At 34.4% G+C, this 57,671-nt stretch carries 39 protein-coding genes, 1 tRNA gene and 1 rRNA gene; 31 read left to right on the forward strand and 10 right to left on the reverse strand.

Annotated elements, in window-relative coordinates; genetic code table 11:
* The first annotated feature begins 2 nt into the window (after positions 1-2).
* The 19 genes from rrf to IPZ78_RS11780 all read left to right on the forward strand — a co-directional run bounded on the left by rrf (position 3) and on the right by IPZ78_RS11780 (position 30,316).
* Positions 3-114 (forward strand): 5S ribosomal RNA (gene rrf / locus IPZ78_RS11690).
* Between the two features lie 515 nt (positions 115-629).
* The gene (locus IPZ78_RS11695) at positions 630-3,581 is read left to right on the forward strand and encodes a SusC/RagA family TonB-linked outer membrane protein (protein ID WP_225553912.1); all 2,952 of its coding nucleotides are present in this window, start codon (positions 630-632) and stop codon (positions 3,579-3,581) included.
* A gap of 22 nt (positions 3,582-3,603) precedes the next feature.
* The gene (locus IPZ78_RS11700) at positions 3,604-5,124 is read left to right on the forward strand and encodes a RagB/SusD family nutrient uptake outer membrane protein (RefSeq protein ID WP_225553914.1); all 1,521 of its coding nucleotides are present in this window, start codon (positions 3,604-3,606) and stop codon (positions 5,122-5,124) included.
* Positions 5,108-5,806 carry a hypothetical protein gene (locus IPZ78_RS11705; RefSeq protein ID WP_225553916.1) on the forward strand — a complete coding sequence of 233 codons (699 nt, stop codon included), beginning with the start codon at positions 5,108-5,110 and terminating at the stop codon, positions 5,804-5,806. The genes IPZ78_RS11700 and IPZ78_RS11705 overlap by 17 nt, the downstream gene beginning before the upstream one ends.
* 7 nt (positions 5,807-5,813) lie before the next feature.
* Positions 5,814-6,845: a DUF5007 domain-containing protein gene (locus tag IPZ78_RS11710; protein WP_225553918.1), complete on the forward strand. Its 1,032-nt coding sequence runs from the start codon at positions 5,814-5,816 to the stop codon at positions 6,843-6,845.
* Between the two features lie 42 nt (positions 6,846-6,887).
* Positions 6,888-10,013, forward strand: coding sequence for a SusC/RagA family TonB-linked outer membrane protein (locus tag IPZ78_RS11715; RefSeq protein WP_225553920.1), 3,126 nt, complete (start codon positions 6,888-6,890; stop codon positions 10,011-10,013).
* A 13-nt stretch (positions 10,014-10,026) separates the two neighbouring features.
* The gene (locus IPZ78_RS11720; RefSeq protein WP_225553922.1) at positions 10,027-11,559 is read left to right on the forward strand and encodes a RagB/SusD family nutrient uptake outer membrane protein; all 1,533 of its coding nucleotides are present in this window, start codon (positions 10,027-10,029) and stop codon (positions 11,557-11,559) included.
* Positions 11,560-11,570: 11 nt separating this feature from the next.
* Positions 11,571-12,281 carry a fasciclin domain-containing protein gene (locus IPZ78_RS11725; RefSeq protein WP_225553925.1) on the forward strand — a complete coding sequence of 237 codons (711 nt, stop codon included), beginning with the start codon at positions 11,571-11,573 and terminating at the stop codon, positions 12,279-12,281.
* 9 nt (positions 12,282-12,290) lie between these two features.
* Positions 12,291-13,880, forward strand: coding sequence for a DUF5008 domain-containing protein (locus tag IPZ78_RS11730; RefSeq protein ID WP_225553926.1), 1,590 nt, complete (start codon positions 12,291-12,293; stop codon positions 13,878-13,880).
* Positions 13,881-13,898: 18 nt separating this feature from the next.
* Complete coding sequence (locus IPZ78_RS11735; RefSeq protein WP_225553928.1) at positions 13,899-15,632, forward strand: LamG-like jellyroll fold domain-containing protein; 1,734 nt, start codon at positions 13,899-13,901, stop codon at positions 15,630-15,632.
* A 7-nt stretch (positions 15,633-15,639) separates the two neighbouring features.
* The gene (locus tag IPZ78_RS11740) at positions 15,640-17,664 is read left to right on the forward strand and encodes a M60 family metallopeptidase (RefSeq protein WP_225553931.1); all 2,025 of its coding nucleotides are present in this window, start codon (positions 15,640-15,642) and stop codon (positions 17,662-17,664) included.
* Between the two features lie 13 nt (positions 17,665-17,677).
* Positions 17,678-19,408 (forward strand): LamG-like jellyroll fold domain-containing protein, encoded by a 1,731-nt coding sequence (locus tag IPZ78_RS11745; RefSeq protein WP_225553933.1) that lies wholly within the window; start codon positions 17,678-17,680, stop codon positions 19,406-19,408.
* Positions 19,409-19,413: 5 nt separating this feature from the next.
* Entirely contained in the window at positions 19,414-20,646 is a 1,233-nt protein-coding gene (locus tag IPZ78_RS11750) for a hypothetical protein (protein WP_225553935.1), read from the forward strand.
* 150 nt (positions 20,647-20,796) lie between these two features.
* Positions 20,797-21,864 (forward strand): efflux RND transporter periplasmic adaptor subunit, encoded by a 1,068-nt coding sequence (locus tag IPZ78_RS11755; RefSeq protein WP_225553936.1) that lies wholly within the window; start codon positions 20,797-20,799, stop codon positions 21,862-21,864.
* A gap of 10 nt (positions 21,865-21,874) precedes the next feature.
* On the forward strand, positions 21,875-24,952 hold the full coding sequence (locus IPZ78_RS11760) for an efflux RND transporter permease subunit (RefSeq protein ID WP_225553938.1): 3,078 nt from the start codon (positions 21,875-21,877) through the stop codon (positions 24,950-24,952).
* Between the two features lies 1 nt (position 24,953).
* Positions 24,954-26,264 (forward strand): TolC family protein, encoded by a 1,311-nt coding sequence (locus IPZ78_RS11765; protein WP_225553940.1) that lies wholly within the window; start codon positions 24,954-24,956, stop codon positions 26,262-26,264.
* 246 nt (positions 26,265-26,510) lie between these two features.
* Positions 26,511-27,932 (forward strand): Gfo/Idh/MocA family protein, encoded by a 1,422-nt coding sequence (locus tag IPZ78_RS11770; protein WP_225553941.1) that lies wholly within the window; start codon positions 26,511-26,513, stop codon positions 27,930-27,932.
* A gap of 84 nt (positions 27,933-28,016) precedes the next feature.
* Positions 28,017-29,069 carry a formylglycine-generating enzyme family protein gene (locus IPZ78_RS11775; protein ID WP_225553943.1) on the forward strand — a complete coding sequence of 351 codons (1,053 nt, stop codon included), beginning with the start codon at positions 28,017-28,019 and terminating at the stop codon, positions 29,067-29,069.
* A 452-nt stretch (positions 29,070-29,521) separates the two neighbouring features.
* Entirely contained in the window at positions 29,522-30,316 is a 795-nt protein-coding gene (locus IPZ78_RS11780; RefSeq protein ID WP_225553945.1) for a hypothetical protein, read from the forward strand.
* Between the two features lie 114 nt (positions 30,317-30,430).
* On the opposite strand, the gene carB is transcribed toward IPZ78_RS11780, so the two are convergent.
* The 4 genes from carB to IPZ78_RS11800 all read right to left on the reverse strand — a co-directional run bounded on the left by carB (position 30,431) and on the right by IPZ78_RS11800 (position 38,771).
* Positions 30,431-33,250 (reverse strand): carbamoyl-phosphate synthase large subunit, encoded by a 2,820-nt coding sequence (gene carB / locus IPZ78_RS11785; RefSeq protein WP_225553947.1) that lies wholly within the window; start codon positions 33,248-33,250, stop codon positions 30,431-30,433.
* 362 nt (positions 33,251-33,612) lie between these two features.
* Positions 33,613-35,484, reverse strand: a complete 1,872-nt coding sequence (locus IPZ78_RS11790; protein ID WP_225553949.1) for an ATP-binding protein — start codon at positions 35,482-35,484, stop codon at positions 33,613-33,615.
* Positions 35,485-35,780: 296 nt separating this feature from the next.
* On the reverse strand, positions 35,781-37,946 hold the full coding sequence (locus IPZ78_RS11795) for a S9 family peptidase (protein WP_225553950.1): 2,166 nt from the start codon (positions 37,944-37,946) through the stop codon (positions 35,781-35,783).
* Positions 37,947-38,024: 78 nt separating this feature from the next.
* Positions 38,025-38,771, reverse strand: coding sequence for a 3-keto-disaccharide hydrolase (locus IPZ78_RS11800; protein WP_225553952.1), 747 nt, complete (start codon positions 38,769-38,771; stop codon positions 38,025-38,027).
* 59 nt (positions 38,772-38,830) lie between these two features.
* Here IPZ78_RS11800 and folB point away from each other — a divergent pair, with 59 nt between their 5' ends.
* Entirely contained in the window at positions 38,831-39,193 is a 363-nt protein-coding gene (folB, locus tag IPZ78_RS11805; RefSeq protein WP_225553954.1) for a dihydroneopterin aldolase, read from the forward strand.
* Between the two features lie 198 nt (positions 39,194-39,391).
* Positions 39,392-39,835, forward strand: a complete 444-nt coding sequence (locus IPZ78_RS11810; protein WP_225553957.1) for an Hsp20/alpha crystallin family protein — start codon at positions 39,392-39,394, stop codon at positions 39,833-39,835.
* Between the two features lie 55 nt (positions 39,836-39,890).
* On the opposite strand, the gene IPZ78_RS11815 is transcribed toward IPZ78_RS11810, so the two are convergent.
* Both IPZ78_RS11815 and glmS read right to left on the reverse strand, forming a co-directional pair.
* Positions 39,891-42,080, reverse strand: coding sequence for a DUF4954 family protein (locus tag IPZ78_RS11815; protein ID WP_225553959.1), 2,190 nt, complete (start codon positions 42,078-42,080; stop codon positions 39,891-39,893).
* A 2-nt stretch (positions 42,081-42,082) separates the two neighbouring features.
* A complete protein-coding gene (gene glmS, locus IPZ78_RS11820) occupies positions 42,083-43,924 on the reverse strand; it encodes a glutamine--fructose-6-phosphate transaminase (isomerizing) (protein ID WP_225553961.1) in 1,842 nt (613 codons plus the stop codon).
* A 263-nt stretch (positions 43,925-44,187) separates the two neighbouring features.
* On the opposite strand from glmS, the gene IPZ78_RS11825 reads away from it, so the two are divergent.
* The 7 genes from IPZ78_RS11825 to IPZ78_RS11855 all read left to right on the forward strand — a co-directional run bounded on the left by IPZ78_RS11825 (position 44,188) and on the right by IPZ78_RS11855 (position 49,178).
* Positions 44,188-44,763 carry a hypothetical protein gene (locus tag IPZ78_RS11825; RefSeq protein ID WP_225553963.1) on the forward strand — a complete coding sequence of 192 codons (576 nt, stop codon included), beginning with the start codon at positions 44,188-44,190 and terminating at the stop codon, positions 44,761-44,763.
* A gap of 75 nt (positions 44,764-44,838) precedes the next feature.
* Complete coding sequence (rplU, locus tag IPZ78_RS11830) at positions 44,839-45,150, forward strand: 50S ribosomal protein L21 (protein ID WP_225553964.1); 312 nt, start codon at positions 44,839-44,841, stop codon at positions 45,148-45,150.
* A 44-nt stretch (positions 45,151-45,194) separates the two neighbouring features.
* Positions 45,195-45,458 (forward strand): 50S ribosomal protein L27, encoded by a 264-nt coding sequence (rpmA, locus tag IPZ78_RS11835; RefSeq protein ID WP_225553966.1) that lies wholly within the window; start codon positions 45,195-45,197, stop codon positions 45,456-45,458.
* A gap of 136 nt (positions 45,459-45,594) precedes the next feature.
* A complete protein-coding gene (locus tag IPZ78_RS11840; RefSeq protein ID WP_225553968.1) occupies positions 45,595-46,950 on the forward strand; it encodes a DEAD/DEAH box helicase in 1,356 nt (451 codons plus the stop codon).
* A 97-nt stretch (positions 46,951-47,047) separates the two neighbouring features.
* Complete coding sequence (locus tag IPZ78_RS11845) at positions 47,048-47,473, forward strand: hypothetical protein (protein WP_225553969.1); 426 nt, start codon at positions 47,048-47,050, stop codon at positions 47,471-47,473.
* A gap of 321 nt (positions 47,474-47,794) precedes the next feature.
* The gene (locus tag IPZ78_RS11850) at positions 47,795-48,541 is read left to right on the forward strand and encodes a metallophosphoesterase family protein (RefSeq protein WP_225553970.1); all 747 of its coding nucleotides are present in this window, start codon (positions 47,795-47,797) and stop codon (positions 48,539-48,541) included.
* A gap of 31 nt (positions 48,542-48,572) precedes the next feature.
* Positions 48,573-49,178 (forward strand): hypothetical protein, encoded by a 606-nt coding sequence (locus IPZ78_RS11855; protein WP_225553972.1) that lies wholly within the window; start codon positions 48,573-48,575, stop codon positions 49,176-49,178.
* A 10-nt stretch (positions 49,179-49,188) separates the two neighbouring features.
* Here the strand turns inward: IPZ78_RS11855 and IPZ78_RS11860 are convergent.
* From IPZ78_RS11860 to IPZ78_RS11875, 4 genes are all read right to left on the reverse strand, one after another.
* Positions 49,189-49,262, reverse strand: a tRNA-Ala gene (locus tag IPZ78_RS11860).
* 9 nt (positions 49,263-49,271) lie between these two features.
* Positions 49,272-51,179, reverse strand: a complete 1,908-nt coding sequence (locus IPZ78_RS11865; RefSeq protein ID WP_225553974.1) for a DUF3857 domain-containing protein — start codon at positions 51,177-51,179, stop codon at positions 49,272-49,274.
* The gene (locus IPZ78_RS11870; protein WP_225553976.1) at positions 51,179-53,152 is read right to left on the reverse strand and encodes a DUF3857 domain-containing protein; all 1,974 of its coding nucleotides are present in this window, start codon (positions 53,150-53,152) and stop codon (positions 51,179-51,181) included. The genes IPZ78_RS11865 and IPZ78_RS11870 overlap by 1 nt, the downstream gene beginning before the upstream one ends.
* A 63-nt stretch (positions 53,153-53,215) precedes the next feature.
* Positions 53,216-54,994 (reverse strand): ABC transporter ATP-binding protein, encoded by a 1,779-nt coding sequence (locus tag IPZ78_RS11875; RefSeq protein ID WP_225553978.1) that lies wholly within the window; start codon positions 54,992-54,994, stop codon positions 53,216-53,218.
* Positions 54,995-55,153: 159 nt separating this feature from the next.
* Here IPZ78_RS11875 and IPZ78_RS11880 point away from each other — a divergent pair, with 159 nt between their 5' ends.
* Genes IPZ78_RS11880 through IPZ78_RS11890 form a run of 3 tightly spaced genes read left to right on the forward strand, consistent with a single transcriptional unit; the run spans position 55,154 to position 57,667 of the window.
* Positions 55,154-56,221: a Leu/Phe/Val dehydrogenase gene (locus tag IPZ78_RS11880; protein ID WP_225553979.1), complete on the forward strand. Its 1,068-nt coding sequence runs from the start codon at positions 55,154-55,156 to the stop codon at positions 56,219-56,221.
* A 55-nt stretch (positions 56,222-56,276) separates the two neighbouring features.
* On the forward strand, positions 56,277-57,224 hold the full coding sequence (gene nusB / locus IPZ78_RS11885) for a transcription antitermination factor NusB (protein ID WP_225553981.1): 948 nt from the start codon (positions 56,277-56,279) through the stop codon (positions 57,222-57,224).
* Positions 57,225-57,232: 8 nt separating this feature from the next.
* Positions 57,233-57,667: a DUF1573 domain-containing protein gene (locus IPZ78_RS11890; RefSeq protein ID WP_225553983.1), complete on the forward strand. Its 435-nt coding sequence runs from the start codon at positions 57,233-57,235 to the stop codon at positions 57,665-57,667.
* Positions 57,668-57,671 lie beyond the last annotated feature (4 nt).

Consider the following 57,671-nt stretch of genomic DNA (forward strand, 5'->3'; position numbering starts at 1 on the left):
CTTTGGGTGCCTATATCGGTGGTGTTCACCTCTTCCCATTCCGAACAGAGCAGTTAAGCCCACCCGAGCCGATGGTATTGCCGTAACAGGTGGGAGAGTAGGTCGGTGCCTTCTTTTATTCAATAATGAAAACTAAAGCCTTAGTACAATCGTACTAAGGCTTTTTTACGTTATGCACTTTTCTGTGATGGAATATTTCCTCTAATAGTTTATTAAATTTCTTAATTATATATGTTTTTGTAAGTTATATAGAATTATTATTTTAATAATACGTTATAACTCAACATAAAGTCGACACATTATTTATTGTTTGAAGTATTGTATTGATTTGGAGTATAAAATTACTTTTCAAGTATTTTTTACTAATTGGTTAACTCTTTTGCTATTTGATTTTAGCTTGTATTCAGGTATTGTTTGTTACTTATATCTGAAAATCGTTTAAGAATTTAATTTTACGTAAACGGTTGCGTAAGATTACGCAACCGTTTACGTGATTGTTTTGCTTCAATTAATTACTTGCTTATATTTTTTTTTTGATTAAAAAAAATATATACTTGTTAAGTGATTATTAAGAAGTATTTTCTATAGAACCACTAATTTAACCATTACGTAATCCTAAAAAGCATTTTATGTTTAAACGATTTATTGTATTAGCATCTATACTGTTTTGTATTGAGGCTGTACATGGAGTACCAACTTTAAATGGCAAAGGGTATGTCGACACTAGGTTGGTATTATCTGCTGATACCATTGATGAAGGAAACCTAAGTGAATCTGAGTTAACTAAGTTTCGAAATTTTCGAAAATCTGTTGGATCAATTGATACTATTGATTTAAAGAAAGTTAATATCAAACCATTTACTAATTTAGCTGATTTTATTAAAGGTGAATTAGCTGGGGCTTATATTCAACAACCCTCGACTGAATCTGGATCTTATCAAAATTTGATTATTCGTGGTGCAGGCACAAAATTGTTTAGTAATGAAGATATGAACAATGTGAGGGCCACTGTTTTTGTAAATGGTGTTCCAATGGCTAATAATCACAATTTTGCTTATGAGACGCAACTTTACAAATTTAATAGAATTGGTCCGGAAACAGACTTTTTAAATTTTGTAGATATCAGTGCTATAGAAAGTATTGAAATAGTAAAAGATCCTACGCGATTAGCTTTATTAGGACCATTGGCTGCTAATGGGGCAATCTTGATTACTACATTTGGAGGAAGGTCAGGAATTCGTGAAATCTCTGTTAACAGCTATTTTGGAATAAATCAAAAGCCATCGATTACTCCTGTGAATGGGCAGTATGAAAATTATTTTAGACAACCGTTTTATGCCTTGTATAATAATACTTTAGCGGCAAGACAAGTTTATCCAGGATATTTAGCTGATTCGACCAATATGAATTATTATGGAGCATCTAGATGGGAGGATGAATATTACAGAAATAGTTCTTTATATTCTTTTGATTTTAGTTTACGAGGAGGATCTGAGCGTGCAAATTTTGGTTTTTTAGGTGGGCATACAAAAAGTTCAACATCTGCTGATAACAATTATTTCAATAGGTATAATGCTTTGTTGAACATAAATATGTTGCCTTTTGAGTGGTTTACTGTTTCAGCTTTTATAAATGCAACTAGGACTGATCGTAACCGAAATACTAGTTTACGAAACAGATATGCTGAAATAGGTTATTTGCCTGATTTATCAACGCCATTATCTCCAAATTTGGATCAATACAAAAATTATATTTCACTGCATGACCGTAGTGTAAATGATAATATAACTAACAGTGTTCAAGGTAGTTTATCATTGTCTTTTGATATTTTAAAAAATTTAAACTATACAACAGCATTTTCTGTAGACTATACAGAAGGTATTAGAGATTTGTTTTACCCTTCCGAATTAATGGAGACTACAAATTATATCTCAAATTATTACGGCTATTCACAGCGTTATTCATTTACAAATAATCTTAAATACACATATAATTTTGATGATAAGAATGCGTTGTCCTTTGTCGGTGGTGTACAATATTTAGATGACTTGTATCGCTTTACTTATGCGAAAGCTTTCGATGGTCCCAATGATTTTATTAAATTAAATGTCGTAGAAGGTGATCCTAATAAAACAGGTTATCTAACGCCTGTTGGTGGCCTTAAAGTTCATCGATGGTATAATACAGAACTTAATAGATTATTCTCAACTTATGGAAAGTTTGAATATCAATATGATAATATATTTGATATTGATGCTGTAATCCGTTGGGATGCTTCTTCTACTATACAACAAGATTCTAGATGGTTATTCACACCTTCAGCAAGTTTCAAATGGAATTTGAATAATCATTTTAATTTGGAAGATAATTTTTCTTTAAAATTATCAGCAGGACGAGTAGGTAAAGTAAATTATGATAGTCGTTTTGCTGTTGGTCCACAATACTATTCGAATCTAAATTGGGCTACGGAATCAAATATTCTTTCCTTTTTTGGTAACTCGGCTTTGTCAAGACCATATAATAGAGGTTGGGTTGGTTATGATTTAGGTTGGTCGTATGTTGATCAAATAGATTTTAATATATTGAAATCTTTCTTCAACAATAGATTATCTACAAATCTTTCACTGTATCAAAAGGATACTAAAAATCAAGTTGCTTTAATTCCAATTCCAGAAGAGTATGGTTATGTTGGACAATTTAAGAATGGATTATCAATTCGAAATAGAGGAATTGATTTAGGAATTTCAGCAGACATCTTCAAAAACGAAAAGTCTTTTAGTTGGAATTCTTCATTGAATTTGAATCTAAATAGTAATAAAGTAATAGCTCTTCCAGATAATTTGGAAGAATTGGTACTAGGTAATCGACTTTTAAAAGTCGGCCATTCTGCGGATGCATTTTGGTTATATGAAAATGCTGGAATTTATGCAAGTTCTGCTGAAGTCCCTACTTCAGGTGGAGATATATTAAGTTTTGATGGGATTCCTTTCCAATATGGTGATGCTAAATGGGTAGATCAAAATAATGATTTTCAAATCAATCAACAGGATAAGGTTTTGAAAGGTAATGTAATACCTAAAGTTTTTGGAGGTTTTAATAGCAAATTCAAGTATAAAAACCTTGATTTGGGTATAGATCTTTATTTCGCACTAGGGCATAAGGCCATCAATGAAAGAGCAGCGAATAAGTTCAATTTTATTAATAATGAAGCAAATAATAGTATTGCATCGGTGCGCGAAATTTTCCATTGGCAGCAGGATGTAGATATTAATAAATACCCATTATACAATGTTTGGAGTAATACAGATCCTTACCGAGTAGATCAAGATTTATTCTTAGAAAATGCTTCTTTCTTAAAAATTAGAGGTATTTCATTAGGGTATGATTTGACAAAAGCATCATTTTTAAGCAATATCAAAACACTGCGTCGTACATATATTTACGCTACCGTAAATAACCTATATACATTTACAAATTTCTCTGGTAATGATCCAGAATTGGTGAATTTCAACGGATATTACGATGGATATGGGTTGCCAATGACACCGACTTATTCACTAGGGTTTAAACTAGATTTATAGTCTACAAATGCGAAGTATTATTATGAATAAAATAACCAACATATTTAAATTACTGATAGGCGCTATACTTATTCAACTAAGTGCGACATCTTGTAATGATAAGTTAAATGAACCTAGTGGAGAAGTTGCTTCTGAAACGCTGCAATGGACCAGTATTTCTGATACTAAATCTTCTTTATTAGGTATTTATAGTTTGTTAAGAGCGGCAATGGTTGAAAATAATTCCCACTGGATGTACGGAGAATTACGTCAAGGAGACTTTTCTTCATACAACAGGTCGGATTTAAGTGCCATAAACTCTAATAATTTAAAAGCCTCCTACCCGCTAATAAAAGATTTATCAAATTGGCGTAGATTCTATGCCGTTATTAATGCAGCATCAATTTTTATTGAGAGAGCTCCAGAGGTACGTAATAAGGATTCTCGTTATACGGATCAAAATTTGAAAATGGATATTGCTCAGGCAAGAGCTATTAGAGCATTCACATATTTCTATATTGTAAGAATTTGGGGAGATGTGCCATTGATTACCAAATCTTTTGATGATGGTTCCTTTGAGTCACGTCCAAAAACAGATAGTCAAGCTGTGTTGAATTTTGCAGAATCAGAACTTTTAAATGCGATAGTAGATTTACCTTATTTGTACGGTTCTTTCTTAGTTAATTATTATGGCGAAACTAATGGATATTGGAGACATGTGTTATTTAACAAACTAACTGGTTATGCAATTTTGGCACATATATCGGCGTGGCAAGGAAAGTATATCAATGTAGATACATATACACAGTTTATTATAAATAACTATACATCATTAGGGTTAGATTATAATGCTAGTATCAATAGTCTATCAGGTACCAATGGGATATTTTCAATTAATTATAGTCTAGGACAATTGTTTTCTATTCCAGCTCCTTATGTCTTTGGGGAAGCGTCGGCGACTGGACATATCGAAGAATTGACTTTGGCAGATCCTATTATTTCAAAACAAAAACCAGATATATATGTTCCAAAAGATTCTATAGTTAGAATTTTTAATGACATCAATGATACACGTTTTGGTATTGATACAATATCTGGCTTAACTAGAACCAATTATTTTACGAATTATAGTGGTGAAATTCCAATTTTTAGTAAGATAAAAATAATTAGAGATGGGGTTAATGATGGTTCTTATGGTGTTTTTGGATCTAATTTGATTTTCACTCGTCTAGAAGAAATAGCGTTACTGCGTGCTGAAGCATTGGCTGTACTTGGTTCTAGGGATGAAGCAATAAATCTACTGAACAAAGTAAAAATAAATCGTCGTGTTACTAACTATTCTGTCATAACTACTACTCCTTTAATCGAGGAAATATTTAATGAGCGACGTAGAGAATTAATGGGTGAAGGATGGAGGTGGTATGACCAAATTCGTTTAAATAAGCTGAGACCAAAAAAATCAGAAATCGTAAAGCTTATAGAGAATGGAGGAATATTTTGGCCTATCTCTACAGATGTTTTGAGTAAAAATAAGTCTCTGCAACAGAATGAGTATTGGAAATAAAATTGATATGCAAATGAAAAATCTATATATAATATTATTACCACTGCTTTTATTAGTAAATATTAGTTGTGACAAAGGTGATGCTCATTATTACGATTATAATACCCAAGCTCCTGTATTCGATGGAACAATATATGAATATTTAGAATCTCAGCCTGGCGTATATGATTCATTACTTTTGGTATTGGATAGACTTCCAGATTTAAGGTCGAAGTTGAAGAATCCTGATTCTACATATACTTTATTTGCAGTTACTAATCGCAGTTTCGACATTGCATTAGAAGCGTTGAATACTACGCGATCACTTACGGGCAGATCTAATTTGTATTTAGAGGATGTCGGTCTATTAGACCTTGATTCTATGACTAATCGTTATGTTATTAATGATGTCTTTGATACAGAGCAATTGATGCCATTTATAGATGGTAAGTTAGTAACAAGTACTAAAAATAATTATAGCATGCATATTCAGTTTCGCGTTTTAAACGCATCTGGATTTGTAGGAGGAGGACAGCAACAATTAATTTTTAGTGATACAAATAATTCTATTTTCCAAAGATATTGGCAAAGAGTAAATACCTCTGTTGTGAATGTTAAAACTAAAAATGGAATTGTACATATTTTATCAGCTGGTCATGATTTTGGCTTTAGCAAGTTTACAAGTAAATATTCCACTCAGTAACTAAATTATGAATATCGTGATTAAATATAACTTCATCATAGCATTAATACTTGGTGTCTTATCATTTTCATCATGTAAATCATTTATTCCTGAAAGCATTGATGCTTTAGGGGAGGATGTCAATTATGTGATAAAAGAATTTTCGCCAACGTTGGGACGTAAAACTATTTACGAGAATGCAGCAAACTTAAGTAATACTTCAACACTTCCTTTGTCATTCAAAATTGTAAATGTTCGTGGAGTCGATGGTTCTCCAGCAAATGAATTGACAGATAAATTTCCAGTAAAGGTATGGAAAGGAAATTATACTGGTGATGAAAAGTCAATTGAGGAGATCGAAGCCAAGAGAGAAGTTGAGTATCATTCCATTTTTGAGATAGGAAAAAATTCTGGAAATATTATGTTTTGGGATTATGGTAATTCAAATTGGATAAAAACTCAACCTGATTCGTGCTATTTGTTTGACGTAGAAATTTCAAATTCAGGAGGTAGAAAATATGCTAGAAATTTAAGGTTAAAACCTTTCAAAGAAAGACCATATGAACCTTCTCAATATGATGCTTCAACGGGGTTGGCTACTAGAGCTGCATTACCACCTGCATATGTGTCTAATCTTCTAGGCGAAAAAACAGGTGATTTTATCTTTGATATCGAAGTATATGTGTTTAAAGATGTGGAAAATAAGGCTCCTGGAGGTACTTTAAAAATCAGTGTTTTGGACTCGATGAATAATCCAATTGATATCAAAAAATTCAAGGATACGGATTGGAAGGGTATGATACATGGTTTTAATCAAAGATTCGAGGGTGAAAAAGCGGTCTACGATGTTGCGTATCCTATGCCTTTGGTTAAATATAGTACAAAGTACACTACATCGGATGGAGGCCGTGCTCGTATTAATCTTCGAAATAATCGTATAGGATTCGGTGGATTTTTATCACAATCCCAGTTAGGTTTTGATTTTGCAATATATGAAGAAGGACATTGGGAAATTCAATTCCGTTTTAGAGGAGAATCCCCAAAATTTGATAACGATTAGCCTAATATGAACCGTATGAAAAGATTTAAAATATTATTTTTTATGTTAAATTTCCTAGTGATGTATTCTTTCGCTCAGGAAATAACGATAACCGGTGAAGTAAGAAGTTCTTCAGGAGGAACTTTGCAAGGTGTTACTATTAGTAATAACACAACCAAACGTGTTTTGGGAACTACTAATGTGCAAGGCCAATTTAGTCTTAAAACGAATACAGGTGACAAACTTTTGTTTAGAGTAATTGGACATGATAATAGTACCATTGAAGTTACTGCTGGAAAAACACGTTACACTGTCACACTGCGAGAATCCTCAACAGAAATTGAAGAAACTGTAGTTGTCGGATATCAGGCAAGAAAAAAAGAAACTCTAACAGGGTCTGCTGTTACGATATCTGGAAAAGAAATTCAAGATGTACCTGTAGCAAATTTTACGGATTTATTGCAAGGAAAAGTACCAGGTATGAACGTACAATTGAATAATGGTACACCAGGTATGCGTGGTAGTGTGGCTATTCGTGGTATATCAACATTGAATGTACAAGGGTCTGGAGATAATGCATTTTTAACTCCAACATCACCTTTATATGTTATCGATGGTGTTCCTATTGACGAGGGGACTAACTATGAGTATGGCTTTCAAACTGCAGGACCAGGTATCAGCCCTATAGCCATGATTCCAGTAGAGGATATTGAAGATGTTACCATATTAAAAGATGCTCAAGCAACGGCTCTTTATGGTTCAAAAGGAGCTTATGGTGTGATTTTGGTTCGTACAAAAAGAGGTAAATCTAAAATTCCTATTGTACAATATGTAGGACAAATGTTTGTGAATACACCTCCTAATTTGCGTCAAGTTTTGGGCGGAACATTTGAGCGTAGATCACGCATTAACCAAATATTACAAAATGACACTTCATATAATTCAGCTATTGACTTAATTAATAGTACACCACTATTGTCGGATTCACTTAATGCTTTTTTTAATAATTCAACGGATTGGCAATCTTATTTCTATCGTACTACGATGAATACATCCCATTCTGTGAATATATCAGGAGGTGACCAGACATTTAATTATAAAATCGCACCAGGCTATTATGGAGAACGTGGAATCGTTGAAAATACAGGGTTCACACGATATTCAATTCCTATGAATATGCAATATAGACCAAGCGATCGATTCAGAATGTTTGTGAATTTGAGCCCATCAGTTGCAAAAAATAGTACAGGTAGTGGTAATGCTTTTCGTCAGACTGGTGTTGCTAATTCCGCCAATACCTCTTCACTAGCTCCTGCTCCTTCACTATTTTCAGGAAGTGTTGATGCATTGGCCGCATTAAGTATGAAGAATGATAATAAAACGGGTAACCTGAATTCTCAAGTAGAAATGGAATACTCACCATTCAATGGGTTGAGGCTATCCACTACTTTGAGTTACAATTTTAAAGTTGCGAATCAAGATAGATTTTTACCTGAGGCATTGAATTCAAATACATCTGAGGTGTATGCATATAATGATCGTTTGAATACATTATATAATAGAAATATGATTTCTTACACTAAAGAGTTAGGGGAGAAACATATTTTGAGTGCATACGTATTTAATGAATCGGAAGTGAGTAAATATCAGGCAGATGTGATGCAATTACCAGGTACACCAAATGATCAAATTACTTCAGGATTAAGTTATCTGACGGCATTTGGTTTAGGTGGTACGCTTAAAGGATTGTATGAGCGTAAGACATTAGGATACGCTGGTAACTTTACATACAATTATGATTCAAAATATATATTAGAATTCTCCTATAGATTAGATGGTACATCTACTACAGGATCAGCTAATCCTTGGTCTAATTTGCCATCTATAGGAGCCCGTTGGAACTTTAAGAATGAGAGTTTCTTAGCAGATTGGGAATCACTTGACTACGGTATGATTAGAGGTAGCTGGGGGAAAAACATTATACCGTCAGGTACTATATATGACGTGTATGGTTTGTATGTGTCTGATTTTGAAACGTATAATAGCCAACCCTCTGTGACATTAGATATGGATAAGATTCCAAATATATCCTTATTACCACAAACAACGACAATGTTAAATGGTGCTATTGAATTTGGTTTTAAAAATGGATTGACATTTTTATATGAAAACTATTATAAGCAATCCGATCAAATTTTGCGTACGAAAAAAATAGCGAATATTAATGCTTTTGGAAATGTAAATACAAACGAGACTTCCCTTGTTAATATGGGGCATGAGTTTATCATTGGATATAGACCAAGAAAAAGTGGAGATTGGAGTTATTCCCTTAATTTGAATGGAGCTTTTAATCGTGATTACGCAGCGGCTTTACCTGATGATGTACGTCAATTATTACTGCAAGATAATTCTGTGTACAAACAGTCTATTCTTTACCGTTTAGGTATTAATGCTTTATCTAATGTGTTGCTACACTATCGTGGTGTTTATGAAACGGATGATCAAGTTCCTATCAACCCATTAACAGGACTTCGTTATCGTGTGGGCGGTTCTTTAGCTGATGAACGCTTTTTTCAAGCTGGAGATCCGATATGGACAGATTTGAATGGTGATTATATTTTGGACGAAAAGGACTTTGTAACTGTAGGTAATTCTCAACCTGTATTCACAGGTGGTTTTAATGCTTTCGTACAGTTTAAAAATTGGTCCTTAAATTCTCAGTTCTTTATGACTTTTAAGCGTGATGTATTGAACAATGCATTGGCTGACAGATTACGTAACTATAGTGATCCTGCTGGCTTTTCTCAAAATGGACCTGGTGCATTAGTTCCTATTGATGATTTGGACATCTGGTCACCTACTAATACGAATTCTTATTTTCCAAACATATATGGATTTAGAAGAAATGGTTTTATAGATCCTTTCCGATATGATCAAACATTATTTCAAGAGGATGGTTCATATTTCAAATTTACTACAGCTACATTATCTTATAATTTCGATAGAGAGATGTTGAGTAAGCGTTTAGGTATTACTTCCGCAAGAGTTTATTTTTCGGCAAACAATATCTTGACGATCAGTAAATATTCAGGTCCAGATCCGGAGTTAGTATCTGCATTGGGAAGAGATTCTTCAGCAGGATATCCAAATAGAAGAAGTTATACAGTAGGATTTAATGTTCAATTCTAATAGATAAAGAGATATGAAAAAGATAGTTTTAGGACTTTTATTACTGAATACATTATTATTCTTGTCTTGTGGAAAAGAATTTTTAAATGTTTCACCAAAGGATAATTTAACAGGTAATAATTACTGGAAGTCAGAACAAGATGTTGATAAATTTATAGTCGGTATTTATAAGACTTTTCGTTTAGCTACTATGGGTACCCCTCGTGGAGGTCAAGATAATCACCGTATATTTTTTCCAGCGACAGGTGATTTTAGATGTGCACCAATTGTACGCACATCTCAATCTTCAGCCTCTTTTCGTAATTATTTGACGCACTTGAGGAATAATAATATAAATGCATTATTTCATGGTGATTACAGTTTTTTTGGCTTTACAGCTATTCCAAAATGGAATGATTTCTTCAAAATGGTACAGAATGCCAATATTGTTTATTTCGAAATGGATAATATGGAACCTGGTTTAATCTCTCCTGCTAGTATAGCAAGGTATAAAGCTGAGGCTGTATTTTTGCGCAACCTAGCTTATTTCTTCATGGTAAGGTTATATGGTGATGTACCATATTACACAGAAGCATATCATAGTAAGGCTATCGGTCGTACTAATATGTTGGAAGTTTTAGCCAAATGTGCTGATGATATGAAGGCGCATTATAAAGATCTTCCTTGGACATATGAAGATCCTTCTATCGTAGGAAATAGAGCTATGCGCGGTGCAGCAATAACTTTAATGATGCATATGAATATGTGGATGGCTGGTTTTACAACTGAAGATAAAAACCAATACTACAATGATGTTGTGTCATTAGGAGATGAGATTCGTTTAGAGAATAATAATTCTTATGAATTATTACCATTGGAGCGTACAAAAGAAATATTTAAAGGTCGTACAAGAGAAGGATTATTTGAGATAGTTCAGAATTTGAATTACGGAGAGACTTTTTCTATTAGTTCCCCATACTCAGATTATTTCTTGCGCTATCCAAATAAGAATATAGCTATACAGCGTTCTTATTTATTTTATGAGCCTAAATTTATGGAAGAGCTCTATCCACTTGGCGGAACAGATAAGCGTAAAGATGTATGGTATGATGAAAACATCTATAATACAACTGGCTTGATGCAATGTTTGAAGTTTTTAAATGTATTTAATGAAGAAGGCGAGGATTATAATCCAGATGATAATCAGGTTGTCTTTAGATATGCTGACCCAATTTTACTACAAGCTGAAGCGCTAGCTGAGTTGAGTAGAGACCCTGAGGCTAGAGAGGTGGTAAATATCATAAGAAGACGTGCAGAGGCAACTCTTGCTGTCTCTGAAACTGGTGATGAATTAAAGGACTTTATATGGTGGGAGCGTGTACGTGAATTGATTGGTGAAGGTCATTTTTATTATGATTTAGTACGTACAAAGAAAGTCTTAAATACGAAGTATACGCAAGCGGCAATGTCAGTAGACGTATTCAACAGAGGTGGATGGACATGGCCAATAAATAAAGATGCTTTAATTGATAATCCGTATATGAATTTAAATAACTATTGGAATTAATTTGGATGGAGATGAAAAATACAAACAGTTTAAGATTAATTTTTTTGACAATTATAAGTTTGATAGTGTCATTATCATCTTGTAAAAAAGATTATTATGTGGATGGGGGAGTGCACGATCCGAATTATAATGGTACGATTTTAGATTTTTTAAAAAGCCGTCCTGAATTATTTGATACACTTGTCAAGGTCATCGAATTAGCGAATTACAGCTCATTACTAAATGATCCAAACGCTAACGTTACTTTTTTTGCACCTACATCACAAAGTATTTCGAAAAGTATGACCAGCTTAAATAGCCAATTGTTTTTTAGAGGTCAGGATACAGTATTGAAAGTTGAGCAGGTCTCTCCAGAAGTATGGCGTAAGTATCTTTCAAGATATATATACAAAGAAAAATATTTACTTAAGGACTATCCTCAAATAGATACAAGTGATATGCTAGCCTATCCAGGTCAAGGATATCTTTCGATAGATGGTGATCCACTGAATATTGGTACATTTTATAATGATGTTAGAACAAAAAATAGCGCTGGGGTAGAGCAAATTGTTAAATATGCAGGTTATAGACAGATTTTAATTAACTATTCAAATCCTGTTGCAACGTCAGACATTCAGCCAAAAAATGGTGTAATTCATGTCTTGCAATCATTTAGACATAGCTTTGGTTTCTATACATTTGATTTCACTTCAGATGCGATTAATAAAGGTATTACTTACTAGTTTATAGATATGATAAGTTCAAAAATTAAATATATAGGTACAGTTATACTTAGTTTACTAATTATTTATAGCTGTCAAAAAAAAGAAGAAATTGGTGTAAATCCATATGAAGGAGGTAAAGAGCCATTTGGAATTTTATTTACTTCAAACCGTGCTGATCCAACGACTGCATTACCAGGCGAGGTTGTACGTGTGAGCGTAAGGGGGTTAAAACAATATGAAAATAAGTTCGATTTACGATTGAATGAAGTATCTACAGAGATTGTGACTTTATCAGATTCTACTGCAGATATTAGAATACCAGCTGAAGTTAGTTCTGGTATTGTTACGGTAATTATGAATGGACAAATTTTTTATGGACCATGGATTGGAATTGAAGGTAAGGTGTCTGTCGATAGAGATTACAAAATAGTCAACGGATTTAATAGTACGGTAATGGGAATTTTACCACATGCAGGGGGACATATTGTAGTCGGGAATTTTACGGATTTTGAAAATGAATTACAAGGAGGTAAGTACCTGACAGGTATTCATTATATTAATAGTTTGGGGCAAACGTCTAATGACATGGATTTTAGAAGACGGTCGAATTCTGGTATATCAAGCATCGTAAGATTATCGAGTGGTGAATTTATGATAGGAGGCTTTTTTACTGAATTTTCAAAGCGAAAAGTTGATGGTATTGCAAGATTGTTGCCAAAGGGAAGTCTAGATACAACGACTGTTGCAGTAATCAACCCTTTTCCTGAAGATAAACCTCTTGATGGTCTTGATACCGTATCTTCATTCAATTCAGGATTTATAAACGGGTTAGTAAGTAAAGTGTTCGAAACACCTGATAAAGATATTATTGTTGTAGGAAGTTTCACAATACATAGAAAAATTGATTACCAATATTCGTCAAGAGACAATAGACGATATGTAAATACAAGAGTACGTAATGTCGCTAAATTAAAACCTGATGGTAAATTGGATTCTACGTTTAATTTGAATAATTCGGGACTAAATGGATTCATAAATGATGCAGTATGTCTAAAGGATGGACGTATAGTTATAGCTGGTGCTTTTACCAACTACAATGGAAAGTCAGTTAGAAATATAGTTTGTATCAAACCTAATGGCCAAGTGGATGATAGCTTCACTAATGTTGGTGGGACAGACTTACCTATACTTAGTTTGACATATAATCCAACTAATGATAAGTTAGTGATTGCGGGCGCATTTAAAACTTATGGTGGTAAGGCAAATAATGGTGTTGTAATTTTGAATACGGATGGAACCGAAGATCAATCATTTAAAATGGGAGATCTAGATGGGGAGTCTCCTAACTATGCTTATAAACTCAACAATGGTAGAGTATTAGTTACTGGATTCTTTTCGAAATATAATGGTGTGCGCAGGAGTGGTTTGTTGATCTTAGAATCCAATGGAGTAGCTAAGCAAGAATATAACAATTTAGGATCTTTTGCTGGTATTCCACTTACAATAACAGAAACAACCTCTTCATTAGGCAATCCGGCTATTCTATTAGGTGGGTCAATCTTCAGCGTAGATGGTTATAATGTAGGTAATATTGTAAAGATTGAAATTAAGAATTAACCTAAAACTTTGTATTGTATGAAAGCAAAGAATATGATAAATCGAATGTCCCAATGGTGTATACCATTTGTCTTGATAGTGGCAGTTTTTAGTTCTTGTAATAAAGACTTTCCAAATATATTGAAGCAGTTTTCAGAACAACCGAACTACACGTCTGGTTCTTCTAAAGTATTGTATATAATAGCTGATGGCGTAAGAGGAAAGGCTTTACAGCAATTAGAACTTCCGAATTTTAGAATAGTGACGCGCAATGCTTTACATTCATTCGGGTCATTAGGTGATTTTAAAAATACGCCTTATACTAAAGAGGCGGGAATGACTTCATTGATGACTGGAGTTACATCAACTAAGCACAAAGTTGCAGATAATAATTTGGCAAATGCTGATTTAGTAAATTATCCGACGATTATTCAGCGTATCAAAACGTTAAATAATGATTTGAAGAGTGTCGCGTTTTCTGGAGATGAAAAAATCTATAATTCCTTGTTGAAGGATGCAGATAAAGGAAGTCTAGTAGCCTCTGATGTTGAAGTCTTGCAAAAATCAAAAGAAGAGTTGTCAAATGGAACATCAGATTTGATTGTTACACATTTTAAAGAACCCTATTTGGTTGGTTCTCAGAATTCTTTTGAAACAAATAATCAAGCTTATGTGAATTCTTTAAAAAAGATTGATGAATCGATTGGTGAATTAATTGAAACAATTAAGAAAAGATCAACATATGACGAAGAAAATTGGTTAGTTATTATTACATCTAGTATTGGTGGAACAGCTATTAATACTGAAGTTGATAATACTGCTTATGGAGATAATAATAGAAATACAGTAACTTTTTTTTACAGTCCTAAATTTTCTAGAAGTCTATTATCAAGACCCAATTCAACTGAAATTCCTTATGATGGTAATGCATTGCGCTATACCTATGGTAGTCCAGCTGTAAATTCAACGTTACAAGATGCTGAGTTATATAATTTCGGTCCCAATACAGATTTTACGATCAATTTCTTTTTTAAGTCAAATGTTACAAGTAGTCATAATTATCCAATTATTCTTTCGAAGCGTGATGTAGGTTTTGGTGGTAATGGTTGGAATTTATTTATGGAAGTTCGTGATGGAAATAATAAAATTGGATGGAATAGTAACATTAGCAATCAAACATTTGGTACAAAGCAGGTTAATGATGGAGCATGGCATAGCTTTACAGTAGTAGTAAGTAGATCTGGTGCTACAGACACAGTTAAAGTATTTACTGATGGGGTATTTAATGCTGCAAATACAATTAGCGCTAACTCATTGCTGAATAATGCACCTCTTGTAATAGGAAAAAAGGCTCCAGATGGTAACACTGGAGCTGATTTTCAATTAAACAATCTACAAATTTACAATACAGCTTTTTCAAATAAGGATGTAGCTGAATTGGCTGGGAAGACAACTGTTGATTCTTCTCATCCAAAAAAATCTAATCTAATAGGTTATTGGCCAGGTTATGACGATGTAGGTACTAATAAAATGACAGATGTTTCAGGCAATAACAAAAATATGGTAATTACGGGCCCATATAACTGGACGAGCTTTAGTGATGTAGTACCGTATTTCCAACCCCCAATTCGTGATTCTTTCTATAGATTAGTACCTAATGCTGTAGATATACCTTTCTTTATTTATCAATGGTTTGGAATTGTTCCTAAAGAAGCTTGGGGCTTGGAGGGCAAAAGTTGGACTCCAACATTATTAGTATCAACTTTAAATTAACTTGATTATGAGAATAAATTTAAAAAATATATACATAATCGTCTTAGCACTAGTTGTTTTGTCATCATGTGGTAAGTATGGATACGATTTTGAGAACGGTTTTAATTCAGGTGATAAAGATCCTTCTGAAATATCGACAGACACTGCGATGAATATAGCTGATAAAAGTCTTTATCATCGTGCACGTATATATCCTGGATTAGTGGGTGATAATGTAAAAAGGATAGCAGATACATTGATAAATTTCGATATGGATTATGTCTATGTTTCGGCGCAAGATCTTAAGGTAAGTAACGTTCCTCAACCTATCTATAGCACTGGATTATATGCACCTGCTGGTGAGAATATTAAGATAATTGTTCCTAGGGATGTTTTGGGGCTAACTGTCCAAGTTGGTGTACACACGGATAATTTGACAGGTAAAGAAGTGTTACGTAGAGACCCTGTAATTTTTACAAAAAAGGAATTATTCCCTGGGGTTAATTACGTTAAAAACCTCTATGGCGGTACAATTTTGATTATAACTAATAATTCTAGAACTGCACCTGTAGAATTGCGTTTTTCTGGAGCAGTACGTTCACCAGATTATATATTAGGAAAAACAAATGTTCAAGATTGGTTAAAAGATGTTGAAAATACAGCAGTTCCTTGGTTAGAGGTACGTTCTGAAAGAGTTATTTTTTCTATTCCAAGAAATATGGTTATCAACTACAAAGCAGATGCAGCAAATGTAGAAGGCGCATTGACAGAATGGAATGAAATCTATGTAAAAGACTTTTATGATTGGATGGGATTAATGCCTAATGCTAAAGATTTGAAAAATCGTTATCCAGATTTACCTGAAAGGGCAATGTTAGATATACAACCATCAGCTGGTTACGCTCATAGCGGAAATCCGTGGGTAGCTCAAGCAGATAGGCACTGGTTTAGGATGTTTACAGATCGTAACTATATTTTAAATCCAGAGAATCTAGGTGAGGTGAGCTGGGGAGCATTTCACGAATTAGGTCATAATTATCAACAGGGAGGAACATGGAGTTGGTCAGGTCTAGGCGAAACTACGAACAATTTATTTGTGTGGAAAGCAGCTAATAGATTAAATAGATTAGCTATTGCAAATCATCCTGCGATTAGAGGTGCATTTGCAGCTGGTTTAGAATACGCCGCAAGAACTTCTGGAAAAAATATCATCACAGATCCTGTTACATCTACTGATAATCATCCTTTCGTGAAAATTTTATTGTTTTTACAAATTTATAATAAAGCAATTGGTAAAAACGGGGAGTCAGGATGGGACTTTATGCCATATATATATAACAATGCTCGTAATACTGAGTATTCATTTTCTCTAGATGAAGCTAAAAGAGATTTCTTCTACCGTAATTTATGCGATTTTACAGGTAAAGATTATCAAAAGTTTTGTAAAGCTTGGGGTATTCAAATAAGTGCCTTAGCAAGGAGAGAGATGGCGGCAAAATATCCACCATTAGAAAAAGCAATTTGGACTTATAATCCATTGACAAACACAGGAGGTGAAGGTACCATCAATCCGAAAGAAGATATTGATATTTCAGAATGGACAATATTTGCTAAGTCTACAGAAGAGCCAACAGGAGAAGGAGCGAATAATGGTCAAGCTATACGAATTATTGATGGTAAGACGGATACATTCTGGCATTCGCAATGGTCTGCTGCTGTAGCGACTTTGCCTCATTCGATAACGTTCTCATTAAAGGCAAATGAAATCGTTAAAGGTTTCTATCTAGTTCCTAGAACAAATAGTACCGGGCAAAGACCTAAAAAAATTGAAATACAAGTTAGTATTGATAACAGCAACTATACAACTTTAACAGAAGCAGATTTAGCCGATGGATATTCATTTAATATGTCAAATACTGTAGATCGTAAGGAATTTAGATTGAAACAAAGTAGAGAGATTCGTTTCGTGCGCATTTATTTTAGAGAAAATAACCATAGCGGAAATACTAATCATGCAGTTTCGGAGTTTGGTGCATTTTACGATGTGGACTAATTAACTATTAATTATGAAAAGAAGATTTTTAAACATATTCTCCTTGCTGTTAGCAGTAATGGCAGTTACTGGATGTACAAAATATTATAATCCAGATCCAAATTTTGAGGAATATGAGCAAGAAGTAGAGAAGACGGTTAAGCGGAAAGTACTATTTATATCCATAGATGGATTGGTTGGACAAGAATTGAAGAAGAAAATTCCAACTAATTTAGCAGAGTTGATGAAGAGTGGCAAGTATTCTTTTGATGCGTTGACAGACAGTAGAACTTCTGATCCTGCTAGCTGGGCTACTATGGCGACAGGATATTCTTATGGAAAGCATTTGATAGATAATGATAATTATTTACCGACTCCAAATTCGGATAAGCCACATGACGATATCAATTTTGTGCCAAGTGTAATTTATAGGCTTGAAGATCAACATTCAACATTAAGGACTTCAATTGTGGTACAGGATGAAGGATTGGCTAATGTTTTATTAATGGATGCAGATGATAACATTCTGGTACAAGGTGATGGTAAAGTGAAAGATGAAGTGAAAGCATTATTTTCTAAATCAGCTCCAGACTTTACAGTTGTTCAATTTAAAGATGTTTTGGCAGCAGGTAAGAGTTCATCTTTCAGTATGAGTGAAACCAGTTATTCAGCAGCTGTGGAACGTGTGGATGGTTTCATTGGAGAGATTGTTCAAGCAATTAAATCTAGAGAAGATTATTCTTATGAAGATTGGTTAATTATTATTACATCAAGTCATGGAGGTGTCGGTTCTAGTTATGGAGGTGATTCATTTGCAGAACGTAATGTTTTTTCATTATACTATCAAAAGGATTTGAAAGGGCAGGAGCTTATTCCAGAAATAATCATTTCTCCGCATTTTTATGGTGGTGATGGGACAGAAGGTGGACCTAAAGAAGGGGTTAGAGCTAGAAATACAGCTGCTGTAGCAGGTGAAGAAAATTATAACATATCAAAAACAGGGCAATTGACTATTGAAGCGAAAGTAAAAATTAATAAAAATGCTGCAGGAACATGGTCATATACATGGCCACCATTTTTGAGTAAGGTGAATGCTAGATCAGGATCTACAGCAGGTTGGTCTTTCTTTAGAAATGGAAACAATGTATCTCTTTATTGTGCTGATGGATCCACTAAACTTGAAATTGGTGGAGGTCCTATATCTGTAGATGATAAGTGGGCGCATATGACAGGTGTTTTTTCAAGTAATAATGGTGTTGTAACATCAAAATTATATGTTGATGGAAATAAGGTGGCAGAAGGTTCTCAAAAACTGAATATCAATAATGTTTTATCTACATCTCCTTTGACTTTTGGATTCCAAGCGAATGTATTTTCAGCCCAATTTTTGGATTTACACTTAGCTGATATTTATATTTGGAATATAGCTTTGAATGATGATGAGGTACGAGAAAATTCAAAAAGAATGGGAGTCCCTGATGCACATCCAAAAAAATCAAATCTGATTGGATATTGGCCCATGGATGATGGAGGTGCTGTTCTTAAAAATAAGGTTAATGGAATGCCTAATATACCTTTGCAAGGAAATTACCAATATAAAGTAAAAGGAAACAATCTTCCATATGTAGATGAAAATGCGATATTGATTCAGAATGTGGATGTAACGAGACATGTTTTTTATTGGTTAGGAATCAATCCTCATGAAAATTGGGGTTTAGAAGGAACTCCATTTTTATCAAAATTTGAATTGGAATTTTTGAAATAGTCATTATGAAAAAAATATATAATAATATTCTTCCTGTATTTATCGTCTGTACTTTATTATTTGGATTTATAGGTTGTAAAGAGAATACTTTAGTTATCCCAACTCAAATACCATTAGATGAAGTTGATGTTAACGAACGTGGGCCTGTAAAACAAAACAACTTTAAAGTTATATCTGATGATGATGAGACTGTTAAGTTTGATATTAGTAGTGTGGATAGAGAAATTGTTGAAGCGGTTTATTTTTCCTACAATACTATGGGTGAAAAAGTTACAACAGAAGTTAAAGACTTTGATAATAAGTATATTATTACAAAATTGCCTACCAGTACTCCCACAAATATAGAGGTATGGGCTAAAGGAAAAAACGGTTTAGAATCTAAAAAATTCTCTTATTTAGTAAGTGCATTACCATTTCCAGCAAAAGGTATAGTAAATAATATAAATTTCGAGGCAGGTATTCGTAAATTTAGTATATTTTTATTGAACTTGAGTCGCGCTAATGCTAAGTTGTATTATAAAATAGATGCAGCCACTAATTATACAGAGGTAAATCTTCCAACACCAACGGCTGGTGAAACGTTGGAATTAAAGAATATTACTGCAGGCAAGCACACTATCACTTATTATGTAATAGATGCAAATGGCGGACAGTCTGAAAATAAGACAGTTGAATTAAATGTGCTAGATCCTGTACTTGTAAACTTTAATACAGCAGCTCTTCGTGCAGGTTGGACACCTTATGCTTCGAATTCAAACTCTGCATCTGAAGGCCCACACTCAATGTTGGATGCTAATTCAGGATCAGTATGGCATACACAGTGGAGTACTACAATAACTTCAACGCACACTGCTGTACAAAAATATCCATTTACCCTTATATTTACATTTACAAAAACTAGAGCGACCTCCACTAGTGGATTATTTAATGAAGAATCACTTAAAACATCTGCTGGGCCATATAATCCAATTATAATTAAAGAGGTTACCTTATTGCATCGTGCTTTGAATAATTATAGAGTTAAAGATATTGAACTATACGGTATCAAAACTGATGGATCAGAGATCAAGTTGGGCGATTTTGTGCTATCAAATACACGCCAGGATAATATAATCTCTTTGCCTAATAATGAAACACTGTTTAAGGCTATCAAAGTAGTATGTCTTACTACATTTCATGCGACAGATAGATTTGCTAATCTTAATGAAATTTATATCAAAGGATATAATGAATATTAATTGAAGTCATTATTAATATATTATAAAGCCTTAGTACAATCGTACTAAGGCTTTTTATGTTATACACTTTTTATATCTATATTTTTACAAGCTTCTTAACGTAATTACCGTTATCTTGTAGGTTGTTTGTGGGGCATAAAAATCTAACTTATGAGTAAAAAATCCATCATATTTATATTAATCGGTTTATTATTAGTTGCAGGATTAGTGACTTATCGTATTGTTACTAATACTAAAAAGGAAGAAACAAATAAATCTGCAGGAGGAGGGAAAAAGGGAGGGGGAAGTCAAGTATATGGTCGTGTAATACATGGTCAACCATTTGCTGATTATTTGTCTTTAAGTGGTTCTATTGAGGCCAACGAAGTTGTAGAGCTTCATTCTGAAGTTTCAGGTATAGTCGAAAGTTTGAATTTTCAAGAGGGCAGTCAAATTTCTGCTGGACAAGTTTTAGTAAAAATTAATGATGCAGAATTACGAGCACAATTGGCTCAGGCGCGTACACGTGCTCAATTGGCAGGTGAAAATGCAAGAAGAGCTAAGTTATTGCTAGAAAAAGAAGCAATTAGTCAAGAGGAGTATGAAATTGCTTCTGCCGATTATCGCACTGCCGAATCTCAAATACAACTAATAAATGCTCAATTGAGTAAAACTCTAGTGAAAGCACCATTTTCTGGGAAGATAGGACTTCGGAATATCTCCAAGGGAAGTTATATTACTCCAGCTACTGTAATTGCAAATCTCGCTAACACAACACAATTAAAACTGTTATTTTCTGTTCCTGAGCGTTATGCATATATGGTTAATAAAGGTATGCAAGTGGAATTTTCTATTCAAGGTGATGAACAAAAAATCACAGCTTCAGTTTATGCTATAGAGCCTGTTATTGAAGCCAATACACGTACATTATTAGTAAAAGCTTTATGTAAAAATAACAGTAGCAAATTAATACCAGGTGTGTTTGCTAATGTTACTTTTCCGTTAGAAACTGTAGATAATGGTTTGTTAGTGCCAGCGGAAGCATTAATCCCTATTCAAAATGGTAAAAAGATTTTTGTATTACGAAATGGTAAGGCAAAAGAAGTTATTGTTGAAACGGGAGGTAGAACTGATGCTGATATCTTAATCACAAAGGGTCTTGTTGAAGGAGACACTATTCTTACTTCAGGGGTAATGTCACTGAGAGACGGTTCTCCAGTCAAAGTTGTTCTACGTTAATCTATAAATAATGAGTTTATCAACACTTAGTATAAAGCGTCCGGTTTTGACAATAGTTATGAACCTGATGTTGATATTATTTGGAATAATAGGTTATACTTTTTTAGGTGTACGTGAATTTCCTTCTATTGATCCAGCGCAAATATCTGTTCGTACAAGTTATGCAGGAGCTAATCCGGATATCATTGAGTCTCAGATTACTGAGCCTTTGGAAAAGGCTATCAACTCTATTGATGGTATCCGAAACATTACTTCTACTAGCTCGCAAGGATCAAGTAATATCAACATAGAATTTAACCTTAATAAGGATTTAGAGACAGCAGCTAACGATGTACGGGACAAAGTGTCTCAAGCCATGCGTAGTCTTCCTCAAGATATAGATTCAGCACCAGTGGTCTCTAAAGCTGATGCGGACTCTGAACCAATTATTTCAATGACGTTGCAAAGTCGTACGCAGAATGTATTAGAACTTTCTGATTATGCAGAGAATGTTATTGCGCAACGCTTGCAAACTATTCCGGGGGTGAGTTCTGTACAGATTTGGGGCCAACGGAAATATGCGATGCGACTTTGGATCGAACCGAGCAAATTAGCATCTTACGGTATCACCGTAATGGATGTGCGTAATGCGTTGAATAGCCAAAATGTAGAATTGCCATCTGGGAAATTGACGGGTGCTAATACGGAGCTAACGGTTAAAACAATTGGTAATCTTTCTACAGAAGAACAATTCAATAATATTATAATTCGTGCTGATCAAACTAAAGTAGTTCGATTAGGTGATATCGGATCTGCGGCGTTGGAAGCTGAGAATTTTGAAACTAAAATGTCAGATTCTGGTTTTCCTATGCTAAGTTTAAATATCATCCCACAACCTGGTACGAATTACTTAGAAATCGCAAATACCTTTTATAAGGAATTTGATAAAATGCAATCGGATTTACCTGATGGGTATGAAATGAAAATTGCTATTGATAATACGCAATTCGTGAAAAAATCTGTTTTAGAAGTAGTTGAGACGTTAATAATCGCTGTAATACTTGTTGTAATTATCATTTATATTTTCTTCCGTAATTGGTCTATTGCATTCCGCCCGTTGATTGATATTCCAGTATCCTTGATCGCTACATTTTTCATTATGTATTTATGTGGATTCTCGATTAATGTATTGACATTGCTGGCGATTGTACTTGCTACAGGATTGGTTGTAGATGATGGTATTGTCGTCACAGAAAATATCTTCAAAAAAGTAGAAGAAGGAATGTCTCCTATTGAAGCGGCAATAAAAGGTTCAAATGAGATTTTCTTTGCGGTTATTTCAATTTCTGTAACGCTAGCCGCTGTATTTTTACCAGTTATATTTTTGGAAGGTTTCGTCGGTCGGTTATTTAGAGAGTTTGGGGTCGTCATCGGGGCCGCCGTTCTAATATCGGCCTTTGTTTCATTGACATTGACGCCCATGTTAAATGCTTATTTGATGAAGGGTGGAGAACAGAAGAAAAGTAAATTCTATGAACGTACGGAGAAGTATTTTGTCGCAATGAATACCGAATATGCAAATTCGCTTAAAAGCTTTTTGCGATTCAAATGGTTAAGTTTTGCGATACTTATCGGCTGTTTTGGATTGATTTATTTGTTTTTCCAATTATTACCCAAAGAAACGGCTCCTTATGATGATAGAAGCTATCTAAATTTACGTGTCACAGCACCAGAAGGTGTTTCGTATGATTACATGGATAAATTTATGACAGATCTTACCATGTTAATTAATGATTCAGTGCCTGAGAAAAAAGTGAGTTTGGTAATTACTTCTCCCGGCTTTGGATCAGCATCTGTCAATAGCGGAATTGTAAGGTTAGGATTGGTGAATCCTGAAGATAGAACACGTTCACAAGGTGAAATAGCAAATGATTTGTCTAGATTGACTAGAAATTTTTCTGAAGCTCGAGTTTCGGTATCACAGCAACCAACTATTTCGGTAAATAGACGTGGTGGTTTGCCAATCCAATATATTATCCAAGCACAAAATTTTCAACAGCTGGAAGAGAAAATCCCACTGTTTATGGAAGAATTGGCACAAGATCCTACTTTTTCTATTACGGATGTAAATTTGAAATTCAATAAACCAGAAATATATGTCACTATAGACCGCGAGAAAGCACAAGCTTTGGGTGTATCTGTACTAGATATAGCGCAAACGCTGCAAATGTCCTTGTCAGGACAACGATTCGGTTATTTTATGATGAATGGTAAGCAATACCAAGTAATGGGACAATTTGATCGTAAGGATAGAGCAACACCGAATGATTTATCGGCAATCTATGTGAAGAATAATCGTAGCGAACTTATTCAGCTAAGTAATATTGTAGAATTGGAAGAGCGAAGTAGCCCACCACAATTGTATCATAATAACCGCTATATGTCGGCTACTGTTTCTGCTGGATTGGCTCCAGGACGCAGTATGGGTGAAGGTATAGAAGCGATGGAGCGTATCAAAGATAAAGTGTTGGATGAAACTTTTACTACAGATTTAGGTGGTGAATCAAGGGATTTTGTAGAGAGTGGTTCTAATACGATGTTTGCTTTTGGCTTAGCTGTATTATTAATATTCTTAATCCTTGCAGCACAATTTGAAAGTTTTACAGACCCAATTATCATTATCATTACGGTACCATTAGCAGTGGCTGGTGCTTTATTTTCACTTTGGTTATTTGGTCAGACTTGGAATATATTTAGTCAAATTGGAACGATTATGTTAATTGGACTAGTAACCAAAAACGGTATTTTAATTGTTGAATTTGCCAATCATTTGAGAGAACAAGGTGTTGATAAATATACTGCTGTGGTGGAGGCCGCAGAATCAAGATTAAGACCTATTTTAATGACATCATTAGCTATTGCGTTTGGAGCACTTCCTATTGCTTTATCTTTGGGGGCAGCTTCTACGAGTAGAATGGGGATGGGTGTCGTGATTGTTGGTGGAACGATGTTTTCTTTAATACTGACATTATTCGTCATTCCGGCATTTTACCTTATGATGTCGCGTCCAAGAAAACATAGACCGGAGTTTGATAATTTAGAAGATTAGTATGCGAAGAAGGGTTATTAAGTTATTTATAGTTTTTTTGTTGACTACAAATAGTGGTGTAGCACAAGAATTATTAACTATTAAAGAGGCGATAGCGGTTGCGCTAGAAAATAATTACGATATTAAATTATTTCAAAATACACTAAAAGTAGCACAAGAAAATGTGACAGTCGGCAATGCTGGAATGTTACCCACAGTGACTGGAAATTTCACACAAAATAATAGTATCTCCAATTCTAACCAGACGCAAGCCTCTGGGGAAGTTCGTTCTTTGGATAATGCAAAAAACAACAGTCTAAACTATGGTGTGAGTGTCGGTTGGACTGTCTTTGATGGATTGGGGATGTTTTCGCGCTATGAGACACTTAAGGAGCTTCAAAAGCTGGGCGAAGCAGAATTACAGCGTTCGGTGGTAACACGCGTGGCTGATGTGATTTCAACGTATTATACGATTGTGGAACAGCAAAATCTGCTTTCTGCAATTGATTCCAGTATAGTAATATCTAAAGAGCGTTTGCGAACAGCGGAAAATCGTTTTTCAATAGGCAAAGCTTCTCGTTTGGAAGTATTGAATGTGCAAGTGAATCTGAATACAGATGAATCAAATCGCATTAAACAAGACAACGTAGTAAAGAATTTGAAAATCACACTCAATAGTTTACTAGCTCGCGATTTGCAACAAGCATTTGAAGTTATTAGAGTTTTTTCTATTAATGAATCTTTTGTACTAGGAAATTTGCTGGAGCAAGCTAAGTCTAGCAATCCAAATTTAATTCTAATAAGTATAAATAGAAGAATTGCTGAATTAGAAGAGAAGACTATTAAAGCAAATCGTTATCCAACTGTTCGTCTTAATGGGGGATATAATTTTTCAGAATCCGAATCTAGCTTAGGCTTCGTTGCGCAATCTAAATCTAGGGGACTCACCTACGGTATTACAGCGTCATTAAATATTTTTGATGGTTTTAATCAACGCAGGAATGAACGCATCGCTAAGTTGAGAATTGAAAATGCAGATTTACTAATTGATCAAAGTAATCTACAGATTGAATCAGAAATAGCGCAAGCGTATAATTTGTATAAAACTAATTTGGAGCTTGTAAAGATTGAAGAAAAAAATGAGCAAATCGCTCGTCAAAATTTAAATATCACATTAGATAAATACAAAATAGGGACATTAAGTGCTGTAGAGTTTCGTGATGCCCAAGAGAACTTCGTAAATGCAGTATCTAGATTTAATGCTGCGAAAACACAAGCTAAATTATCAGAAACTTTAATCCTAGAATTAGTAGGGAAAATTGATCTTCTTTAGTGTATCAGACGATTATGGTCTAAAAATAGCACAAACGTTTGCGTTTGTGAATCATTTTATTTTCTGATAATTATCAATTATACTTGTTAAAGATAATACGATAAGTATTAAGATAAGCCATGAAAACCTATGTATATAAGATGAGGTTTTCTTAACTATGAAACTGTTTAGTTTGTTTTAATATAGGTGATTTTAAGGGGGCTTTGGGGGTCCCCTTTTAAAAAAGATTTATAAATCTAATTTTATATGAGTACCAATAGAAGAGAATTTCTTAAAAAGGCATCCTTACTTTCCGCAACTGCGATTTCATTGCCTGCATTGCATGTACAAGCAGCTGCTGCACCTCGATTTAATATGTCAGGTTACGCTGCACCTAAGATTGATAAAGTGCGTGTAGCATTTGTTGGTCTAGGTAATAGAGGAACTGGTGCTGTTGATCGATTTACATACTTAGAAGGAGCAGAAATTGTAGCGTTATGTGATAAGCATGCTGATAGAGTTTCTAAACATCAAAAAACTGTCGTGGACCGTGGATTGAAAAAACCAGTAGGTTTTTCAGGTGCAGATGGTTGGAGAGAAATGTTGAAATCGGTTAAAATTGATTTATTATACATCTGTACGCCTTGGGATTTTCATACAGAAATGAGTATAGAAGGAATGCAAGCAGGAGCACATGTTGCTTGTGAAGTTCCGATTGGTTTGACTGTCGAAGATTGTTGGAAAGTAGTTCGTGTTTCTGAAGAAACTAAAAAACATTGTATGATGTTGGAGAATTGCTGTTATGATTTCTTCGAATTACAGACATTAAATATGGCTCGAGCAGGTGTTTTTGGGGATATCATCCATTCCGAAGGAGCTTATATTCATGATTTATTAGATTTAAATTTTAGTAAAACATATTATGATGATTTCTGGAGATTGAAAGAAAATATTCGTTTTCATGGTAACTTGTATCCAACACATGGTATAGGTCCTGTAGCGCAATGTATGAATGTCAATCGTGGAGATGTCATGACATCGTTGGTAAATGTAGCTTCAAATGATTTCCATATGGGGGAAGAAGCAAAACGCTTGGCGAAGGAAGATCCTACCACATTTGGTCAATTCGTGGGTGCTGAATTCCGTGGTAACATGAATACTACATTGATACGTACACAAAAGGGTAAGACTATCATGATTCAACATGATGTGACTTCTCCTCGTCCATATTCACGTATTCATATGCTGAGTGGTACAAAAGGCTTCTGCGAAAAGTATCCGACAATGGGTATCAGTTTGAAGTCTCATAAAAATGGTCATAGCTTCTTACCGCAAGAGGATATGGAAAAACTACGTAATGAATATACTCCTGAAATTGTAAAATTCATTGGCGAGCAAGCTAAAAAAGTTGGTGGTCATGGTGGAATGGACTTTATGATGGACTGGAGATTGATTGACTGTCTGCGTAATGGTTTGGCATTGGATCAAGATGTATACGATGCTGCTGCATGGAGTGCTATTGTGCCATTGAGTGTAGAATCAACTAAAAAGGGTAAAACAGTAGAATTTCCCGATTTCACACAGGGGCTCTGGATTTCAAATAAGCCATTAGAATTAACTTTAAAAGGAGGTGGCAACACTAAGATTAGACCTAAAAAGGAATCTAATGACAAACAATTAAACGTGTAACTGGTAAATGTTTTAATATTTAAGGCTTCAGATATCTTATCTTGAAGCCTTTTTTATATTTTAGCAACATACAATCATAAATTTATGAAGACCTATTCTTTACTTGCATTAGCCTTATTTTTATCTTGTCAGAATAATTCAACCTCATCGGTAGCGAATCAAATGGATGGAAGTACATGTGCTATGGAGGGGACTCCTAACCGAAATAATAGCGGTACTTCAGCTGTTAAAATCACTGAAGATAAGGTGAAAATGATAAAGGTAAAGGGCGGGAAGTATAATTTAGGTTCAGATTATTTTGACGATGCGAAGCCAGGGAGTGTGGTTGAAGTTGACGATTTTTATATTGATGAACACGAAGTCACAAATGCACAGTTTGCACAATTTGTTAAAGAAACTAACTATCTGACAGTAGCTGAAAGACCATTAGATCCAAAGGAATTTCCGGGTGTTGATCCTTCTATGTTAGTACCTGGTTCTGCTGTATTTGTTGGAAATTTGGAAGCTGGCGATTTGTCGAATCCTTTGTCGTGGTGGGAATATGTTAAGGGAGCATCGTGGAATCATCCAGAAGGTCCTAACAGCACTATTGAGGGGCGAGAAAATCATCCTGTAGTACATATTGCTTACGAAGATGCTGAAGCCTATGCCAAATGGGCTGGTAAGCGCTTACCTACAGAAGCCGAGTGGGAGCTAGCAGCAAAGGCAAATACACATTCGGATGAAGAATTTTATTGGGGGGAAGAACTGAAGAAGGACGGCAAATGGATGGCGAATACATATCAAGGTGATTTTCCAAAGAAGAATTTTAAACTGGATGGTTTTAGTGGTTCAGCACCTGTCAAATCGTATCCCGCTAATGCACTTGGAATTTACGATATGGTCGGTAATGTGTGGGAATGGTGCTCGGATTTTTACCGTGCAGGTTATGATAATAATTCGTCTAAAGTTAATCCTAAAGGCCCATCAGATTCACATGATCCACAAGAACCCGGCTTGGTAAAACGCGTACAGCGTGGAGGTTCTTTTCTTTGTGTAGACAGTTATTGCGAACGCTACAAAGCTGGCGGTAGAGGTAAAGGTGAGATTAATAGCCCTACCAATAATGTGGGTTTTAGATGTGTTAAGGGTATTTAATATAAGTTCTAACACGTTTGTTTTTAGTGTTTTGTTTTAAGTGTAATGCTGTAATCGCGTCATTTCGACGTAAGGAGAAATCTAAGTAGATATAATATTTTTAAGAATGTTTTATATAGTGATAGTATCATTTGATACTATCAGAAATTATATAGACAGCTACTGCGAACGCTACAAAGTAGGAGTAAAGGAAAATATCATTAGCCAAACTAACAATGTATGTTTAAAACATTGTCAATTTTTTAACGGCTTACTCTAAAATAAAAATTTTATAAAATTTTTATTTTAGAGTAATTGTGCATTTCATTTGTTGTGACCGGAAATTTAGTCTTGTTAAGTTTTATGTTTTTTTTAAATTTACATCTATTACACATGTATAAAGAAGTGTAAAATGAAGTTAAATGATTTTTTATCATTTATCTATAATGTAAAACTAATCAATAAATTTATTTATGTTTTCAAGGATACCTGAAGATCGACTTTACTGTGCTTGGAGAATTAAGACAACATTTAAAGATGATCTTGGAAAAACTCTAAATGGTAGTGGTACATGCTTCTTTGTCAAAAATTCTATGGATGAAGTTTGTTTAGTAACTAATCGGCATCTTATCGATGTAGATTATAAAAAACCTAATTCGGACTATAAAGAATTTAAATTAATAACAATTGAAGCATTTGGAAAAAAAAGGAATATTGAAAATATGCCTGATATTGATTGTAAAGTAATGTTTTATAGTTTTAAAATTCTAACTTCTCCAAAATATGAGAATGATGTAGAGGTTCTTAAGGAACTTAGGGCTTATAATGATGAAGAATATACTGCAAATGTTGATTACATTTTGCCATTCAATGAAATTGCCACTGAGGAACAGATAAAAACAGGACTTAAAATAAGTGATTCTCTTGTATTTCCAGGATTTCCATCCTGGTATGATAAGATAGAAAATCGTCCAATTTTGAGACCAGGGATGGTTTCCAGTGATCCAAGATATAATTATTCTTATGGAAATATAGTAATAGGTGATTGTTTGGCTTATGAAGCATTTTCTTTTGAAGGTTCTTCAGGCAGTCCCGTTTTTGCTTTACAGAGAGGCTTTCCTAGTGATAAATTAATAACGTGGCCCGATTACAGACCATTGTTATTAGTGGGAATTAATGCAGGATCTTTATTGACTAATAATAATGCACATTCAGGAATTTCGTATTTATATAAATCATCGATAATTATTGAGTTAATGAATCAATAATGTTTTATATTTCAATTAGTCGTCTCTCTCTCTTTTCTATAAAAAGCGATATAAAACAAAAAACTCCCTCACAATTACTTGCGAGGGAGTTCCTTTATTATATTTCTTGTTTGCTTATTGCGCGTTCAAGAACATAGATTTTTTAGATACTAATTCTCTAAAGTAAGGGTCTTGCAGATCTTTGATAAAGCGAATAGCTTCACCTGTAGATTTCATTTCAGGACCTAATTGTTTGTCTACTTCAGGGAATTTAGAGAACGAAAATACCGGTTCTTTGATTGCCCATCCTGTTAGTTTGCGCACGATAGTGAAATCTTTCAATTTGTTCTCACCCAACATTACTTTAGTAGCGATATTGATGTAAGGTACATCGTATGCTTTCGCGATGAAAGGAACAGTACGAGATGCACGAGGGTTAGCCTCGATTACATAGACATCTTCACCTTTTACTGCAAACTGAATGTTCAACAATCCTTTTACATCCAATGCTTTTGCTAATTTGATAGAATATTCTTCCATTTTAGCTTGCACATTTTGTGATAAACTGAATGGAGGTAGTACAGCGTATGAATCACCAGAGTGAATACCTGCAGGCTCGATATGTTCCATCATACCGATGATATGTACATCTTCACCGTCACAAATCGAATCCGATTCAGCTTCTTCTGCTCTGTCTAAGAAATGGTCAATTAAAATTTGATTGCCTGGAAGGTTTTTCAAAAGATTAACAACTGCTTTTTCTAAGTCTTCATCGTTGATAACTATACTCATTCCTTGACCACCTAATACGTACGAAGGACGTACTAATACGGGGTAACCAACTTTATTAGCAACCACGATTGCTTCTTCAGCAGATGTAGCTACACCATATTTAGGATAAGGAATATCTAATTCTTTCAACAAATCAGAGAAACTACCACGATCTTCAGCCAAATCCATATTACCGAATGAAGTTCCTATGATCTTCACACCCAAAGATTCTAATCTGTCAGCCATTTTAAGTGCTGTTTGACCGCCTAATTGTACAATTACACCTACTGGTTTCTCCAACTCAATAATCTCACGTACATGCTCCCAGAATACAGGCTCGAAGTACAACTTGTCCGCCATGTTGAAGTCTGTAGACACTGTTTCAGGGTTACAGTTCACCATGATTGCTTCATAACCACATTCTTTAGCAGCTAACAAGCCGTGCACACAAGAGTAATCAAATTCGATACCTTGACCTATACGGTTAGGACCTGAACCTAATACGATGATTTTTTTCTTATCAGAAGAGATTGATTCGTTTTCTTCTTCGAAAGTCGAGTAGTAGTACGGTGTTTGCGCTGGGAATTCTGCCGCACACGTATCTACCATTTTGTACACACGGTTGATGCCTAACTCTTTACGACGATCGTAAACTTGATCTTCTGTTACATTACCTAACAACCAAGAGATTTGTAAATCTGAATAACCTTTTTGTTTCAAAGTCATAAAGAAATCGCGTGGAATATTCGATAATTGATATCTTTTTAATTCAGTTTCTAACTGAACTAATTCTTGAATTTGGATTAAATACCATTTGTCAATATGCGTTGCTTTACGGATAGATTCCAAAGGAACGCCTAATTCGAAGGCATCTTTGATATGGAAAAGACGATCAGCACTTGGGTGCTCCAAGCTGTACATGATCTCTTCAAGATTGCGTGATTGACGACCATCAGCACCTAAACCAGCACGGCCAGTTTCTAATGATTGTGCAGCTTTCTGTAATGCTTCAATGAATGTACGGCCGATTGCCATTACTTCACCTACAGCTTTCATCTGAAGACCTAATTCTTTGTTTGCACCTTTGAATTTATCAAAGTTAAAACGAGGAACTTTTACAATTACGTAGTCTAATGTAGGCTCGAAGTATGCAGAAGTTGTTTTTGTAATTTGATTTTGCAACTCATCCAAGTTGTAACCGATAGCTAATTTAGCTGCGATCTTAGCAATAGGGTAACCAGTTGCTTTTGATGCTAACGCTGAAGAACGGGATACACGCGGATTGATCTCAATTGCGATGATATCTTCGTTTTCTGGATTTACCGAGAATTGTACGTTACAACCACCCGCGAAGTTACCAATCGAACGCATCATCTTGATCGCTTGGTTACGCATATCTTGGTAACACTTGTCCGATAATGTCATTCCTGGAGCTACGGTGATAGAGTCTCCTGTATGGATACCCATTGGGTCGAAGTTTTCGATTGTACAAATGATAATTACATTATCATTCTTGTCACGTAATAATTCCAATTCGAATTCTTTCCAACCTAATACAGCTTGCTCAACTAATACTTCGTGTGTAGGAGAAGCGTGAAGACCTCTATTTAAGGCAGCATCAAAATCTTCTTTCTTGTGTACGAAACCACCACCTGTACCCGCTAACGTGTACGATGGACGAATTACTAAAGGAAATCCAATTTCTTGTGCAGCTTCTTTACCTTCTAAGAATGAGTTAGCAATTTTTGATGGAGCAACACCTACACCAATATCAATCATTAATTGACGGAATTCCTCACGATTTTCCGTTTTTTCGATTGCAGCTACATCAACACCAATAACCTGAATATTGTATTTTTCCCACAATCCACGCTCTGAAGCTTCGATACACAAGTTCAATGCAGTCTGTCCACCCATAGTAGGTAGTACAGCATCGATTTGTTGCTCCTGAAGGATTTGCTCTATACTTTCACAAGTAAGTGGTAATAAATAAACATGATCTGCAACAACTGGGTCAGTCATAATAGTTGCAGGGTTAGAGTTGATTATCGAAACTTTGATGCCTTCTTCTTTTAAAGATAAAGCAGCTTGAGATCCTGAGTAATCAAATTCACACGCTTGTCCGATAACAATAGGACCAGAACCTATGATTAAAACGGAGTTAATGGAGGTGTTTCTAGGCATTATTTATTAAATCAAAAAGTTTAAATATACTATTTGTGTTGTTTACAAAGCGGAAGAAATGCCTTAATAATGAAGAGAATTCCGACTGCTTTGTCGGAGTGCAAAGTTATATATTTTATTTTTAAAATCCTTAAAATATTAGGATTATTTATTATTAAAAATGCCTCTAATGAAATGAAACCTTCGAGAATTGAATGTCTAATGAATCTATATTTTATAATTGCCGAGCTTTTTTAGAAATCTTCTAATAGCTATTGTTTTAATTACTATTACAGCTTTCAAATATTGAACAAATGTTCATTTAAGTGGATTCAAACTAAACAATATACAGTTTTGGGACACGAGATTTTTAAGTAATCATACTATGAGCTATACGTAAAATTGTTAAATGGAAACTCTATCCAGAAAGTAGTTCCAATTCCTCGTTTGCTCTCAAACCATATCTTTCCTCCATGTGATTCCACGATTTGCTTTGAAATGGCTAATCCTAGACCATATGGTTGTTCACCTTCGGTCCCAAATTGTTGAGCTTCGGTATATAACTGAAATATTTTACTTTGCATTTCTTCAGGAATACCAATTCCGTTATCATTTACAGCGATAGTAATGTGATTTTCGGTTTTTTGGGTTACCACTTCAATAGTTGCGCCTATGGGGCTAAATTTTATAGCGTTAGCGATTAAGTTGCTAATTACGCGCCAAAGCTTTTCACGGTTTGCATGCAGCGTTACTGAAAAACTTTTAAGGACTATTTTTTGCTTTTTAATTACAGCCTTGTGTTGTAATAAATCAACGCAATATTTAAGTATTACCTGTAAGTCTAAATTTTCTTTTTTTAAATCATCAATTTTAGTGTTTGATGAAAGTAAATTATTTACTAATTCGAGTGATTGATCCGAGGATTGCGAAATCAAATCTAACATAGTTTTGTGTTCTGGATTTTCAAAATTTTGCTCCCCAATTATTGTTGCTGCCATCTTGATAGCACCCAGTGGATTTCGTAAATCATGTGCTACGATTTTCATCAATCGTTTATTTTCTTCTTGACTTTCTTCCAGTGATGAGAGAGTGTTTTGTAAACCAATATATTGCTCGGCAATTTTCTTGTTCAAGCGTGATGTTTCTTTATACTGACGATATATATATAATCCAAATAAGATACCAATCAGTATGAAGGCTATTAAGCCCCAAATTTTTACTTTTTGCTCATTGTTACTTAATTCTAAGCGCATATTGTCAGTTTCTAGAGAATTGTATTGGACATAATCCCCAATGAAGTTTTTTAAGTTTTCATTCTGCTGCATCAAGGTAGAAGAAAGTAGTTTTTGAGTATTTAAAATTTCTTCTCTATCCTGAAGTTTTTCTGCTGTTTCCAATATCATATTAAGATATACAACCAAATTACTTTTGCCACCTGTTGAGATAGCTGTATCGTATGCTTGCTTGTAGTATTTCAACGCTAATTTTGGATTATTGTGGTGAAATTTACCTGATAAAACTATAGAATTGACTGTAATTAGGTCATAGTCCAATTCTTTAGATTCGGAAATAGTTTCTTCTAAAAGTTTTAATGCATTGACATCATTTTTTTGAATTAAGTCGTATGCTTCCAGTTGTTTTTTTAACAGTATTATACCTCTACTGTCATATTTATTTGCTATTTCTTCTGTTTTGTTTAAATAATAGGCTGCACTGTCCTTATTTAGTCCTTGCAACATCGAGGCGTAATTTATATAGACTATAGACATAATGCTATCTCTTTCAAGTTCATCCCCTAAAGAAATAGCGCGTTGAATAAATTTTTCAGCATTATTGTTGTCATTTAAATCCATATATGACAATGCCATATTATTAAGTATTTGGACAACGTTTTCTTTGTCACCAATTTTACGATAGCCATTCAAAATTGTTGTATAATGCTGTAAAGCCTCTTTATGTAAGCCTCGTGCACTAAGAGAAAGGGCTATCAAATTTTCGGCATCCAACTCGCCTTTGGTGTATTTTAAAGTGATTGAAAGTTTTTTAGCTTCCAAGCCATAGTATAAACAGCTATCAATGTTTTTAAACTGGTAGAGTATACCAACTTTGTTCATCTGATCTATCAATTGATATTTATCTCTGATACTTGATAGCTTTTTACGCTCTTCACTTATCTTCAAAGATTGTCCCTTTGTGAAATTAGAGAAGATGATAAAAATAAATACAACAATAAATCTGATGAGTGTTATGTTCATTATTATTTTATTAGGTATTTGTAGACAAATACAATCATTTGTGGATAATTTATAATTAAATATGCCATTTTTTTTTGGGTCTTTAAATTAATTTTAAATGCAACATTCTATTTCACTTAGTTTGCATTAAAAAATGAGAACATTTTTCGATATAAAATAGATATAAACGGTAATATGTTTTTATAAAAAATGTGTTTGAAATTTTTAATACTGTAGGCAGGATTTTTAATTGCTGATTATATTGCATTTATTTTTAAACACATAAGCCTTACAAAATTTGTAAGGCTTATGTGTTTTTATTTCTTTAAATGAATGTCAAAATATTTAGCTATTTTATCATACATATGTATTCTATCTTTTCCGCGCACATTGTGTTCGTGAGTAGGGTATAAGAAATAATCCACTTGTATGCCATTTTTAATACATTGTTCGACGAAGTCCATGCTGTGTTGTTGAACTACAACAGGATCTTGTGCGCCATGAATAATCAATAGATTTCCTTTCAATCGATCAGCTTTATCTAGTAATGAAGTCTTTTTATAGCCCTCTGGATTTTCTTGAGGGGTATCCATGTATCGCTCGCCATACATTACTTCGTAATATTTCCAATCCATTACAGGTCCACCTGCTACACCAGCTTTGAATGTGCTATTGTGTTTAGTCATCAACGAAGTAGTCATGAATCCGCCGTAGCTCCATCCGAAAATTCCCATATTCTCTTTGTCTACATAAGGAAGCGATTTTAGATAGTCAAATCCTACTAGTTGATCTGCTATCTCAGCTTCTCCTAATTGTCTATGTGTAACTCTGGTGAAATCACGTCCACGTGCATCAGAGCCGCGGTTATCTAAGGTGAATACGATGTAGCCATTTTGAGCCATATACAAGTCAAAATAACCTACACCACCAAGCCATCTATCTGTAATCATCTGCGCATGTGATCCTCCGTACAGGTACACCATTACAGGATATTTCTTAGAAGAATCAAAGTTGATAGGGTAGGTGATTCGTGCATTAAGAGGAGTTTTACTATCAGGAGATATAAATTCTTTGAATTCAATCTTTGGCATGTTGATTTGTCCTTCAAATGGATTGCTAGCTTCAAAAATTGATTTAGTCTGTCCGTCTTTATTATTAATTATTTGAACTTTATACGGAGTTGTCAAATTACTAAACTGGTCTAGTGTATAGTTGCCATTCGGACTAATCGTTGCGTTGTGAACGCCATTTGTTTTGGTCAGTTGGGTTGTTTTTCCTGATTTTAGTTCTACTGCATACAGATGTCTTTCCAAACCTTTATTTGTAACACCTACGTAATAAGCTTTTGTGCCATTTGAATTGAATCCTTTGAAATCTTCAACTATGATGTCATTATAGCCTAAATGCTTGATTAATTTCCCATTAGTGTTGTATAAGTAAAGTTGGTTGTATCCTTCTTTATCGGTTTGATATAAAAATTGGGTAGTGTTATTGGGTAAGAAAGTTAATTCATGTTGTGGCTCTACCCAAGTTTTAGATTTTTCTTCAAAAAGTGTTTTAACAAAATCACCTGTATGAGCATTGTATTGATTCAATTTCAAATGATCTTGTCCACGGTTCAACACACCAGCATATACAAACTCATTACTAGGATCCCAAGTTACAGACGTAAGGTATTGTTCTTTCGGTTCAGCAGTTTTTAATGTGGTGTATGATTTTGTTTCTGTATTGAACACAATTAGAGTGACCTCTTCGGATTTCATTCCTGCCATTGGGTATCTTGTATTTTTGATAGTAGCAATACGAGTATCCCATTGTGGTAAAGGATATTTTGTTACCATGGTTTCATCCTTGCGGTAATACAATAAGTTTTTTCCATTTGGGGACCACCACATTCCTTTGTGGATACCAAATTCTTGACGATGTGTGTTACTGCTTCCGTTTACTATGCCATCAACAGTATCTTTTGTTACTTGAATTTTCTCACCTGCTGTGGTAAGAATTTCAATATTGTTGCCGATAAGGTATGCGGTGTGAGTGCTTTCTTCGGTATTTTCTAATCCTGAAGGAAGAGTCTTTAATATTTTAGCAGATTTTGCTTTGATATTGTAGCTAATATCAAATCTGTTTTTTTCTCCTGCTATTTGAAATTTAATATTGTCTTCGTCCAACCATTCGTAATTGTATGGGAAAGATTTTAATGAATATTTATCATCAATAATGACTTTCTCTAAAGCGGACTTCAAATCTTTTGTGTTAGCAATAACATTTTCTGACCACTTATCTTTTGCATTTCTTGATACTAGATTTTGGTAAGTGGCATCTAAATGTGTGAATTGATCCGTATTTTTTGTCCATTGCATTCCAAAAATAGTTTTCGGTGCAAATTTACTTGGCCCAAAAACAGTTTCATCAATGATGAAATTTCGCTGTGCATATGCTGTAGAGCTGCTCAGTAGAAAAAATAAAAGTAGTTTTTTCATGTTATTGAAATAGTTTCAAAGCGAAATTATGGATTTCTAGTCAAATTGGACAATAACTATATCGTTATTTCGGAGATTTTATAATGGACGTATCCAAATGTTTTTAAAGTTCACTAAATCGCCATGATCTTGTAGGATAATTGGTTCTGGTCCATGTGGAATTATTTTGGGCATTCCTATATATTCAGTGGTGCCCTCGATTTGCGTGTTATAATGAACAGCTACGCCATTGTGTATGACAGTGACGATTGCCTTTTTGATCAGTACTCCATCTTTGTTAAATCGTGGTGCTGTATATAGAATATCATAGGTGTGCCATTCTCCATCGTTTTTTGTAGCAGATACTAATGGCTGTTTTTGTTTATACAATGACGCTGCTTGACCATTTACATAGGTTGCATTGTTATTGTTATCAAGGACTTGTATTTCGTATTTTCCTTGCAAAAATATACCACTATTTCCTCTTCCTTGACCTTCTCCTTTTATTACTTCTGGACTTTTCCATTCAATATGTAATTGAAAATCTTCGAAATTCTGTTTGGTTTGAATATCTCCAGTGCCAGGTTTTACAGTTAGCACTCCATCTTTAATTGTCCACGGCGCATTTGTACCTTTTGTTTTTACACTTTCCCATTGGCTTAAATTAGTGCCATCAAAGAGAATTATCGCATCACTTGGAGCTTTGTTGGAGCTTGTGTGTACAACTTTTGATTTGGGTTCGTAAAATTCGGTGTCTTGGGGTTGAAATTTCGTTTGCGCAAATAGTGTCGTGGCGCTAATAGTTCCCAGTAATGTAAGTAAAGTTAATTTAGAAATGGTTCTCATAGAGTTTAAGTTTATTCATTAAATATAATGAAAAAGCACAAAAATGTTTATTTTAGATTATGATTACACAAAAAGTAGCCCTTAGAGAGGTAAGGTTTTATTCACCTATTGGGTTTTATGAGGAAGAGCAGGTGATAGGTAATGAATTTTTTCTGAACCTTGAAGTTATATTTCCATTTGAAAATTCAGATGCGGAAGATTTAAAAAATACCATAAACTACGAAGAGCTATATCAAATTTTGGAGGGTGTAATGCGACCTAAACGTAAATTGATAGAGTCTGCACTAGAAGATATCCTAGATATGGTATTAAAGAAATACACCTTTGTACAAGAGGTTAATGTTGTAATTCGTAAAGTAAATCCTCCTTTTGGTGGAGATTTGGCTAATTCTGAAGTATCATTAGTTTATAAGAGAGACTAAGAAAAAAAATACAGCTCATAAAAACGTCAATTAATCATTTAATTGACGTTTTTTATTTCAAACAGCGACATTTTGTCTGTAGATAAAGTTCAATTATGACTTTATGTCATTATTTTGTGATTGGTATAGTAGTTGAATAATCCTCAGTGTAGATAAAAAAAAAATTAAATTGATAAAAACAAATTGGAGGATAAAAAAATGGCATTACTAAAATTCCCTACTAAAGCAGTAAATACAGATGTGGTTAATCCATTCGTGAATAGTGTATTTGATAACTTATTCAATGATTCATTTATCACTGATCGTTTGGTAACTCGTATTCCAGCTGTTAATATTACAGAATTAGAAAAATCATTCGAAGTAGAGTTGGCTGCTCCAGGTTTGGAAAAGTCTGATTTTAAAATCAATGTTGATAAGAATATTATATCCATTTCTGTAGAGAAATCAGAAGAAAATGTAACTGAAGGTAAATTGTATAGCAAAAAAGAATTTAGCTATAATTCCTTCACAAGATCTTTCACATTACCAGAAGCTGTAGATTATAGTAATATTGATGCGGTATATGAAAGTGGTATCTTGATTGTGAAGATTGGTAAGAAAGAAGACGCAATTATTGCAAAAAGATTAATAGAAGTAAAGTAGTTTAATATTAAGTTTTGGTTGGTTTAGAACACCCCTTCTCAGAAGGGGTGTTTTTTTATGATTGTTGGTTTGGTAAATTTTTGATAAATATTTTTGCTTTTTGGATGTATGAATCCAATTCTACTTTTTCAGACTGGATAAATGAATTGTCTTCTAGACTTCCAATTACCACATCCATTTCCTCTCGATTTTCATAGACCATAGTGCGGAATGGATTGTCGTAATCTTTTTTGCGCGATCTATAAATTTCATCATAAATCCATTTTTGAGTCTCAATACTTTCCTCAATTATTTGTGCAATAAAGGATTCGTCCCATTTATCTATAGGATTTTCTGTAATATCCGCCAAAGATGCTAAGGCGTGTGCAAATTTTTCGTGCCTATAGTTAGCGCTCCATGAATGATATTGTTGGTGAATTTCTTTCCAAGTTTTCAGTTCATCTGATTTTATGTCATCCATTAGTTTTTTGAAGTCACATCTAGGAACAATCTGCCCACCTAAATTTTCAAATTCTTTTCTTTTAATATTTTTTAATGATTGAATCTTTTCAATGACTTGTGCTGCTGATAATCCTTCACTGGTGGATTGTCCTAGAATCTGAGTTGTTGCGTAATGTCTAATCAATCGCTTGAACAATTGATAGCTTTCTCTGGCTTTTAATAGTACAACTTTACGTTTTGAACATTCAACATTTTCAATGTATATATCTTGACCCAATTTGAAATTTTGATCCAGCAATATCTTTTTACCTTCATTTTTGGAGTTTGGCCAATGTGGGTAGATAGATTTTCCAACCGCTTCTTCGATAATATCCAATGACTCAAACATTTCATTAATCGTGTCTGGCGCTAGAATGTCATATTCTAAGTGTTGGTTTTTTATCGTGCGTTTGTCGCGACCAATGAATTTTTTGGAATTACGCATTACAGCGTACATATTGTATAAAAACCAGTACCCTGGTACGATTATCAATCGGTCGTTTTGTACATCAGTACTGATCAACGAAAATGGTATTTTAATATTTAATTCATATAAAAAATCACCTTTTACGATTAATGAATAAGATGCAAATTTTGAATTGTGTTTTAGACTAACACATAAGCCTGGCCAAAACCCTCGTTTGGCAATAATTTCACCATCAGCTGATCTTGAATTGTGATTAGAACCGATAGTTGCTCCAGCCGCCATATTACTTTGTCCCATAATCAGGGCAGCGCACAAGAAAGAATTATTGTGATGCTGCTCATGTGCTGGAAATAGTAAAGAATTAAGTACTTCGCAACAAGAGATAGTGGAGTTGTCTCCCAAGAAAGAGTTAATAAGGCGTGCACCATATTTTAGCTGGGAGAAAGAAGAAAGGATGAATCTGACAGCTTTTACGCCATAAAAAATACGACATCCGTATCCAATGATACCATTCACAATTTCACAGCCTTCTCCGATTTGTGTAAAAGCAGTTTCGGTAGAGTGTACTGTTACGTTTTTAAGTTTATTGACTCCTTTGATATAGGCGTAATCTCCTATGATGACATCGTTAATCATATTGCTGTTTTTTATCACAACTTGATTGCCGATTTCACTATATGCACCGCCCTTTTTAGAAAAAGATGCTTCAGTAATTTCCTTTAATTTTTGTTGAAAAACATGGTCATGTCTATTTCTTGTCCATATGTACGCGTCAGTAGCCTGCATACCATCAAAAGGTAAGATGGGGCGCCCACCATTTTCATTACACAGTTCTATCCAAATCCTTTTGTCTTCAGTTTCATCTTCTTTCAGTATCCCGTTGCCAAATTTGGCATTGGGACTTGTTTCCATATCATTGATGTTTAGTAAAATTACATCATTCCCAGTGATGTAGTTGGACATATATCGTACATGGTGAATTGCATTATCATCACCAATTTCACAATTGATAATTTGACTATTGTAAACACCTGTTGGTAGTTTTAGATCTTTGTAGTCTAAGTACACTGGTGATATGTTTCCAATTTTTATAGTGCCATAAAATTTGGAATTTCTGACTTGATTTGGATTAAAATTATCAGTAACAAAAATATTCTCCCAGTTGGGAGAATAATTTTGGTTTAATATTAATGTTGATACCTCTTGTTCTGATAAATTTCTGTATTCTTTGTGCGCTTTGTTTTTATTGGATTCTAAATGGTATTCATTTTTGATGTTTCCTTCATTCAGCCAATCAAATCCAAGCTTTTCTAAAGGTTGCTTGTTTACTTTCCCCATTTTTATTCTACTGTTACGGATTTTGCTAAGTTTCTGGGTCTATCCACATCGATTTGACGTTCAATGCCCACATAGTATGATAGTATTTGTAAAGGTATTACAGCTAAAATTGGTGCGATCATCTCGTGACTCGCTGGAATTTTGATGTGTTCATCGGACAAACTAATTGCCAATTGATCATCTTCCGTTACAACTGAAATTAATTTACCAGAGCGAGCTTTAATTTCTTGCATGTTGCTGACGATTTTCTCGTGTACTCTATCTTTTGTAGCTACAAAAACGACAGGTAGAGTTTCATCAACAAGCGCAATAGGGCCGTGTTTCATTTCTGCAGCTGGATACCCTTCTGCATGGATATATGATATTTCTTTTAGTTTTAAGGCTCCCTCAAGAGCAATAGGAAAGTTGTATCCACGACCTAAAAATAAAAAGTCTGTTGCTCCTTGGTATTTCTTCGCAATGACTTTAATATTTTCAATTGTGCTATCTAAAATATATTTAACTTTTTCAGGAACAGTACTCAATTCTTTTGTTAATTGCTTTCTGATTTCTTCTGAAGTAGAATTTTTGAATTCAGCTAATTTGATAGCAAATAATAACAGTACTGTCAATTGAGCTGAAAATGCTTTTGTACTTGCTACGCCTATTTCTGGTCCAGCATGAGTATAGATCCCAGCATCCGATATACGAGCGATAGAAGAACCTACTACATTGACAATACCAAAAATAGTAGCACCTTGTGCTTTTGCATTTTCTAGAGCTACCAAAGTATCAGCCGTCTCACCACTTTGGGATATAGCTATAATAACATCATCCGAAGTAATGATAGGGTTGCGGTATCTAAATTCTGATGCATATTCTACTTCTACGTTTAGGCGACATAGCTCTTCAATCCAATATTCAGCTAATAGCCCTGCATGCCAGCTTGTTCCACATGCTACAATTATAACTCGTCTTGCATTGATAAGCTTGTCTTTGATTTTATCTAATCCGCTCAAAGTTATGTTTAGACTTTCAGGGTCTAATCTTCCTCGCAATGAATCAAATATAGCTTGGGGCTGTTCGTGAATTTCTTTAATCATAAAATGTTCATAACCACCTTTTTCTATGGCGGCTAATTCCATGTCTAATTTTTGGACATAAGGTGTCAATGTTTCATTGCCCAAGTTTTTAAGAATAAGTTGGTCAGGATTGATTATTGCCAACTCATAATCGTTGATATACACCACCTCTTTGGTGAATTCCAACATCGGAGAAGCATCAGATCCTAAGAAATGTTCTCCATTGCCTATACCGATCACTAACGGGCTTCCTTTGCGCGCTGCAAAAAGTGTGTCAGGATAATCTTTGGATAAAAGTAAAATGACATAAGCACCAGTTACCCTTTTTAGTGCTATACGAATAGCTTCTTCTAACGAGCAGTTGTTGTTGATGTGTATATCTTCAATAAAGTTTAACAGCACCTCAGAGTCAGTTTCACTATTAAAGCTATAGCCCTTTTGAATTAGCTCTTCTTTAAGGGATGCATAGTTTTCAATAATTCCATTGTGAACGAGCACAAGGTTACCAGATTTTGATGAATGTGGATGAGCATTAGCATCACAGGGCACACCATGTGTTGCCCAACGTGTATGACCAATTCCTAATGTAGACTCGGTATTTTGAGATCGAAATTCTTCCTCTAGTACAGCTACCTTGCCCGTTTTCTTTACTACTTGAATAGCGCCATTTTTGTGAAGTGCTATGCCTGCACTGTCATATCCACGATACTCTAATTTTTTTAATCCATCTAAAAGATAGGGAAATGCTTGATTGTGTCCGATATAGCCGACAATTCCACACATAAAATTTAATTAAGTTATTAGTTAATAGGTTTACAAAGATAGGTAAAGACAATCGATTGTTTGCTGCTTTAAGTAGTCTATATCTTAATAAAAAAATTATTAACTAATCAAAATTGACTTGTTATGTACGATTTTATATTTATGTATTGAAATTGTGGGTATGTTTTATTATTTAGGTTAATATCTATGGTAATGCTAATACGTTTTATTTACTTTTGTTTAAATATTTTTTTGTTAATGATAGAATTTGTAGATTTATTCTTATGTCAAAGTATATAATCCTTCTATGTAGCTTGTTTTTGAGTATGATTACATTCGCTCAAGATACTAAATTCCGTCTAGCTGTGAATCAAGGTGGTAAGAGTATAAAAGAAAAGGATAATGTGTATCTATTGGAGCCTAAGACTTTTGTTCTTCAAATGGCGGCTCGAAATGTTGAGGGTTTCCTTGTAGGGGCTACTTTTGATAGAGATGTTTATATGTCTGCTATAGGTGAAGGAGATTTGGAGGTGTCTTGGTTTTCTGAGACAGGTATGGCGGAAGAGTTATTTAACGCTGACCAGAGTATGTTCATTTCAAATGATGCACCAAGCTATTGGTATTATGACTCAGAAGATGATCATCGTTTTGATCGAGATCCTAAAGGTAATTTGACAGATTGGATAGGGAATCGTACGATCAGACAATTTGACGATTTGCTGAATGAGAAAACTATTCAAGTCGATACGTATCAAGGTTCGGTTTTCTTATTTATCTACAAGCCTGAATATGATGATGAGTATAATATGGTAAGTATGGATATTTTATTCCATGGTGAGCTGAAATTTGCTAAAAAATAGAAGTGAAAAATAATTGTATATTTAAAAACAATGCCCTATCTTTGCATCTCATTAAAGAAAATTAAATAAATAACAATGTACGCAATAGTAAGTATAGCAGGACAGCAATTTAAAGTTGCAAAAGACCAATATCTTTTTGTACACCGTTTACAAGGAGATGAAGGCGCTAGTATTGAATTTGACACAGTATTGTTGGCAGAGAATGGCGGCAAATTCACTGTAGGTGCTCCAAACATCGCAGGTGCTAAAGTTTCAGCAACGATTTTGTCTCATTTAAAAGGTGATAAAGTTATCGTTTTCAAGAAAAAACGTCGTAAAGGCTACAAAAAGAAAAACGGTCACCGTCAACAATTCACTAAAATCCAGATCACTGGTATCAGTTTATAATCAGAATTTTTAATCAGACGAGAGTCTTAAATTAAGATAAAGAAATGGCACACAAAAAAGGTGCGGGTAGTTCGAAGAACGGCCGTGAGTCACATAGTAAGAGATTAGGTATCAAAATTTTTGGTGGTCAAAAAGCTATCGCTGGTAACATCATCGTACGTCAACGTGGTACAGTTCACAACCCTGACGCTAACGTAGGTATCGGTAAAGACCATACATTATTTGCTTTAGTTGCAGGTACAGTTGTATTCCGCAAAAAAGCAAACAACAAATCTTACGTTTCAGTAGTTCCTGCTGAGCAAAACTAAGATTGCCTAACAATATTACAAAGCCGCTAAGTTACTTGGCGGCTTTTGTTTTTTTAATGGAAATATGATTCTTATTTCCGAATATTTAATCAGAGGCTCTTTCTTATTTGAAGAAAAGGTCCTCAAAAAATAAGATATGAAGACTTTCAAAGATTTAAGAGTGAGTGCTCCAATATTGGATGCGCTCGAGAAGCAAGGGTACCAACATCCAACACCTATTCAAGAGCAGGCTATTCCTGAAGTATTGAAAGGAAAAGATTTATTAGGATGTGCACAGACGGGCACAGGCAAAACAGCTGCATTTTCTATCCCTATATTACAATTATTAAATAATTTCAAGCCGGAAGGTCATAAGCGTGGCACGATTCGCTCGTTGATATTGACACCAACACGCGAGCTAGCGATTCAGATTAATGAATCTATTGAATCGTATGGTGTGAATTTGAAATTGAAACATGCTGTTATTTTTGGTGGTGTAAACCAATTCAACCAAGTACAACAAATTCGTCAAGGAGTAGATATTTTAGTAGCTACGCCAGGTCGATTATTGGATCTGGTCAACCAAAAGTTGGTGTGGTTGGATAAGATTGAAATTTTGGTGTTAGATGAAGCAGACAGAATGTTGGATATGGGTTTTATACATGATGTAAAGCGCGTATTGTCACTTATCCCACAGAAACGACAAACGTTGTTTTTTTCTGCGACTATGCCAAAGCAAATACAAGCATTAGCTGATTCTATCTTGAACAATCCAGTGAAAGTAGAGGTTACGCCTGAATCAACAACAGCAGAAACTATTCAGCAGACGCTTTATTATATCGAGAAGACCAACAAGCCCAAAGCACTATTACACTTATTGAACACACGTGTAGATGATAGTGTATTGGTATTCACGCGCACGAAGCATGGTGCGGACCGATTAGTGAAATTACTGCACAAAAATGATATTTCATCGGCTGCTATTCACGGTAACAAATCACAAAATGCACGCCAGAATGCATTAGAAGCATTTAAGAAGAAAGAAATAAAAGTCTTAGTAGCGACAGATATTGCAGCACGTGGGATTGATATTGACTTGTTGCAGTATGTTATTAATTATGAGATTCCGAATATGCCTGAATCGTACGTACACCGTATTGGTCGTTCCGGAAGGGCAGGGGCAGCTGGTTTTGCAATATCACTATGTGATGTGGAAGAAATTCCATATATCAAGGATATTCAATATACAATTGGCTTTGAATTGCCTGTAGAGGTAATGGAAGGATTGAGTATGTCACCACAATTTGTACAGAAAAATCAATTTGCGGCGAGTCAAGGTAAAGGCAAAAAGACCAAGGAACAACCTAAAGAAGGTGCTAAACCTGACCATAGACACAAAAAGAAAGCAAAACCTACTAGTAAAGAGCGTCGGAGAAATCAAACTGGAAATACTGGAGGTGGAGGGAACTCTAACTCTCGCTCAGGAGAAAATAGAAGTAATAGAACAAGATAAAGTAAAGGGGAAGTGTAAGCTTCCCTTTCATTATTTTGTTTAGTAATAATATCTACTTATTTGATTAATGTAGATATAACTTGATTATATTTAAAATATGATTAGACTTTCATTTTTTCTTTTATTGTTAATTGTTGGCTGTAATTCTGAAAAAAAATCGAATCAAATTGAAGAATACTATATGCATGTCGATGGTAGAGATACAGCTAGGCTACGGTTGGTGAGCTTCGAAAATAGATTCTATGGAAAATATACACATACAAAAGGTGGGGTTACTCCCGTTGTTGGTGAAATTAACGGAGATATAAAGGGTGATACGCTGATCGGAGATAATCACTATAGACCATACCGTTGGAAAGAAAAGAAGAGAGCTCCTATAGTACTGCTTAAGAAGGGGAATACATATCTAGAAGGATATGGTAAAATGATTGAATTTATGGGGGTATTAACTTATATAGAATGGACTATAAAATTTAATAAACCTAAAAGAATCTTTAAACCCACTGGTAAATTCGAAGAATAAATCGGGGATTAAGTGTCTGTTGAAAAATCTTCATCATGAAGTCTGATAGCTAGATGTAGTTCTCAAAGTAATACCTAAAATGTTTTGTAAAGCATATCAGGTTAGACCAATTATTTTCATAATACGCTCCGTTGATTATGATAAAATACAATTAATCATATTACAGTAATAAAATAATTCTTACAACCAAAATCAGTTTTGATAATTTTACCTTTGTAGATCAAAAGTCAGAAATTAGATTGGTGTATGAGATTTAGATTGATTAGAAACATCTCGCTCGGGGTTGTTTCTCTGTCCCTTCTTTTGTTAAGTGCCTGTGAAATGTTTGAAGTACATCCTTATGATGGAAAATTATCCGGTGCCCTACAAGTTAATCAGCGTAATATAGCTCAAATAGAAGAAGCCTTTAAGGGAAAAGATACAATTCGTTATGCTTTCATTAGTGACTCTCAGCGTTGGTACGATGAGTTGGAAGCTTTTGTAGTTCATTCGAATATGCGTGATGATCTTGATTTCATTATTCACGGAGGGGATATTGCGGATTTTGGTTTGACAAAAGAGTTTTTGTGGCAACGTGATATTCTTGAAAAATCTAAACATCCGTATGTGGTAGTGATTGGTAATCACGATTATCTGGCGAATGGAGATGAAATTTATAAAAAGGTTTTTGGACCATTGAACTTTAGTTTCATAGCTGGACACACAAAGTTTTTGTGTCTGAATACTAATGCTTTAGAATCGAATTATTCAGAGTCTATTCCAAATTTTGATTTTATCAAACAAGAGCGAACAAAGGATAGCGGGGAGTATGCTAATACTGTAGTTATTATGCATGCACAGCCGACGTCTGAACAGTTTAATAATAATGTTGCAGACCTTTTTCAATATAGCATCAATCAATTTCCAAATTTGCTTTTCTGTGCACATGGTCATGGACATAATTATAAGGAAGTAGATATTTTTGAAGATGGAATAATCTATTACCAAGTGCCAAATATTGGCAAACGTCAGTACATTTTATATACGATTACAAAAGATTCTTACGACTATGAGCTTGTTACTTATTAATATAAAATGTGCCGTATTGAGCGTTATACTAATGGGATTATCGATTAACGCAATAGCCATTAATAATTCATCTTCTCTAATGGAGCAGGATTCTGTTCGGAGTTTACCATCTTTTAGATTTGTTCCATCTAATTATCAAGTTCAATATGCAGGTGGAATAGGGGTTGTTTCAACTGGTTTTGGATGGGATTATGGCAAGAACAAAAGATGGGCTACTGATGTTATTGTTGGGTATGTTCCAAAATATGATAGTGAACGGATGAAACTGACTTTTACACTTCGTCAGACTTATACGCCTTGGGCTATAAAATTGAATAATAATAATTTAACATACCATCCGCTACGTACAGGGATGTTTATGAGCACAACAGCAGGTAGACAATTTTGGTTCTCTGCGTCTGATAAATACCCAAGTGATTATTATACTTTTTCTACTAAACTACGTTTCAATATTTTCGTAGGACAGGATGTTGAATATAAGTTGCCTTCTGAAAAATCATATTTTGAACGTGTACGATTTTATTATGATTTTCATACGAGTGACTTCAATTTCATCGCTCGAGTTCAAAACTCATCATTGCGAGATCGTAATTACATCGGAATCGCCTTAGGCACAAAGTTTTATATCCGGAAATAACGTGGTATTGTGGAGCATATCGGATTCGAACCGATCACCTCTTCGCTGCCAGCGAAGCGCTCTAGCCAAATGAGCTAATGCCCCGTTGCTTGATTATTCATCAGCAATAGTAATAGTGTATCGAATGTGGTCGTGACTTGCTACTTTTGATATGAAATCAAAATATGTTTCATATGCTTCAGCAGGATAAGTACCATCTTTGATCTCTAATTTACGGTAATATTTTACTTTTTGTCCCTCTGATGAAATTTTTAATTCATATTTACCCATAGGCGATTCGAAAACTTCATTTACAGGCACTAAAAATCCTTTGAGTTTTTCTTCAAATACAAATTCACCTTCATCAATATCCGTATATCCGCGATTGATATATAGCGGGGTGATTCTATTTTTGGATTCTGGAATATTACGTTGTATATTAAAAACATTAGGGCTCAAAATATAGTTTTTGCCATTTTTTACAACATAATTTCTAATGTTGATGGTTATATTTTCATGTAGAATAGGTTCTGTGTTATTTTCAACCTTATAGTCTATTTTGTCAAATACAATATTATTTACATCATAATATATTTTTAATTGTTTGTTTTGATCAGGAAGGCTATTAAATATATTAGCAAACTGATTTTCAAACTGTGAACCTGAAAAATTTGTATGTACAGTTCCTTGTATATTCCCTTCTTTAGAAACCTTGAATAGGTTTTTACGAATTTGTAAGCTCTTGCTGGAAGGGTATACTGTAGTACGTAATACTTTACCTCCATTAGGTGTACAGGCTAACACTAATCTGTCATCCGTGAAGTCGCCTAAGTAACCAAATGGACTTTTGTTACTGGTACATTCTAGCCATGTGGTGTCATTTTCAAAAGGTATACAAAGTATGATATGGTTACCATCTACAGCATTGGCAAAGGATTGGTCTAAGTCTACCTTAGTACTTCCTGCTTCCACAATGCAATAGAGTGATGGTATATCCACTGCCGAAAGTAGTGCTTGCATATAGTTGACTAAAGCTTTACAATCGCCATATCCTAAACGATCCACATACGATGCAGGGAAGGGTTCTAAACCGCCGATACCGACTTGAATACTCACATAGCGAGTTTTATTTTGCATAAATTCATATAGTGCTCTAGCTTTGTCTTTTGGATTGTCAAATTTGGAGGCAATATCCTTGGCTTTTTGTATAGTAGCGGCAGGTAAATCTTGTTTTCCTAACAATAATTCATCATGAACCCATTTCCCAAAATCTTTCCAATCGTTAACCATTCCATTTCGTTTAAAATATTGAAAAGTTTCGGGAACTATTTTGACAATCATTTTTTTTGGATGATCGATAGGAGATAATGGCTCTGTTTTTCGCGCATTAATATTGGAGGCTGTCCAAGTGTATGTCTTTCCTTTATCATTAGACGTTATGGTCGCTTCAGCTTGGATGTTTTCGGACTTAATACGTAAGTTTAAATTTGGTTTACAGCTGAACTGATAGGTACTCTTTTCGACTGCAATATCACTTATACGATTTGGGTACCAATAAGGGATGAATAAATTTTGGCCATGTTTTATTTCGTATGTATAAACAATCGTATATGGGAAGGTCGTCATACTAGGTGCATAATGTTTGACACGTAAATCTGCATACATACTTATGCCATCTGTCGCGCTAAAATCCTTGAAATCTTTTTGTCCAAACTTGCGTATTTGTTTCCCAAATTCATCATATATAACCCCCTTAATATCTTTTATAGATTTACTTTTGTCGTAATACACAGTAAGGTCAGCATAATCTTCTCCGGATTTATTGAGTATAGTGATGGCGCGGGTGACAGTCTCGATGATGTTGTCTTCGGCTTTCATATCTATATTGATATGCTCATCACGTAGAATCGCTGTAGCACGACTTTTTAATCCATTAGGTATAGATTCAGTCGGGTATTCTTGACCACGCACAGCAAAAGTCATTATCATTAATAGATGAAAAATAAATTTTCTTAAATTCATTATTTAGTTTGATAATTAAATTGATAATCGATTTGCATATGTTGTATTACACGAGAAAACAATTCTTTGAGCCCAAAGTATTCTTGACTAGTATAAATAGCTTTGTCAAGTGATAGTTGTTGGGCTACAGTGAGTTTATTCTCTGATGTTGAGCTCTTGTAGTAATAGCGCGCAGAGTTATCGGGGAGTACCATATTCATATGCTTTGGCCCGTGATTGAAAGTAAAACCTTCAGGTAGTTCTATTTCTACACTGTGTTTTTCAATTTTTCGAGCTCCAAGATCTACATCATAATTTCTTTCATCAAGATTAAATGGGTTTTTCGTCGTTCTAGAGATAAAAATTGGATTGAATTGTATGAGTCCAGGCTTTAATTCGTCCTTTAGTTTGATGTCTACTTTGTACTCTTCTATAAGTAATTGTTCAGGATTGTCTAATCCTGTCAAAGTAGATTTTTGAATAGAAATATTATTAAGTTTATCATCAAAATCTTCTGCATATTCTTCAAAGCTAGGAAATTCAATAATACTTTTTCTTCTATTTAGAGCGTCTAGACCTGCTGTAGTTATTGATAGAGTCCCTTGCAGTTTTCCATCAAGTGTTAGTTTTCCCTTGAAGCTATATTCCTTCATAGAAATAATTTTGTTTGATAATTCAATCCATTCGGATGATTTTCGAGAATAAATAATGCGGCCTCTTCCATTGATACAATGTAATGGCAATTGCCCAAAGGGGGCTAGAGGATCTGTAGCATCGACTAATATAAACTCATTGTTCAACTTTACAGCAGCTATCACATAGTTAAAGTCTGTGAGAATAGGGTGTAGATCGTGCGGTAATCCATTGTTACGCGTAGAAATAATTACTGGGTAAGCCTCAATATCAGCTGCATTTAAAGCCGTAATTAAGGCTAGATTAATATCCCCGACATTTCCACTTTTACTTTTTAACGCATCTTCAATGCCGTACTGTGCAAATTTACCATAGACATTATTTAGACGGATATGTTGGCTAACCCATCTGTATACCTCTTTAGCACGGAATATGGTGTCTTGATTTTTTAATATTGCAGGATCAAGCTGATCTCTCATGAAATTTACTTTTTTGAGTTGTCCTCCAAAACTGCGTTCAGTCATCAATTCTAAATCAACATCTTTCCACGCTTTGGTGTATTTATTGACACCACCATTTTGATTAGTCATCTCGACCAGTTCAAAATTTATTGCAGAAATGTAATTTTTGGGAGCGAGCATATAAGCTTCTTCTTTAAATGAAGGGATATTACTCATTGTATACGTTATATTAGAACAATCGACACGTGTGCCAAATATGGCTATACATCCATTTTCTCTTTTTGTTTTGGTGTCTTCCAGTTTTAATATACCTTTTAATACCACATTGTAATTAGTGATAGCAGGAATACGTACATTATATTCACTTCTTAATTTTGGAATATCAGATTGGTATTGCCAAGATCTAAAATTAAAAATATCAGGAGAAACGACTCTGTATTCAATTTCAATAATGGAACCTACTTTGATATTAGGTAATGTAAATTTGGTGAGTCTTAGAAAATCATTTTTGTTTTCGGTTACGATATTTTTATGATCCATTATTGTTTCGACAATTCTGCCATTTTCGTAATTATAGGTTTTGCCTGTAATATCTTCCGTATATTCAAAGTCTTTACCAAATTTATATAATGGGACAGTGAAATTAGCTTGATTAAAACCTTCTTGAGAGAGTATTTTAATGCGTGCTTTATACGTGTGAAAAATCCGCAGACCACGATCGCTGTCACTAATATCCAAATGCGTTTTTCCTGTTTCTAGGAGAAATATAGCTTGAGCATCTTGTTCTGGAGATGTTTGATGATTTAGGTAATATGTCGAATTTACTACCGGATAATCAGTACTTTGACTATAAGATAAATGGTATAGTAATACTAATGTGATTATTAATATTGGTTTCATTGAGGTTAAAGTATAGTTCAATTCGTGAAAAATAATAATTATACTTTAAATAATCGTAATAATTTACTCTTGAGCTTGTAATAATTGTTTATTGTAGAGGTCTGTGTATTCTCCATTGCGTGCTAACAATGTTTCATGTGTACCATCTTCTACAATCTGACCGTTGTCTAGCACGATGATATGATCGGCATTTTTTATTGTTGAAATACGATGAGCAATAAAAATGGAAGTTTTGTCTTTCATAATCTGACTCAAGTTATTCAATATTTCTTCTTCAGTCTTGGTATCTACTGCGGATAGGCAATCATCAAAAATAAGGATATCTGGATTTTTGATCAAGGCACGTGCTATGGAGACACGTTGTTTTTGACCTCCTGAGAGCGTGATTCCTCGTTCACCGATGTGTGTGTCAAATCCCTCTTCAAAACCAATTATATTTTCATACACTGCAGCTTGCTTTGCCGCCGCTTCTACTTGTTCTTTGCTGAAATTATCTAAACCAAATGCAATATTATTGCCAATAGTGTCAGAAAATAGAAACACGTTTTGTGGAACAAATCCTATTTGATGACGCAAATGTGTATAATCATAGTCTTTGATATTTATACCATCAAAACTAATTTGACCATTGTCAGCATCATACATGCGCAAAAGTAAATTAGCCAAGGTGCTTTTTCCTGAGCCCGTCTTACCTATAATGGCAACGGATTGTCCAGCTTTAATATCTAAGTTAATATTTGCTAATGCCTTAATTCCTGTTTCCGGATAAGTGAAAGACACATTTTTCAATGTAATATTGCCCAGTAAATCTTTGCTTATGGTTCCATTTGGAATTTCAGATTTGGTATTCAAAAATTCATTTATTCGTTTTTGTGAAGCTGCTGCGCGTTGAATCAATGAAGTTACCCAAGCTAATGCTAAGGCTGGAAATGTTAATTGATTGACATAGATAATGAATTCAGCGATATTTCCAGCGGTAATAGTGCCTTTATTCACTTCTAATCCTCCTACATAAACGGTGATAATGGTGCTGAATCCAACTAAAAAGATTATTAATGGGAAAAATATGGCTTGCACACGAACAAGGTCCAAAGAAGTGTTTCTGTAAACATTGCTTTCTGCTTTGAATTCGTCTATTTTACTTTTTTCCTGTGTATATGTTTTGATTACTCTTATGCCCGAGAAAGTTTCCTGGACAAAAGATGATAGCTTCGAGAGTTGTGCCTGAATCTTGGTGCTGCGTTTATTTATTTTTTTATTGATAAATAGAATAATCACCATGATAATTGGGATAGGCAATAATGCATAAGTAGCTAATGTGGGATTCACATCATACATCGCATAAATAATCATGATAGAAAGAGTCACCGTATTGATGGTGTACATGATGGCTGGACCAAGGTAATTTCGAACTTGGTTAACATCTTCTGTCGCCCGATTCATTAGGTCCCCTGTGTTATTACGTCTGAAAAATGCAAAATCTAATGCTTGATAATGTTGGTAGATTTCATTTTTTAAATCGTATTCAATATATCTGGAAATTAAAATGATCGATTGACGCATTAAAAAGAGGAAGATACCTCTTAATAGTGCTAATAGCAATACAATTCCACCGAAGTAAAGCAAGCTTTTGCCAAAGGCATCGTAAATGGATTGTTGATTCTCAAAACCATCGTATAACTTATATAGATCTATATTCTCTTTTACTAAATCAAATGCTTCACGAATAACTTTAGCAGGTAGAATACCGAAATAATTGGATATTATTACGAAAATAACTCCTGGTATTAAACGCCATTTATACTTTATGAAATATTTATTTAAATATGCTAGATCTTTCATGATTTGATAACAAAGGTAATGGTTTAGGTCTAATATTTTCATTGATATCGTTGTATTAAAGTCATACTTTCATAAATGCATGAAAAGGTGATTATAAAAGAATAAATTTCTTATTTTTGTAGAGCCTTAAATAGGGCTGTTTGAATTATAATTTTGGTTATGCAAAATTCTACTATTTTCAATCTGATGTCTACAGCAGATCATCAGAATTTATTTTTCTGTAATGATCCAGATGTTGGATTAAAAGCTATTGTTGCTATTCATGACACTACATTAGGACCTGCTATAGGTGGGGTTCGTATGTTGCCCTATGAATCAGAACAAGAAGCAATCGAAGATGCTTTGCGATTGTCGAAGGCGATTACGTATAAAGCTTCTTTAGCGGGGTTGAATCTAGGCGGAGGTTGTGCTATTATTATAGGCAATAATCGTACGGATAAGACAGAAGTTTTGATGCGTCGTGTTGGGAAATTTATTGAAGGACTAAATGGTAATTTTATCGCTTCAATAGATGTAGGTACTACGCAAAAAGATTTAGAATATATTCACGCTGAGACTGATTATGTAGCAGGTCTACCTACTTCAATGAATGGAGGAGGAGATACTACTGTATTCGCTGCGCGCGGAGTTTTTTATGGTATCAAAGCAGCTATAAAGGAATTGTACGGTGATGATTCATTAGCAGGTCGTAAAATTGCAGTGCAAGGTGTAGGTTCTGTAGGTGAACATTTGGTAGGAATGCTTCGTAATGAAAATGCGCGTGTTTACGTTTCTGATATGACAGAAGAACGTAAATTGAAGGTGGCAGCGAAATACAAAGCTGAGCCAATACAATACAGTACGAGCTACGAATTGGATGTAGATGTTTACGCTCCATGTGCATTGGGTGGTACGGTGAATCCTGATACTGTTCCAAAAATGCGCTGTAAAATCATTGCAGGGTCAGCAAATAATCAACTAAAAGAAGAAGAAAAAACAATTCAATTATTGAAGGAACATAATATTCTGTATACACCAGATTTCTTGATTAATTCGGGAGCACTTATTAGTTGCTTTTCTGAATTAGAAGGTTATGGAACTGAGCATACGGAATCTTTGATCCGCAATATATACACGGCTACACGTAATGTGTTGCAACGTTCTAAAGAAGATAATATTACCACTTATGAGGCAGCAAAGCAGTTGGCTGAGAAGCGTATTGTTGACATGTCAAAGCTTAGGCGATAAGTGAGTTGTCTTCAATTAAATTCGTTCTTTATAAATAATTCGTTCTTATACACTTATGTTAAACAGAAGACACCTTAGGGTTAAGGTCATGCAGACGCTTTATGCGTACAGTTTATCGGAAGATAAACAGATTAAAGATTTTGAAAAGGCACTTTTCAAAAATGTAGAAGAGGTAAATGAAATGTACATTTGGACATTAAATTTACTGGATGAAGTAGCTGAATACGTAGTTTTAGATGCCGAGAGTCGTGCCGCAAAATTTTTGCCAACTGAGAAGGATAAGATTTTGACAACAAAGCTGAATAGCAATACGTTTATTGAGTCTTTGCGTCAGAATAGAAATTATCTTGAGCTAGTGAAAAGATTTGATGTGTCATGGGGGTTTGATCCAGAGATTGTACGTTCTATTTTTGCACAGCTCAAAGATTCGGAAACATATTTAGAGTATTTGCAATCTGAAGATAGATCTATTAATGCGGAGAAAGATATCATAAAATACATCTTCAAAAAGATTATTTTAAAATCAGTAGAGATCGAGCAGGTATTTGAGGAGAAATTCATTAACTGGGCGGTGGATAAGGAGGTATTGCAAGCTATGATTGCAAAGACTTTTAAAAACTTCAGTTCAGAAGTTCCTTCACAAAACAAATTGGCTGATTTGACACCAAGTTGGTCTGAAGATGAAGAGTTTCTTTCTGAGTTGTTGAAGTCTACAATTCGTTATTCGGAGGAGTATCAGCAGCTTATTGCTGAAAAAACTAAAAATTGGGAAGCAGATCGTATAGCCTTGATGGATACTATATTGATGCGTATGGCAATTAGTGAGCTAATTAATTTTCCATCTATACCCGTAAAAGTAACTATCAATGAATACATAGAATTGTCAAAAACCTTCTCTACATTGAAAAGTAATACATTTATAAATGGTATATTAGACAAAATTCTTGCAGATCTTACGAAACAGGGACGCATTCGTAAGTCCGGAAGAGGGTTAAAAGACTAGTGAAAAATATGAAAAAAATAGTATTTGCTGCCTTGGCATTAAGTGTACTTTTATCGTGTAATAATTTGTCACAGAAAATTACAAATCAACAAGATACTACAGCATTACCAAATGAAGAAAATCTAATTGGTGGTGGGAAAATAGCTTTTGTGAGTGATGTGTTTGATTTTGGAACGGTGAAGGAGGGAGAAATAGTAGAGCATACGTTTAAGTTTACAAACGAAGGAACTGAACCTGTTATTTTGGCACAAGTATCAGCTTCATGTGGATGCACTACTCCAGATTACACTTCTGAACCTGTATTGCCAGGTAAGGCAGGAAAAATAAATGTTAGTTTCAATAGTGCCGGACAGGTAGGTGTTCAGCAAAAAATTGTTACCGTTACCTCAAATGCAGAGAATAATGTAGTGACAGTTCAATTAAAAGGTACAGTAGAAAAATAAATCA

Source organism: Sphingobacterium bovistauri, from assembly GCF_020295405.1.
In the GTDB taxonomy this organism is placed as follows: domain Bacteria; phylum Bacteroidota; class Bacteroidia; order Sphingobacteriales; family Sphingobacteriaceae; genus Sphingobacterium; species Sphingobacterium bovistauri.

Excerpts from the sequence above, each read along its gene's own strand:
- IPZ78_RS11695 (WP_225553912.1), top strand. The coding sequence starts at position 630 with ATGTTTAAACGATTTATTGTATTAGCATCTATACTGTTTTGTATTGAG.
- IPZ78_RS11700 (WP_225553914.1), top strand. The coding sequence starts at position 3,604 with ATGAATAAAATAACCAACATATTTAAATTACTGATAGGCGCTATACTT.
- IPZ78_RS11705 (WP_225553916.1), top strand. The coding sequence starts at position 5,108 with ATGAGTATTGGAAATAAAATTGATATGCAAATGAAAAATCTATATATA.
- IPZ78_RS11710 (WP_225553918.1), top strand. The coding sequence starts at position 5,814 with ATGAATATCGTGATTAAATATAACTTCATCATAGCATTAATACTTGGT.
- IPZ78_RS11715 (WP_225553920.1), top strand. The coding sequence starts at position 6,888 with ATGTTAAATTTCCTAGTGATGTATTCTTTCGCTCAGGAAATAACGATA.
- IPZ78_RS11720 (WP_225553922.1), top strand. The coding sequence starts at position 10,027 with ATGAAAAAGATAGTTTTAGGACTTTTATTACTGAATACATTATTATTC.
- IPZ78_RS11725 (WP_225553925.1), top strand. The coding sequence starts at position 11,571 with ATGAAAAATACAAACAGTTTAAGATTAATTTTTTTGACAATTATAAGT.
- IPZ78_RS11730 (WP_225553926.1), top strand. The coding sequence starts at position 12,291 with ATGATAAGTTCAAAAATTAAATATATAGGTACAGTTATACTTAGTTTA.
- IPZ78_RS11735 (WP_225553928.1), top strand. The coding sequence starts at position 13,899 with ATGAAAGCAAAGAATATGATAAATCGAATGTCCCAATGGTGTATACCA.
- IPZ78_RS11740 (WP_225553931.1), top strand. The coding sequence starts at position 15,640 with ATGAGAATAAATTTAAAAAATATATACATAATCGTCTTAGCACTAGTT.
- IPZ78_RS11745 (WP_225553933.1), top strand. The coding sequence starts at position 17,678 with ATGAAAAGAAGATTTTTAAACATATTCTCCTTGCTGTTAGCAGTAATG.
- IPZ78_RS11750 (WP_225553935.1), top strand. The coding sequence starts at position 19,414 with ATGAAAAAAATATATAATAATATTCTTCCTGTATTTATCGTCTGTACT.
- IPZ78_RS11755 (WP_225553936.1), top strand. The coding sequence starts at position 20,797 with ATGAGTAAAAAATCCATCATATTTATATTAATCGGTTTATTATTAGTT.
- IPZ78_RS11760 (WP_225553938.1), top strand. The coding sequence starts at position 21,875 with ATGAGTTTATCAACACTTAGTATAAAGCGTCCGGTTTTGACAATAGTT.
- IPZ78_RS11765 (WP_225553940.1), top strand. The coding sequence starts at position 24,954 with ATGCGAAGAAGGGTTATTAAGTTATTTATAGTTTTTTTGTTGACTACA.
- IPZ78_RS11770 (WP_225553941.1), top strand. The coding sequence starts at position 26,511 with ATGAGTACCAATAGAAGAGAATTTCTTAAAAAGGCATCCTTACTTTCC.
- IPZ78_RS11775 (WP_225553943.1), top strand. The coding sequence starts at position 28,017 with ATGAAGACCTATTCTTTACTTGCATTAGCCTTATTTTTATCTTGTCAG.
- IPZ78_RS11780 (WP_225553945.1), top strand. The coding sequence starts at position 29,522 with ATGTTTTCAAGGATACCTGAAGATCGACTTTACTGTGCTTGGAGAATT.
- carB (WP_225553947.1), bottom strand. The coding sequence starts at position 33,250 with ATGCCTAGAAACACCTCCATTAACTCCGTTTTAATCATAGGTTCTGGT.
- IPZ78_RS11790 (WP_225553949.1), bottom strand. The coding sequence starts at position 35,484 with ATGAACATAACACTCATCAGATTTATTGTTGTATTTATTTTTATCATC.
- IPZ78_RS11795 (WP_225553950.1), bottom strand. The coding sequence starts at position 37,946 with ATGAAAAAACTACTTTTATTTTTTCTACTGAGCAGCTCTACAGCATAT.
- IPZ78_RS11800 (WP_225553952.1), bottom strand. The coding sequence starts at position 38,771 with ATGAGAACCATTTCTAAATTAACTTTACTTACATTACTGGGAACTATT.
- folB (WP_225553954.1), top strand. The coding sequence starts at position 38,831 with ATGATTACACAAAAAGTAGCCCTTAGAGAGGTAAGGTTTTATTCACCT.
- IPZ78_RS11810 (WP_225553957.1), top strand. The coding sequence starts at position 39,392 with ATGGCATTACTAAAATTCCCTACTAAAGCAGTAAATACAGATGTGGTT.
- IPZ78_RS11815 (WP_225553959.1), bottom strand. The coding sequence starts at position 42,080 with ATGGGGAAAGTAAACAAGCAACCTTTAGAAAAGCTTGGATTTGATTGG.
- glmS (WP_225553961.1), bottom strand. The coding sequence starts at position 43,924 with ATGTGTGGAATTGTCGGCTATATCGGACACAATCAAGCATTTCCCTAT.
- IPZ78_RS11825 (WP_225553963.1), top strand. The coding sequence starts at position 44,188 with ATGTCAAAGTATATAATCCTTCTATGTAGCTTGTTTTTGAGTATGATT.
- rplU (WP_225553964.1), top strand. The coding sequence starts at position 44,839 with ATGTACGCAATAGTAAGTATAGCAGGACAGCAATTTAAAGTTGCAAAA.
- rpmA (WP_225553966.1), top strand. The coding sequence starts at position 45,195 with ATGGCACACAAAAAAGGTGCGGGTAGTTCGAAGAACGGCCGTGAGTCA.
- IPZ78_RS11840 (WP_225553968.1), top strand. The coding sequence starts at position 45,595 with ATGAAGACTTTCAAAGATTTAAGAGTGAGTGCTCCAATATTGGATGCG.
- IPZ78_RS11845 (WP_225553969.1), top strand. The coding sequence starts at position 47,048 with ATGATTAGACTTTCATTTTTTCTTTTATTGTTAATTGTTGGCTGTAAT.
- IPZ78_RS11850 (WP_225553970.1), top strand. The coding sequence starts at position 47,795 with ATGTTTGAAGTACATCCTTATGATGGAAAATTATCCGGTGCCCTACAA.
- IPZ78_RS11855 (WP_225553972.1), top strand. The coding sequence starts at position 48,573 with ATGGGATTATCGATTAACGCAATAGCCATTAATAATTCATCTTCTCTA.
- IPZ78_RS11865 (WP_225553974.1), bottom strand. The coding sequence starts at position 51,179 with ATGAATTTAAGAAAATTTATTTTTCATCTATTAATGATAATGACTTTT.
- IPZ78_RS11870 (WP_225553976.1), bottom strand. The coding sequence starts at position 53,152 with ATGAAACCAATATTAATAATCACATTAGTATTACTATACCATTTATCT.
- IPZ78_RS11875 (WP_225553978.1), bottom strand. The coding sequence starts at position 54,994 with ATGAAAGATCTAGCATATTTAAATAAATATTTCATAAAGTATAAATGG.
- IPZ78_RS11880 (WP_225553979.1), top strand. The coding sequence starts at position 55,154 with ATGCAAAATTCTACTATTTTCAATCTGATGTCTACAGCAGATCATCAG.
- nusB (WP_225553981.1), top strand. The coding sequence starts at position 56,277 with ATGTTAAACAGAAGACACCTTAGGGTTAAGGTCATGCAGACGCTTTAT.
- IPZ78_RS11890 (WP_225553983.1), top strand. The coding sequence starts at position 57,233 with ATGAAAAAAATAGTATTTGCTGCCTTGGCATTAAGTGTACTTTTATCG.